The organism is Burkholderia sp. LS-044 (assembly GCF_004803625.1).
GTDB lineage: Bacteria > Pseudomonadota > Gammaproteobacteria > Burkholderiales > Burkholderiaceae > Burkholderia > Burkholderia cepacia.
This window is the reverse complement of sequence record NZ_SSWO01000007.1, coordinates 280,260-337,930: the sequence shown is the minus strand read 5'-3', so window position 1 is coordinate 337,930 and position 57,671 is coordinate 280,260. Positions and strand designations below refer to the sequence as shown.

Below are 57,671 nucleotides of genomic sequence, written 5' to 3'. Positions count from 1 at the left end.
AGATGCGCGACGAGGCCCGCGTAGCGTGGCGCCGGGTCGTCGCAGGGTTCGCCGAGCGCATCGTGCGTGAAATACAGCGCGGCGGGCATCCCGTCGTCGAGCGCGACGAACGTGCGCTCGGGTGTCATGTCGAGCGGCCGGCCGAGCGTCAGCGCGGCGACGACGCCGGCCGGCGCCGCGCGGCCGAAATAGTATTTGCTCCATTGCGACATCAGCGCGCGCGCGTGCTGCGCCGGATCGCCGCCGTAATGGCGGACCATCGCGTCGAGCACGATGTCGCGGTGCGCGGGCAACGCGCTGACCGGCACGACGAGGCGGCCCGGCGCGTGCGCGTCGTCGGGCAAACCGAGCCAGACGACGTCGAGATGGTCGGCGAACGGTTCGGGCGCGAACGCCGAGAAACGCGTGGCGCGCGCGCCGTCGAGCGGCAGCGTCATCGCCCCGCGCGCCGGGCGCGGCGCCCCTCGAGGATCAGGAGCCCGAGCAGGTACGGCGCGCCGATCAGCGCGGTCAGCACGCCGGCCGGCACTTCGCGCGGCGCGACGACCGTGCGCGCCGCGAGGTCCGCCACACCGAGGATCAGCGCGCCGCACGCGGCCGCGAGCCACAGCCGCGTACGGTGCCGGCGCGCGCCGAGCATCGTCGCGACGTGCGGCGCCATCAACCCGATGAAGCCGACCGGCCCGACCGCCGCGACGGCCGCACAGGCGGCGAGCGTCGCGATCGTCAGCGCGAGCGGCCGCAGCACGGCCACCGGCAGGCCGAGCGCGGCCGCCTGGTCGTCGCCGAGCGCGAGCATGTCGAGCGGTTTCGCGAGCCATGCGAACACGGGCACCGCGAGCACGCACCACGGCAGCAGCATCGACACCTCGCCCCAGCTGCGGCCGTAAGTCCCGCCGACGAGCCACACGACGAAGCGCGCGGGCTGCACGCTTTCCTGCGTGATCAGCCATTGCGCGAGCGTGGTCCACAACGCGCCGATCACGATCCCCGTCAGCGCCACCGCGAGCGGCGCATAGCGATGCCGGTGATTCAGCGCGAGCGTGATCGCGAGCGACAGCCCGCCGCCGATCAGCGCGGCGGCCGCGAGCGTCACGTGGCCCATCAGCGGCCACGTCGACAACGCGAACAGCGTGACGAGCCCCGCACCCTGCGTGACGCCGAGCACTTCGGGGCCCGCGAGCGGATTGCGCACGACGCTTTGCATCGCGACCCCGCTCACCGCGAGCAGCGCGCCCGCGAGGAGCGCGCACAGCAGCCGCGGCATGCGCAGGTCGATCAGCATCAGCGCGAGCGCATCGTGGCCGGACAGCGCAGCGGACCAGCGCGCGATCGACAGCCACTCGGGGCCGGCCGACACGCCGACGAACACGGCCAGCACGCCCGCCACGACGAACAGCGCCGTGCGCAGCGGCCAGCCAAGCCGTTCGAGCCAGCCGACGAGCCGCGTCGAGCCGCCGCCCGCCGCGCGTTCGGCATCCGCATGCAGCACGCCCGACCACGCGGCGCCGCGCCGGATCATCGCCAGCATCAGCGGCGTGCCGACCAGCGCGATCGCGACGCCGGTCGACAGCGTGGCGTCGAGCCCCGACGCGAGCACCGCGCTGTCGGTGACGAGCACGAGCGCACCGCCCGCGAGCGCCGACAGCGGCACGAGCACGCCGAGCCGCGCGGCGCGCGCGCCGCGCACCTGGCGCAGCAGGTTCGGGGCGACGAGGCCGACATACGACAGCGGGCCCGCGATACTGACGGCCACGCTCGTGAACGCGACCGCGACGATCGTCGCGGCGAGCCGCGTCGCGTCGACGCGCACGCCGGCCGCGGCCGCCGCGTCGTCGCCGAGCGTGAGCGGATTCAGCGGCCGGATCACGAACGGCAATGCGATCAGCGGCACGACGAGCCAGCGCGCGGCGAGCGCGAGGCCCGTCGCGCCCGGCTGGTACAGGCTGCCGTTGGTCCACAGCGCGGCGCCCGCGATGTTCTGCTCGAAGAAGGCGAGCACGAGCGTCGACAGCGCGGCGAACAGCAACATGCACACGCTGCCCGCGAGCACGAGACGCAACGGCGTCGCGCGCCAGCCGCCGGCCGCGACGATCGCGCAGGCGGCCGCGGCCAGCCCGCACACGAACAGCAGCGGCACCGACGCGACGCCGGCCAGCGCCGGCACGAGCATCGCCGCGAGCAGGCCGAGCTGGGCGCCGCCCGTCACGCCGAGCAAATCAGGCGACGCGAGCGGATTGCGCGTGAGCGACTGGAACAGCGCGCCCGCGATGCCGAGGCACCCGCCCGCGACGAGCGCGGCCGCGACGCGCGGCAGGTTGAGGTCGAACAGGAACACGTGCGCAAGCGCAGCGGCATCGCTGCCGGGCACCGCGCTCCACCACACGCGCAGATCGGGGGCGACGCGCAGCGCCGCCAGTGCCGCGATCAGCGCGACGAGGCCGATCGCGATCGCACCGGCCCGGCCCGATGTCGTGCCCCTCCCCGCCGCCGCGAGGCGCTTGCGCATCGCGAACGTGGTCATACGGCGAGATCCCGGTCGAAGACACCGGCCGCCTGCGGCGCGCCGTCGGTTGTCGGCCCGTAGGCCGGCACGCACATCGGTGCGCCCGTCTGCGGATGCGCGAGCTTCAGCATCTCGACGCCGAACGCCGCGCGCAGCCGCGCCGGATCGAGCATCGCGTCGGGCGTGCCCTGAGCGACGAGGCGGCCCGCGCGCATCAGCACGATTTCGTCGCTGTATGCGGCCGCCTGGTTCAGGTCGTGCAGCACCCAGACGATCGTCAGCCCGCGCGTGCGGTTCAGCGTGCGCAGCGCATCGAGGATGTCGAGCTGGTGATGGATGTCGAGATAGGTCGTCGGTTCGTCCAGCAGCACGATCGGCGCCTGCTGGGCGAGCGCCATCGCGATCCACGCACGCTGGCGCTCGCCGCCCGACAGTGCGCCGACGTCGCGCTCCGCATCGCCGGCGAGGCCGCTCGTGTCGAGCGCCTCGTCGATCGCCGCATGGTCGGCCCGCGACAGGCCGCGCAGGAAGCCGCCGTACGCATAGCGCCCGTACGCGACGAGTTCGCGCACCGTCAGGCCCGACGGAATCTGGTTGAACTGCGCGAGCATCGTCAGCTCGCGCGCGAGCGCGCGACGGCGAAACGACGCGAGCGGCTGCCCGTTCACTTCGACATGGCCGGCACGCGCGGGCTGCAAGCCCGCGAGCGTGCGCAGCAGCGTGCTCTTGCCGCAGCCGTTCGGTCCGCACAGCGCGGTTACGCGGCCGGCCGCGATCGACAGGTCCAGCCCGTCGATCACGACATGGTCGCGATATCCCACCGACAGCCCGCGCGCGGCAAGCGCGGCGGTACTACGCGTCATCAATCCTCCGTTCGGTCGCGCGGGACCGTATAACTCTGCGCCATCGCGACGACGACCTTGCGCGACCCCTCGAACGGGTCGCGCGCATGCGCGGTCAGCATGTTGTCGAGCATCAGCACGTCACCTGTGCGCCACGGGAACACGATGCGCTGCTGGTCGAGCACGCCGCGGATCTCCGCGAGCGCGTCGGCTTCGAGCGGTTCGCCGTCGCCGTAATACACGTTGCGCGGCACGTTCTCGAGCCCAACCGCGTCGACGAGCGCTTCCTGCATGTCGTCGTCGAGCGCCGACAGGTGAAACAGGTTCGCCTGGTTGAACCACACGCGGTCGCCGGTGCGCGGATGGCGCGCGACGGCCTGGCAGCGTTCACGCGTGCGCAGCAGCAGCTCGCCGTCATCATCGGTGCGCCACGCGCATTCGATGCCGCGCGCCGCGCACATCCGTTCGACCTCGGCCGGTTCGTCGGTGCCGAACGACTGCTGCCACGGCAGGTCGAGCCCCTGCCCGAAATTGCGCACGTACAGCAGCTCGCGCTTCTCGAAACGCGCGACGAGCGCCGGATCGAGCGCACGGTAGACGGCACGGCTGTCCGCGATCGGCGTCGCCCCGCCCTTCGGCGCGGCGAGCGCGCAGTGGAACCAGATCCGCAGCGGCCATTCACGCGTATACGACTGCTCGTTGTGCAGTGGAATCGCGCGGTGCGGCGGGTACTCGGTCGATGTGTAGACGGCGCCCTCGACCTGGCTGCGCGGTGTCGATGCGTATTCATAGCCGATCAGCGGATCGCCGAACGACGCCGCGAACTGCTGAAACGCGTCGATCGACGGCACGTGAAAACCCGTGAACAGCACACCGCCCGCCCGTTCGAGCGTGTCGGCCGCGATCTCGCGCGCCAGCGGCGCGACGTCGTCGATCGACATCCCGTCGCTGCCGCGCGGCGACACGACGGTGGGCAGCCCCGGCTCGATACGCAGGTCGTCGAGCGTCGGCAACGAAAGCAGGGTCATGCAACGTCCTCTTCAGGTGGCGCGCCGCCCACGCGGCGCGGCGGGTCACGACGCGCGCGATGCGCGCTCGCCGTCCATCGCGCGGCGCAGGCTTGCGGGGCGCATGTCGGTCCAGACGGTCTCGATGTGCGCGAGACAGTCGGCTTTCGGGCCGCTCACGCCCACTTCGCGCCAGCCGGCCGGCACGGGCCGGAACGTCGGCCAGATCGAATACTGTTCTTCGTCATTGATGACGACCGTATAGACGAGATCGTCGGTGTCGGCGGAAGGCGTCGTGGCTTGCGTCATGATCGGAAATCGCTGAGGCGGTTGAAAGTGGCAAAGCGGATGGCAAAGCGGCGGTTTCGGCCGCTCCTGTCTGATAGACGATTGGCCGGCGCGTTTTTTTACCCGCGCTTACCGGCGCCGCGTGCGGCCGCCCAGGAACACCGGGCACGCGACACCGCGATGGCATGCGTCGAGGCATTCCGCGCAGTGGCGCTCCGCGTCGCGCACCATGAAATGCACGAGCGTCTGCGACACGTTCAGCGCGCGCGCCGCGGTCTGCAGCGTCTCCTCGCGCAGCCGCACCATCTCGAAGGCCGCGCGGCTGCGCGCCGGCAGGTCGTCGAGCGCGGCCCACACGCGCCGCAGCGTATCGCGCGTCAGCAGTGCGGCTTCCGGCGTCGGCTCGGGCGACGGCACGTCGAAGCCGTCGTCCTCTTCCGTGTGATAGACGTTCTCGAGGTTTTGCCGGCGGCACGCGTCGATCGACGCATTGCGCACCATCCGCGTCACGTACGCGACCGGCTGGCGTACCGCATCCTGGTTCGGGAATTCGACGAGCTTCACGAACACGTCGTGCACGACGTCCTCGGCACGGCTCGCACAACCGACGAAGCCGCGCGCGACGTTCACGAGCATCGCGCGATGCGAGATCAGCACGTCGAGCAACGCGCCTTGCGCACGGGGCTCCGTGGCGCGGCGCGCACGCGGCGGCCGGTCGGGATGACTGCCGAGGAACGGGTTCGCCGCTGCCGCCGCCGGTCGGTCGAGCACTTCCGCCATCGCCATCGATCTGCTCCGTCAAATTCCGAGATAGCGCAATTTAACGTAAACGCAAATCATTCTCAATCTGATTACTGAATGCCCCTTTCAGTCGACAGGATTTGTCTGAACAATTGACGGAATCGTTGCCCGGGTGGAGGGGACGCACGGCGGCTGGTTCGGTACGTGGTCATCGGCTAATCCGAACGGCGCGACCGGCCTGCGCCCCACCGACACGATCTTTCACGCGTCTGACAAAGCGCCTGCACGTGTCATGTGCGGTAGCAACTTCTTACTACGTGAAATTTTGGGGGCTCGTACGATCGGGGTGCTGTTTCCAAGGGAGAAAACCATGAAATCCATCGTGTTGTCCGCTGTCATGGCTGGCGCGCTGTCGAGCGTGATGCTGACCGGGTGCGTCGCCTATCCTGCCGGCCCGGCTCAGGTCACGATCGGCTGGCATGGCGATCGTTACTGGGACGGCAATCGCTACTGGGAGCGCCGCGACTGGGAAGCGCAGCATCCCCGCGGATATGACGACCGCCGGGACGACCGACGCGATGACCGTCGGGACGACCGACGCGACGATCAGCGGCCGCAGTGGTAAGGCGTTCCCTCTTCCCGTGATTCATTTTTCAACGATCAGGACTGCAACATGAAAACGCTACTGAAATCGCTCGCCGTCACGGCGCTCGCCGCCGCCGTGCTCGTGCCGGCCATCGCCGAAGCGCATCCGCACCGCGTGTGTCACTTCGACCATCACCATCACAGGATGTGTCGCTGGGTGCGGTAAACGAAACAAGGCGCCGGAAAACCGGCGCCTTGTTTCATCGCTTCACCTGCGTGCGACCACGCTCGTCAGCGTGCGGCCGGCAACCGCGGCAGGCATCGCGCGAGCTGCGCCGGGCTGACGGGCATGCGGCAGGCACCTCGCTGCATCGCGGCGTTCGGCTTCGCCGCCAGCATGCGTGACGTCGCCTTGCGCGACGAAGCCCGCACCCGCAATGCGTCGGTGCCCGGGCTCGCCGGCTGCAACGCGCGCAGGGTCGCCGCATCGATGTGCACTTGCCAGAACTGCGGCCGATAGTCGGGATCGCCGTCGCGATAGCCCTGCCCCGTGATGGTCTGCCCGTCGGGGCTCACACCGATCACGTTGGCCAGGTTCAGCGTGCCGACCGACAGGCCGGCCGCTTCGAGCAACGCAACGAGGCTGCGCATGCCGCTTTGCGGCGTCCACACGAAGACGCGCTCGGCACCGGTCTGCCCGTTGCTCGATGTGCCGATGACGACCCGCCCGTCCGTGCTGATCGATAACGCGTAGCTACTGTCGTCGCCGTCGAGAAAACCGAGCCGCTGGATGCTGTCGCCGCCGTTCGTCCACAGCACGGCCTCCGAATCGACCCGTTGTCCATCCGGCGTAACCACCAGGGTGCCAAGCGCGCCGGCGATCGTCCGTTCGTCTTCGGTCACACCACGGGCCTGATCCATTCTCGCCACGCCCGCGTTGATCGTCGGCAATAGTCGTTCACCGATTCGTTCTGTCCAAAGGAGCGCACGCGAGCCATACACGCCGTCGACATTGCCGGCGAACCCCGCTGCTGCATTCCCGGACGAGGTCATCGACAGGAGCTGCACGACATAGTCGCCGCCGGGTGGCAGCTGGCGGAAACCCCTCGGCTGGTCCCACATGAACCGTGCATTCGAGACGCCTATCGTCGAAAAGCGGCCCGCCATCCTCGTGCCGCCGAGGTTCGCGACTTCGACCGATGCGCCCCAGCCCGCCGTATCCGGAACGAGTTTTTGTGTGCGACCGTCGCCAGGCCATCGCACCGCCCATCGATCGAGGTTGCTGCTTTCCGCCTGGCGCGCACTGATCGAGCCGCCGATCACCTGCCCGTCGCCCGACACCGTCTGTGCCATCGAGTCATAGGCGTTCGCCGGCGCCGCCAGCCGCTGCCAGCCCGTCGCAGCCGACCACGAGAAGGCCATCGAGTTACCGGGCCGCGCGTCGCTCCAGTAGGAACCGATGATCGTCTTGCCGTCCGCGCTGACGGCATTCCCGTTGTACTGCATGTCGCGCGGCCCGCCCAGGTCGCCGATCACGGTCAGCGAATAGCCGCCCGCCGATACCGTCTGCGCATGAACCGCGCCTGCCGTCGACGCAACGAACAATGTCGCTGCCATGGTGCCCTTCAGATGCATCTCCGTCTCCCCCGAAAAAAGACGCTCGGCCGCCGGCCTGCCTTGCACGGCAAATGCCCGCACAGACCGCGCTCGCATGCGTCAGTAGATAAACAACCGAATCGTCGCCGTGCCGTTGAACGGACCGATCTTCGGCGGCCCGAACGCCTTCAGAACGGCATCGAGCGTCACGCTCTGGTAGTTCACATTTCCCGGCATCTGGGCGAGCACGAACTGTTCGTTGAACGCAATCGCCTTGCCGTTTCGGTCCTCGATGCCGATGCCGAAGTTACTCTTCGGATCCGGCACGAGCAGCCCGTTCTGCACCGTCTGCGAAGTCTCGAAGTAGCCGTCCACACGCACCGGCACGTTGCATTGCTTGGTCAGCGCGAGACTGAACGACTTGCGCGGCACGGCTGGCAAGAAGCCATTGCCCGTGGCCTGAACCTGGCCGAACTTCACGATGCCGGGTTCAGGCGTGACCTTCACATCGACGAGACAAGGCGTCGGTTTCAGTTTCTGCAGGCCGCTCAGCTTGTAGCGAAAGCTCGGATTGATGTAGTTCAGACCGCCCCTGCCATCGAACTGGAACACCGCATAGATGTCGGATGGCGGCTGCGACCAGTTGCCGCGCTTGCGCACCACGACCTGATAGGTGATGCTCAGCGGAAACTTCTCGCAACGCCCGGCCTTGACCTCCGCGTCGCTCAACGTACATTCCTCCACATAGGTTTTCGTCTGTACGCCATCTCCGGGCTGACTGCTGCGGCCGAAGTAATCTTGACCAAGATAGCGAATGCCGATTTCGAGACCCCACGCAGCCGGGGTCTGCTTTTCAGGGTTCGCATAGAAATAGATCCATTCACCGTACGTCTTCTCTCTGCCGCCGAGATCCTTGTAGCAGTATCCCGTCGTCGTGCGCGGCGGCGACACCCAGATCACGTACCCATCCGGCGCATCGGTCGGATACGACGCAACATTGCCGATCGCTTCCGTCAGCGACACACCGCCGTTGTTTGCGATGCAGCGCACTGCCCACGCCGGCTGCGCCAGCGCAAAGAACAGTCCGAGCACACACCACCTGAGCCACATCGGCGTTCGCAATGCGATCCCGTTTCGTCGCAGGCTGCTCATTTCTTCACGCTCTTGCAAGCACCGGCCTCGCACGCATACTCGACCGCCACCTGGCCGCCGTAATCGTCGATGTGCGTGACGAACAGCGTCGCGGGCGTCGCGGCCTTGAACGGCACGTCGGCCGTGCTCATCGGGCTGACCATCACCGGCTCCAGCGGCACGTGCGTCTTCTGCACACCCGCCGCCACGTCGACGATCGTGATGTGATACGGCGTCGGATTGTCGAACACGAGCTTGTGCGCGGCCGCATCGACGCGCAACGTCATCGGCAGCGTCCAGTCCTCGTCGCGCGCGGGCTGCACGGCCTTCGGCCGGTAGAACAGCTTCATCTGCGTATGCAGCGCGATCTGCAGCGTGTTCGGCGTATCGGTCTTCGGCGGCACTTCGCGGATGTTCAGGTAGAACACCGATTCGCGATCGGCCGGCAGCTCGGTGCCCGGCAGCTTCGCGATCCGCAGCACGTTGCGCTCGTTCGCCTCGACGCGCTGCAGCGGCGGCACGACCATCAGCGGCGACGTGATCTTGTTGCCCTTCGCGTCCTCGAGCCATGACTGCACGAGATACGGGTACGTCGTGCTCTTGTTGGTGATCGTGACGACCGCCGCCTGTTCGCCTTCGTTGAAGATCACGCGCGTGCGATCGGGCACGATCGCCGCCTGCGCGGCGCCCGCGAGAAGCGCACCGGCGGTCGCGAGTGCGCACCATGCGCGCCGCGGAAAGGAAAGGGAGAAGGAGTTTTTCATCGCTGGATCCGTGAATTCATCGTTCGACCCGTGCGGCCGCTGCATGCGACTCGCCGGGCGTCTGGCACGTCACCGGAATCGGCGTGCCTTCGAGTTGGAGCTGGTTCGGCAGCGTGTCGATCGTGCAGAGCGTGCGTTCGCCCGCGCGCACCGCCAGCGTGGATTTCGGTTGAACCTGGGTCAGGAACGCCGCGCCGCCCTCGCCGACGATGCCGAGTTCCTTGCCGTTCGCCATGTCCTGCACCGATGCGCCGAACGGCAGCGGTTTGCCGAGCGGGTCGGTCAGTGTCAGGTACAGGTTGCTGCCGCGCGCGGCGGAGAACTTCACGAAGCCGATCGCGCCGTCGGTCAGCACCATGCGCTGGATCGGGTTCGACACCTGCACCTCGAGCGGCAGCTTCTCGACGTTGACCGTCGCGTCGTAGACGTTGTACGGCGAGATGCCGTCGAGCACCGTATAACCGCGCGAATCGGTATGCGAGAGCGTGCCGGACAGCGGCACGTCGGGCACGCCGTCGGTCGACACCAGCAACCGCGTGTCGCCCGCGTTGCCGTTCGCGTGCGCCGCGACGCCGTATTGCGTCGCGACAAACGAGCCGTCGACTTCGAGCGACGCGGCCGCATACGCATTGGCGAGCGTCGACGCCTGCGCGGTCAGCTGATACGCCGACGAGCGCTGGCGGTAGCTCGCGTTCGCCGACGCCCGTCCGTCGGTCGCGCCCGCGTTGACCTGGTAGGTGCGGCCGTCCGGATCGTCGTAGATATAACCGGCGTTCACGCTCGTGCTGCCGCTGCCCGTCGTCAGGTTCGACGTGACGGTGTGGCGGCCGCCGATCGGCAGCGTCGCGGTAACCGAGACCTGGTTGCCGCTCGCGCCGGCGCTCTGCGTGCGGAAGGCCGATACGCTCACGTTCAGGTTGCGCAGCGTGCCGATCGAGAACGCGCGCGTCAGCGTGAGACCGACGCGCTGCTCGTTCGCACGTTCCCAGTAGGTCGTCTGGTCGTACGAGAAATAAGTCGACGTGTCGCCGAAACGCTTCGACAGCGTCGCCGAGTAGCGCTGCTTGCTGTTGGCGAGGCCGTACGCGGTCGGGTCGCCCGAGAACTGCGCGAAGTTCGTGTATTCGCGCTCGGAGAAGCGATAACCGAAGAAACGCACGTCGGCATCGAGCCCGTCGAAGTGCTTCGAATAGTTGATGCGGTACGAGTTGCCGTTGCGCGTCGCGCCGTTCCACCACAGGCGTGCCCGCGCATGCGTGACGTCGGCCGACAGCGCGCCGAACGCGCCGAAGTCGCGGCCCACGCCGAGCGCGATCGACGTGTAGCCCGACGCGGCGATGAAACCGCCATACGCGGTGACGTCGAACGGCAGGCCGTAGGCGATTTCACCGAAGCCGAAGAACGGCGTGATGCCGGCGCCGCCAAAGAGCCGCGGCTTGCCGACGGCGGCCTTGTAGCGCAACTGCCCGGCACGCGCGAGGAACGGCACGGCGGCCGTCGTCACCTGGAAGCGCTGCACGCTGCCGTCCTCTTCCTCGACTGCAACGTCGAGCGTGCCCTGCACGCTCGTATTGATGTTCTGCAGCGCGAAGGCGCCCGGCGACACGCGCGTCACGTACAACACGCGGCCCGCCTGCGACACGGTCACGGTCGCGTTGGTGCGCGCGACGCCCGAGATCAGCGGCGCATAGCCGCGCAGCGAAGGCGGCAGCATGCGGTCGTCGCTGCGGATCGACGCGCCCGTCAGCGCGAACGTATCGAAAATGTCGGACGTCAGGTAGTCGTCGCCGAACGTCACCGTCGACTGGATCGACGGCAGCGCGCGAAATGCATAAAGCCGGCTGAAGCGGAACGTGCGGTCCGCGTAGGCCGTATTGCCCACGTTCGATTGCGCCTGGTAGTCGCCGCGAAAGCGCCATGCATCCCAGTTCGCGCCAACCGTCCCGTAGGCCTGGATCGAATTCGTTTGCCCGCCACCCGTGCCGAAGTTGCGGTTCGTGTTCGCGATCACGCGATAGTCGAGCATCGCGCCGGGGATCCCTTCCGACCAGCGCTCCGGCGGCAGGTAGGTCGTATCGTTGAACTCGAGCGCAGCCTGCGGAATCGTGATCTTGAGCCGCCCGTCGCTTTTCAGGTAGCGCACGGTCGCCCCCTCGATCGCGCCGAGATCGACGCAACGTCCGCCCTGGAAGCGCGGCAGGTCCTTCGCGAGCGACGGCTTCAGCCCGAACTGCGCGACGAGTTCCGGGCGCAGGCACGGTTTGCCCGCTCCCGACGGGTCGACGGCGATGAACTCGATTGCCTGCAGCCCGTAGAACAGGTCGTTGACCTGTACGTCGAGCATGTACTCGCCGGGCAGCGTGAAGTCCGCCTGCGAGAACTGCGACAGATCGACGTTGTTCGAGCCGTCGATGCTCAGGAACGACGAATTGAATTCCGTCGCATGGCTCTGGCTGCCGACAACCAGCACGGAGACGCAAAGGAAGGAATGTCTGATTCGCACGCGGCGCTACCGGAAGTCCAACGAAGGGGGGAAATGAGGAAATGCGAACGAGGAAGGGTGCGCGCACCCTTCCCCGGTACGGCGGCTTACTGGTAGCGGACGGTGAAGTTCGCCACGCCTTCGGCGGTACCCGGCGTCACGCCGGCTGCGGTCGCTTCGTACATGGCCGCGAAGCGTGCGACGTTCGTGCCGTTTTGCAGCACGGTCGGTGCCTTCTGCTCGGCGCCGTTGTCGAGGTATTCGCCCGACGCTGCCTGCAGGCGGATGCCGACGTTGGTTGCCGAACCGATCGTGGCGAGCAGCTTCGGCTGGCCCGCGCTCGACGTGCCCGTGAACGTGAAGTACGCGTTCTGCGCGACGCTCGTGTCGCAGTCGGTCAGCTTGATGTCGAAGTTGGTCGGCGTGGACTTGTCGCCAGCTTGCTTGAACACGTTGGTCGGCACCTTGCCGAGGTTCACGGTCTGGTTGACCGAGCCCGAATCGATGCCGCATGCGCCCGCGACGATCTCGCCCGTGAAGTTGATCGTGCCGGTGCCCGCTGCGAAGGCCGAGGTCGACAGGGCCGCGAGTGCGACAGCGGTCAGGATGGATTTTTTCATGACGTTTCCCGAAAGGACTGCAAATGGAATAGATGACGTGGCGGACTCAAACGGTAGCGCGTGGTGGCTCCCGTCCGTCACGAGGCGGCATTATCGAGATAATCGTGAAAGTTTTCTGTAAATCATTGTCAAATGCATCTGACAATGTTCGATTTACCCCTCCAGATCCGCACTATTTCCCGTCAATTTTCAATCCCGGAATTTTTATCCGCAGTCCTTTTTTATTCCCCGGAAACAATTGAAGATTAAGGATATTTTCGATCGATAGCCACAACCTCCCCGCACACCCTTTCTGGCATTGGCTCTGGAAAATCATCCTCGAAAAGGACAAAACATTGTCCAGAGCCGCCATCGTTGTCCGACGACAACGCCAATATCAAATCATTTTCAACAAACAGGAAATTAACCGGCGATTCAATCAATACAATTTTTTCGCGCAAACGATTGCGACACGAATACAAACGTTTTACCGCGACACTTTGCCGCCCTCATTATTTCCGATATATGGTTAATTCGTTTGTCAATTCCGGATCGTAAATCGCACGCATGAGCGATCGCCGAAACCCGACATCGGGACCGCATCGCATGGGAGAAAGAAGGCAAAATGACCCGCACACGTTTGCGCGGAATTGCGACATGAGCGGTCGCAAGACAACGGCTGTTCCGGCACGCGCGCGCGTGCGTGCGTTGCCGCAGGATGAAAAACGTCCCGGCCGGCCTGTCGATGGGGAAAGATATCGCTGGAACCGGCGGTATGGATCGAAGGAAGCGGCGGCAGCACGTCGAAACGTACCGCCGCCGTCATGCCGCCCGACGCGCTGCGGCGTCAGGCGACGGGCATTACGCGGAAGCCGCGGCCTCCGCCGATGCCGGCGACCAGCCGCCGCCGAGCGCGCGGTACAGCGCGATCGCATTCGCGAGCCTGAGCTGCTTGAGCCGGATCAGTTCCTGCCCCGACTCGTACGTGCTGCGCTGCGCGTCGAGGAGTTCGAGATACGTCGCGACGCCGCCCGCGTAGCGGCGCTCCGCGAGCTTCAGCCGCGCGCCGTCGGCCGCATACACGTCCTGCTGCGCGGCGAGCTGGCGATCGATCCAGTCGCGCGCGGCGAATGCGTCGGCCACTTCGCGGAACGCGGTTTGCACCGTCTTCTCGTAATCGGCCACCGCGATGTGCTTGCGCGCGTTCGCGACGTCGAGGTTCGCGCGGTTGCGTCCGCCCGCGAAGATCGGCAACGTGATGCGCGGCGCGAACGTCCATACGCTGGTGCCGCCGGCAAACAGGCTCGAGAACGCATCGCTGACCGAGCCGTAGTCGCTCGTCAGCGTGACGCGCGGAAAGAATGCCGCGCGCGCGGCGCCGATCTGCGCGTTGGCGGCCTTCAGCCGCGCCTCCGCCTGCCGGATGTCCGGCCGCCGTTCGAGCAGCGCACTCGGTGCGCCGGGCGCCACGGGCGCGATCGACAGCCCGTCGAGCGCGGTCGTGTCGCCTGGCACGTTGCGCGCGAAGTCGCCCGCGAGCAACTGCAGCGCCCGCACCGACTGCGCGTGCTCGCGCTGCAGCGCGGCCTGCGATGCGCGCGCGGATGCCACCAGCATCTCGGCCGAGCGCAGCTCGATCGCGTCGCTCGTGCCGGCCGCATAACGACGCTGCGTAAGCGCGGCCATGCGTTCGCGCGCGTCCAGCGTGCGCTGCGCCAGCGCGAGCTGCTCGTGCAGCGAGCGCTCCGACACGTACGCGCCCGCCACGTCGGCGATCACGCCGATGCGCACCGTGCGTTGCGCGTCGGCCGTCGCGAAATACTCGGCGAGCGCCGCATCGGACAGGCTGCGCACGCGGCCGAACAGGTCGAGCTCGTACGCGCTGACGCCGACGCCCGCACGATACAACCCGCTGATCGCGCTTTCGCGCACGACCGGGTCGTACTGGCGCGCACGCTCGTAACCCAGATTCGCATCGACCGACGGCATCAGGTCCGCGCGCTGCACGCCGTAGAGTGCGCGCGCTTCCTCGAGCCGGCCGGCGGCGACCCGCAGGTCGCGGTTGTTCGCGAGCGCCGCGTCGATCCACGCCTGCAGCGCGGCATCGGTGAAGTACGCGCGCCAGTCGTCGAGCAACGCGGCATCGGCGGGCGATGCCGCGGCCGCCGCCGGCGCGGCACTGCCGTCGACCGGCGCATAGGTCGCCGGCACGGGCGCCGCCGGCCGCTCGTAACGCGGTGCGAGCGTGCAGCCGGCCAGCGCGAGCGCGGCGGCCAGCGCAACCTGAACCCGCAGCGCTGCCTGTGCATTCAGCGCAAACATCATTGAGAACCCTCCATCGCCGCCGGCTGCGCTCCGCCGCGCCGGCGCGGGCCGACGTCGAACAGGCGGCCGACGATCACGAAAAACAGCGGAACGAGGAACACCGCGAGCACGGTCGCCGTGATCACGCCGCCGAGCACGCCGGTGCCGATCGCCATCTGCGCGCCGGACGCGGCGCCCGACGCGAACGCGAGCGGCAGCACGCCCACGCCGAACGCGAGCGACGTCATCACGATCGGCCGCAGCCGCAGGCGCGCGGCCTCGAGCGCGGCGTCGACGAGCGACATGCGCTGCGCGACCAGGTCCTTCGCGACTTCGACGATCAGGATCGCGTTCTTCGCGGACAGCCCGATCGTCGCGATCAGCCCCACCTTGAAGTAGATGTCGTTCGGCATCATCCGTAGCGTGACGCCGAGCACCGCGCCGATCACGCCGAGCGGCACGACCAGCATCACCGCGAACGGAATCGACCAGCTCTCGTAGAGCGCAGCCAGCGCGAGGAACACGACGAGCACCGACAGCGCGAACAGCATCGGCGCCTGCGCGCCCGACAGCCGCTCCTCGAACGACTGCCCCGACCACGCATAGCCGGTGCCGGCCGGCAGCTTCGCCGCGAGTTGCTCGATCGCGGCCATCGCCTCGCCGCTGCTGTGGCCCTGCGCGGCCGAGCCGTTGATCGTGAACGACGGAAAGCCGTTGTAGCGCGTGAGCTGCGGCGGCCCGAGCGTCCAGTGCAGTGTCGTGAACGCCGCGAGCGGCACCATCTCGCCATGCGAGTTGCGCACGCGCAGCTTCTTCACGTCGTCCGGATCGAGCCGGTGCAGCCCGTCGGCCTGCACGATCACGCGCCGCACCTGCGTGCCGTGCATGAAGTCGCCGATATAGTCGGAGCCGAACATCACCGCGAGCGTCGTGTTGATCTCATCCATGGACACGCCGAGCGCGGACGCCTTCGCGCGATCGATGTCGAGCTTCAGCTGCGGCGCGTCCTGCGTGCCGGCGAACATCAGGTCGGTCAGCGCGGGATCCTTGCGGCCCGCCCCGAGCAGCTGCTCGCGCGCGGCGCTGAACGTCGCGTAGTCGAGCCCGCCGCGGTTCTGCAGCCGGAAGTCGAAACCGCTCGACGAGCCGAGATCGGGCAGCGCCGGCGAGTTCATCGCGAACACCGTCGTGTTCGGCGTGCCCGCGAAGCGCTCGTTGATGCGCGCGACGATCGCCTGCACGTGCGCGTCCGCGGCCTTGCGCTCCTTCCAGTTCTTCAGCGTGACGAAGATCATCCCGCCGTTCGGCCCTTCGCCGTACAGGTTGAAGCCGCCGAGCGCGAACGTATACGCGGCCGGCTCGTCATGGCGGATGTACGACTCGACTTCCCGCACGCTCTGCATCGTTTCCGCGAGCGGCGTGCCTTGCGGCCGGATCACCATCACCATGAAGTTGCCCTGGTCCTCGTCCGGCAGGAACGCGGTCGGCAGTTGCGTGAGCATCAGCCCCGCGGCCGCGGTCAGCGCGCCGTACACGACGAGCCAGCGCACCGGCTTCTTCAGCATCTTGCCCACGCGCGTCGCGTAGCGCTGCGTCGAACGCGCGACGAAGCGGTTGAACCAGCCGAAGAAGCCGCGCTTCTCGTGATGTTCGCCGGACACGGGCCTGAGCAGCGTCGCACACAGCGCGGGCGTGAGCGACAGCGCGAGGAAGGCCGAGAAACCGATCGACACCGCGAGCGACAGCGCGAACTGCCGGTAGATGTTGCCCACCGCGCCGCCGAAGAACGCCATCGGCACGAACACCGACGTCAGCACCACGGTGATGCCGACGATCGCGCCGCTGATCTGCTTCATCGCCTTGACGGTCGCGTCGTACGGCCCGAGCCCCTCCTCGACCATCAGCCGCTCGACGTTCTCGACGACGACGATCGCGTCGTCGACGAGGATGCCGATCGCGAGCACCATCCCGAACATCGTCAGCACGTTGATCGAGAAGCCGGCCGCATACATCACGCCGAACGTGCCCGCGAGCGCGACCGGCACGACGAGCGTCGGGATCAGCGTCGCGCGCAGGTTCTGCATGAACAGGAACATCACGAGGAACACGAGCACGCCGGCCTCGATCAGCGTCGTGACGACCTTGTTCATCGACACGCGTACGAACGACGACGTCTCGTACGGGATCTGGTACTTCACGCCCGGCGGGAAATACGCGGACAGCTCGTCCATCGTCGCGCGCACGCGCTTCTCGGTGGATACCGCGTTCGAGCCCGGCGCGAGCTTGATGCCCATCCCGGTCGCGACCTTGCCGTTCACGTACGACGGGTAGTTGTAGTCGTTGCCGCCGAACTCGACGCGCGCGACGTCGCGCAGATACAGCGCGGAGCCGTCGGCCTGCGTGCGCAGCGCGATCGCGCCGAACTCGGCCGGCGTCTTCAGCGGCGCATCGGCGAACACGGTCGCCGCGATCGGTGCGCTGGGCGGCACCGCGGTGCGGCCGATGTCGCCGATCGTCACGCGTGCGTTGTGCGCGCGCACCGCCGACGCGATATCCGACGCGGTGAGGCCGTGCCCGGCCATCTTCACCGGGTCGGGCCAGATCCGCATCGCATATTCGGCGCCCCAGAACTGCACCCGGCCGACGCCGTCGACACGGCGCAGCGCCTGCACGACGTTCGCCGACGCATATTCGCCGAGCTGCACGTCGGTCATCCGCCCGTCGTCGGATGTCAGCGACACCACGAGCTGGATGTTGTCGGCGGCCTTCTCGACCTGGATGCCGTCGCGCCGCACCGGTTCCGGCAGCCGCGCATCGACCGTCTTCAGCCGGTTCTGCACTTCGACGGCCGCGAGATCGGCGTTGACGCCCTGCTTGAACGTCAGGTACAGCGACGCCGCGCCGGCGCTGCTCGTCGCGGACGTATACATCAGCCCCGGCGCGCCGTTCATTTCGCGCTCGATCAGCGCGGTCACCGATTCCTCGACGACCTGCGCGGATGCGCCCGGGTACGTCGCATAGATGCTGACGACGGGCGGCGCGATGTCCGGGTACTGCGCAACGGGCAGCGAGCGGATCGCGAATGCGCCGCCCAGCATGATGAAGATTGCGATCACCCACGCGAAGACGGGGCGATCGATGAAGAAACGTGCCATGGTGGTGTGGTGTTAACCGGTCAGGTTTGACGGGCGGCCGCCTGCGAAGCGGCCGCTGCCGGCGCCGCTTTCGTCGGCGGCGCCTTCTCGACGGGCTTGACGGCCGTATCGGGCGCGAACTGCGCGGCGTCGTCGACGATCACGCGCTCGCCGCCCGCGAGGCCGCGCGTGATGCGCCAGTCGTGGCCGCTCATCTGGTCGGCGGCGACCTCGACGTCCTTGACCTTGCCGTTCGTGCCGACCACGCGCACCGACGTGCGGTCGGCCGTGCGCAGCAGCGCATCGCGCGGCACGAGGATCGCCCGCTGGTCGACCGCCGTGTCGAGCGCGATCCGCACGTACGCGCCCGGCAGCAGTTCGCGCTCCGGATTCGGGAACAGCGCGCGCATCGCGACGGTGTCGGTGGTCGGATCGACCGCGAGATCGCTGAACAGCAGCTTGCCCTTCAGCGGATACGCGGTGCCGTCGGCGCGCAGCAGCGTCACCGTGATGTCGTGCTGCGCGATACCCGTCGCGCGCCCGCTCTTCACCGCCCGGCGCAACGCGTCGACATCGGCGGCCGGCTGCGAGAAGTTCACGTAGATCGGGTCGAGCTGCTCGACGGTCGTGAGCGGTGTCGCCTGGTCCTGGCCGACGAGCGCACCCTCGGTCACGAGCGCGCGCCGTGCGCGGCCCGCGATCGGCGCGGTGACCGTCGCATAGTCGAGCTGCAACTGCGCCCGTGCGAGTTCCGCCTTCGCGGATGCAACGTCGGCCTTCGCCTGCGTGTCGCCGGCAACGGCCTCGGTGTGGTCACGCTCGCTCACCGCGCGATCGCGCACGAGATCGTCGTAACGGCGGCGCTTGTCGCTCGCCGCGAGCGCGGCGGCCTGCGCCTTCGCGAGCGCCCCCTGCGCGGCGTCGCGCGCGGCCTTCAGCGGCGCGGGATCGATGCGGAACAGCACCGCGCCCTGCTTCACTTCCTGGCCTTCCTCGTAGGTGCGTGCGGTCACGATGCCCGCGACCCGCGCGCGCACTTCCGCCTGCCGGTATGCATCGAGCCGGCCCGGCAATTCGACGGTCATCGGCACGGCCGTCGGACGCACCGTCACGACCGTCGCCTGTTTCGCGGCCTCCGGCGCGGCGTCCTTGTCGCCCTTTCCACATCCGGCCAGGGCCAGCACGGCCGCCAGCGCGAACGGCGCCAGCCGGTGGCGCAACAGGGAGCGATTGTTATTCATATGTGACCTCGGATCGTTCGCCGCCGATACAATGCGGCGGCTCAGGGTGGCCGATTATAATCAGTCACGATTGATTAAATACACGCCGCTTCAATCTGACCGTCACACTGTCTCAATAAAACGACAGCGAACTGTAAGGAATTTCAGGACATGGCCCGCAAGACCCGCGAAGAATCGCTCGCCATCAAGCACCGGATCCTCGACGCCGCCGAACTCGTGCTGCTCGAGAAAGGCGTCGCGCAAACCGCGATGGCGGATCTCGCCGAGGCCGCCGGGATGTCGCGCGGCGCCGTCTACGGCCATTACCGCAACAAGATGGAAGTGTGTCTGGCGATGTGCGACCGCGCGTTCGCGCGCACGTCGGAAGGCTTCGACGCGGGCGACGGGCTGCCGCCGCTCGCCACGCTGCGGCGCGCCGCCTCGCACTATCTGCAGGAATGCGGCGAGCCGGGCCCGATGCAGCGCGTGCTCGTGATCCTCTATACGAAGTGCGAACAGAGCGAGGAAAACGGCGCGCTGCAGCGCCGCCGCATGCTGCTCGAATTGCAGATGCTGCGGATCACGAAGGCGCTGCTGCGCCGCGCGATCGCGGCCGGTGAACTCGCCGCCGATCTCGACGTGCACCTGGCCGCCGTCTATCTCGTGTCGCTGCTCGAAGGCGTGTTCGCGTCGATGATCTGGACCAACCGGCTGCGCGGCAACCTGTGGAACGACGCCGAGGCCATGCTCGACGCCGGCTTCGACACCGTACGCACGTCCGACGCGTTGCGCGGCCGCGCGCACAAATTGCCGGACTGACGAAATTTGTCGTAATAAATGCTGATTTAACCCGATTTACCGCACTGCGAAACGAATGAGCTGACCCTCTTTAAAATTTTTAACGTTGTGCGGAACACCGGTAGACTGGCGCTGTCATCTTTCTTTAGCGTCTTCGTGATAACCGGGTTCGACCCGGTATGCACGCCGCCGTTCGAAGCGGGCCCGCCCCGCGCGTTGGGTCGAACGGAAACGACACAGGCCCCTGGCGGGGCCTGTTTTGTTGCACGCCCGCCGCCCGCCCCCGTCGCCGCCCGACGGATGTGCCGCCGGCGGCCCCTGCCCACACCCCTTTGAACCGCTTTCCTGGATGTGGACACCTTGGTCAAGTCTGCCGCTACCCCTGATGCTTTCGCGCCCGGCCGCGCGCAGCGCGTCGTGCGCGCGCTCGTGCCGGCCGCCGTGCTCGGCGCCCTCGCCGCACTCGGCCTCGCCGCGCTGCCGGCCGTGTCGCAACTGCCGGGCGCCGTCGACTCGGGCACGGCCGCGCTGCCGCAGCGCGTGCTGTCCGACACGCCGTTTCCCACCGCGCAGCATTTCGTGACGAGCGAGCTCGCCCGCACGATCGGCGAGCGCAACGATTCCGACGAACACCACGACCGCAGCCAGCAGCCGGGCCTGTTCGCGCCGCTCAGCGCGCACCGCAACGACATGCTCGGTTATGCGAACCTGTTCCAGTTCGCGGCCCCCGAAAACCGGCACGGCATGCGCGCGGGCGACATCGAGCTCACGCTGTCCGACACGCTGAACCGTCTCGACGTGCCGCCCGAGGTGCGCATCCAGCTCGGCGATCTCGTCAGCGGCAAGGTCGCGATGCGCGCGAGCGCGCAACGCGGCGACTACTACCGTGTCGCGTTCGATACGAACGACGGCACGCCGCGCCTTACCGCGCTCGAGTTGCGCGTCGCGGGCCGCACGTTCGGCGCGATCTGGTTCCGCGCGCCGGGCGCCGAGCACGGCGCGTACTACGCGCTCGACGGCTCGCCGCTCGAAGCCGCCGCATTCACGATGCCGGTCAAATGGACGCGCATCAGCTCGTTCTTCGGCGAGCGCGTCCATCCGCTGTCGCAGGCGATGGCGTTCCACACGGGCGTCGATCTCGCCGCGCCGACCGGCACGCCCGTCGACGCGGCGGCCGACGGCGTCGTGTCGTTCGTCGGCACCGATCCGGGCGGCTACGGCCGCTACGTGATCGTCGATCACGCCGACGGTTACTCGACCTATTACGCGCACCTGTCGGCGTTCGCGCACGGCCTCAAGACGGGCGAAACCGTGAAGCAGGGCCAGCGCATCGGCTCGGTCGGGATGACCGGCGCCGCGACGGGCCCGCACCTGCACTTCGAGGTGCGGGTCGCGAACAATCCGGTCGACCCGCTCGTCACGCTCGCGAGCGCGCAGACGGCGCTGTCCGACATGCAGCTCACCGCATTCCGCCAGGAAGCGGCGCAATGGCGCTTCCGTCTCGCGTCGATCAATACGGCGCCGTTCGCGTTCGCGCAGAACGACGGGCCGCTGTGGGGCGATTTCGCGACCGACACGTCGACGCTGCGCGCGGTCTTCAATACGCACTACGCCGCGTCGTGACGCACCGGCCGCCCGCCGTCGCTCGACGAACAGCGGCGCGCGGCCGCCCCTCCCCCTTCCTTGTGCGTGCGGCCCGCCGGGCCCGACCAGCCCGGCGCGTTGTCCGCCGCGAAGATTCCCCGACACTGCCGCCTCACCGGCACGTCGATGCGGCCGCGGCTCGCCGTTACCGCGCCGGTTCCGTGTACTCGGCCGCCGCATCCGCGGCGCGTTGCGTGCGCGGGCGGCGTGACAACAGCCAGCGTGCCGCGCCGTCGAGCGACGTACACAGCACCAGGTAGATCAGCGCGACGAACAGGAAGATCTGCGCCGGATACACCATCAGCCGGTTGTTCACCTGCGTCGCGACGAACGACAGTTCAGGCACGCCGACGATATAGGCGAGCGACGTGTCCTTCACGAGCGCGACCCACTGATTGATGAACGACGGCGTCATGATCCGGATCGCCTGCGGCAGCAGCACGTAGCGCACCGTCTGCCAGCGCGTGAGACCGAGCGACAGCCCGGCCTGCCATTGCCCGTCGCCGGCCGCGACGATGCCCGCATGCACCGCGTGCGCGAGATACGCGCCGCCGATCAGCGCGAGCGCGCACACGACCGTCGCGAGCCCCGGCACGTCCATGTGCAGCAGCACGGGCATCAGGAAGTAGGTCCAGAAAATCAGCATCAGCACGGGAATTGCGCGGAAGAAGCCGATGAACGCGAGCAGCAGCACGCGCGCAGGGCCGCGCGCGAGCGCCATGGCAACGCCGAGCGCGATGCCGAGCACGGCCGATGCACCGGCCGACGCGATCGCGAGCAGCAGCGACAGCGCGGCGCCGCCGAGCGGCCCCTCCGGGAATGCGCCGACGAGCAGGTACGGCAGATTGGCGAGCAGCAGCGAGAAATCCATCGTCAGCGCCCCGCTCCCAGCCGGTCGCGCCATTGCGTCGCCGCATACGCGCCCGCTTCGATCGCGGCCACCGCCGCGACGTACAGCACGGTCGCCACGCCGAATGCGGCGAAGGTCTTGAACGTTTCGGTCTCGACCTGCCGCGATGCATACGACAGCTCGGCCACGCCGATCGCCATCGCGAGCGACGAGTTCTTCACGAGATTCATGTACTGGCCGAACAGCGGCGGCAACGCGATGCGCACGGCCTGCGGCAGCACCACGTAGCGCAGCGACTGCATCGGCGTGAGGCCGAGCGCGGCCGCCGCGTCGTGCTGCGCGCGCCGCACGCCGCGCAGGCCGGCTTCGCATTCCTCCGCGACGAACGCGGCCGTATACGCGCTCAGCCCGACCCAGCCCGCGACGAATTCGAACGACGGCCATGCGAGCGTGAACGGACCCATGCTCAACGCATGGCGCGCGTTCAGCCATGCGACCCACGTGTCGGGCAGCAGCGACGCGACACCGAAATACCAGAACAGCAACTGCACGAGCAGCGGCGTGTTGCGGAACGTGACGACGTACGCGGCTGCCGCCGCGCGCGGTGCCGTGCCGCGCGCATGCCGCATGACCGCGAGCAGCAGACCGCCGGCGGTCGCGGCGACGGCCGACGCGGCCGCGAGACCGAGCGTCAGCAGGAAGCCCTGCCAGAGCCAGGACAGATATTTGGGAGCCAACCCGAGCATGCTGTGTTGCGGGCGCGAAGCGCGCGATCGGAAGAAAACGGAAAGCGCCGCGAGGCCGATGATCCGGCCGGTCGCGGCGCGCGTGCGATGCGGATCAGGTCTTGTCGCCGATCCGGAAGATGCGCGTGAGCGGCGTCTTCGTCGTCGGCCCGAACCATGCGTCGTAGATCTGCACGGCGCGGCCGTTCGCCTCGAGCCCCTTCAGCGTGTCGTTGACGAAGCCGAGCAGGCGCGTCTCGCCTTTCGGCACGCCGACGCCCATGTAGTCGTTCGAGATCGTGAACGCCGGGATCTCGTAGTTCTGCTTGTCCGGCACGTTCGCGAGCAGGCCGATCAGCTTCGGGCCGTCCTGCGTGATCGCCTGCACGTTGCCGGCGCGCAGCGCGGCGAACGCGAACGGCGTGTCGTCGTACGCGACGATCGTCGCCTTCGGGAATTTCTCGCGCAGCGTGATCTCGTTGGTCGTGCCCTTGTCGGCGCCGACGCGCAGCCCGTTCAGCTGGTCGGCCGATTTCAGCACGCCCTTCTTCGCGAGAAACTGCTGGCCCGACGAGAAATACGGAATGCTGAAGTCGACCTGCTTCGCGCGCTCGTCGGTGATCGTGAAGTTCGCGAGCACGAGATCGACCTTGCCGGACGTCAGGAACGGAATGCGGTTCGCGGGGTTGGTCGGCTGGAGCTGCAGCTTCACGCCGAGCTTGTCGGCGAGTGCCTTCGCATAGTCGACGTCGAGACCGACGATGTGATTGCTTTTGCCGTCGACATAGCCGAACGGCGGGTTGCTGTCGAACGTCGCGACGCGCAGCACGCCGGCCTTCTTGATATCGTCGAGACGGTCCGCATGCGCGACGGTGCCTGCGGTAATGAGCGCAGCCCCGACGAGCCACGTAGCGAGAGTGTGGATTTTCATGAGCACGACCTGATTTGTTATGAAGGCCGCCGCGGATCGCGCGGCGGCCCGGTTCGAAGAACATCGCGACGGAGTGTGTCGTCGCGAAGCCGCTAACGTATCAGCGCGTGCGGCGAATCCGAACCAACAAATGGTGCTTTGCTCAGCGGGTTTCGTGATGAGGCTGGCGGCGCGGTCACGCGCCGTCAGCGCCCTCTTCCCCGTCCGCGGACGCCGCACACAGGAATTCGCCTGCGTCCGTGTCTTGCAGATAATCGAGCGAGCGGTCCATGCTGAGGAACGACAGCGTGCCCGCAGCGCCCAGTGCGTAGAGCGTGCGATGGTCTGGCGCGAAGATCACCTGCGACACGCCGCCCGCCACCGGAAATTCGCCGACCGTTCGGCGGGTCGCCACCTTGATCACGCGCATCGGCGAACCGTCGTACGCGGTCACGGCGATCAGCTTGCCATCATCGCTGCCGTCGAAGCTGTGTGCCGAAGTCTGGCAGACCGGATAGGTCTTCAGCGACGCCAGGCTCGCCGGGTCCACCCATTTGACCGACGACGCGCCGTAGAACCATGTTCCCGCGCCCGGCGCGCCCGGTTCCGCCCGGATGAACCCTGCATCGAGCGGATACGAGCGGAGCGGCTCGTTCGTCGACGTATCGAACGCGACGATCGTGCCTTTCTGCATCGCGTTGACATTCAGTTGCTTGCCGTCCGGCGACAGCCACATCGACAGTGACCGCCCGAACTCGACGCCCGCCCCGTCGCCATCACCCAGTTTCAGCGTCGCGACGACCTGCGGCCAGTGCGTAATGCTGACGACGGACACCGTATCGTCGACGCCGTTCAGCACGTAGAGCCTGTCGTGCGATGCCGATGCGACGATCGCACGCGGAAACCGACCGAGCACCGCACTGTCGACGATCTTGCCGCTCGCCAGATCGATACGTACGACGCTGTCCTCGCGCATCGACGTCACATACGCGTAGCGCTCATCCGGGCTGACAACTACTCCGCTCGCGCCGCGGCCGCGGCACATGTTGCTTGGACAACCGTTGAGCCCCGTCTTGAATGGCTCGCCGGCAATCGTTTGGACCACCGTGCGCTTGTCGACGTCGACGACGACGAGCGTGTTCTCGTCGTTGTCGGTGATGTACAGGCGCTTGCCCGACGCTCCCATGACCATTGCATAGGTACCCTTGCCGACCGGGACGACCGTGCCTGCGGCCAGTTCCGCGGACACGGGTGCGGCGCGATGCTGCTCGTCCTCGCGGATCTGCTCGGCGATCGTGTCCGCATCGCGCTTCGCCTGCTGCCGCGCGTCGTCCTGCGCACGCTCGCGATCCACGGCCGTGCGTAGCTCCTGCAGCTCCGCGCTGCCCGCGCGCTGCGCCGCAAACAACATCACGCCGCTACCCAGCACCGCCAGCGTGACCGGCAGCACCGCGCCACGCAGCGAAGCGCCCGAAGGACGAAAACCGTACAGTATCCAGCCGGCGACGAAACCCGTGACGACACCGCCAAGATGCGCAGCCTGGTCGATACCTGAAATGAAGAATCCCGACGCCAGGTTGATGGCGATCACCTGGGCCACCGCGCCAAGATTGATGACGACGCCCGCATCGCGACCGCGGTCCGCACGCCGGTGCAATGCGAGCGCGGCGGCCGCGCCGGCCAGTCCCATCAGCGCGCCCGACGCACCGACGCTGACGACCGGGCGGATGCCGCTCGTCGGCATCACGATGCCGAACGCGACCTGCATTGCGCTGACCTCGTGATGCCCGGACCAGAGCGCGCTCAGCAGCGAGCCGCCGAGCGCCGACAGCAGGTACGCGACGCCGAACCGCAGTGAGCCGCCCGCGCGCTCGAGCACGGTGCCGAGCACGATCAGCATGTAAAGGTTCAGCGCCAGATGCAGCCAACCGCCGTGCAGGAACGCGCTGGTCAGCAGGCGCCACGGCTGCCCGGTCAGCGTATATGGCGCGAAGTTGGCGCCCCAGCCGAGCAGCAGACTGTTCGTCAGCGCACCGTACGATGCCTGTCGCCACATCAGCACGAAGACGGCGAGGTTGACGACGGCCAGCAGGATCGTCAGGCCCGGAACGGATGATCGTTGTTCTTTCATGGATATTTTTTCAATCGTCGATGGCGCCTCGGACAGGCGTTGGCGATTGTATATCCCGGACACGCGAATGATCGGAACAAAAAAAGACGCCCGCTGCACGCAGCGGGCGCGAATCCCAGTCAAGGAGGTGTCACACGAACTACGGGTTCAGGTTACGGAAATCGTCCGCAACGGACAACGAATCGATTTCGATAACGATATGACGCGACACGCTCACGCCGGCTGCTGTTGCGTGGTGCAGTGGATGCCGCCGCCACCCGCGGCGATGCCGTCGATGTTCAGCTGGATGACCTCGCGGCCGGGAAACAGGTCGACGAGCGTGTCGCGCGTATTGCGGTCGGCACGGCTGTCGCCGAATTGCGGCGCGATCACCGCGCGATTGCACACGTAGAAATTGATGTAGCCGGCCGCGAACTCCGCGTTCTCGTATTGGTGCCGGACGGTCTTCGGGCCCTGCAGCACGACGACCTTCAACGGGCGCCCCTTCGCATCGGTGGATTTCCGCAGGATCTCCAGATGCTGCCGCGTCACCGCGTGGTCGTACGACGAAGGGTCCGTGTCGAGCCCGGCCACCACGACGCCCGGGCTCGTGAAGCGCGCGTAGAAATCGGTATGCCCGTCGGTGATGTCCTTGCCGGCGATGCCCGGCAACCAGATGATCTTCTTCAGCCCGAGCAGGCGGCTCAGCTCGGCTTCGCACTGCGCCTGACTGACGCCCGGATTGCGGTTCGAATTGAGCACGCAGCTGCGCGTGATGATCGCCGTGCCTTCGCCGTCCACCTCGATGCCGCCGCCTTCCAGCACGAGCTTCGTGTCGATCAGCCGCGCACCGGCGCGTTCAGCCACGAACGGCGCGACTTGCGCGTCCTGGTCGTGTTCCTGCTTGTTGCCCCAGCCGTTGAAATTGAAGCTCACGCCACCGAGCTGGCCCGACGCGTTCTTCACGAACACGGGGCCGGTGTCGCGCATCCACAGGTCGTCGACCGGATGCTGGACGAGCTCGACCGACGAGCCGCACAGGCGCGACGCGACCGCGTAATCCTCTTCCCGCACCAGCATCTTGACCGGCTCGTGCGCGGCGATCGCTTTCGCGACCGCGGCAAGATGCTCGCGCACCACCGGCAGCAGCCGCGCGCCCCAGATGTCCGCGCTCGGGCCGAACGCCATCCAGGTCGCCGTGTGCGGCGCGCCTTCGTCCGGCATGTGCCAGGTGGCGCCCTGCTGCGCATGCGCGGCGCGGCCGAACAACCCGCCCATCGCGCCGGTGGCCAGCGCCGCGCCCGAGACGGACAGGCCGCGTTTCAACAGTTGACGTCGTGTAGTCATGGCATTCCTCTTTCGCTTGCCGGTTATTTCGGTTGTTTCGGTTGTTGCAGGGCGGGCCGTCACGGTCGCGCCGTCTTGAAGCCGAGCCAGGTCCGGCCTTCGAGACGCATCGCGGCCGGCGATTCGGCGATCGGCGTGAACAGCGTGCGCCGCGTCGATTCGTCCGGATAGACGCCCGGATCGCGCACCAGCGCCGGATCCATCAGCTTCAGCGCGCCCTGGTTCGCATTCGCGTAGCGCGTCGAGTTCGAGATCTTCGCGATCACGTCCGGACGCAGGATGTAGTTGATGAACGCATGCGCGTTGTCCGGATGTTTCGCGGATGCCGGAATGACCATCGCATCGAACCACATCAGGGTGCCGAGCCGCGGAATGTCGTACACGACGTCGCGCTTCGGATCGCGCGCCTTCGCCTTCTGCGCGGCCAGGTTGATCGCGCCGGAAAAACCGACCGTTACGCACAGCTCACCGTCGATCAGCTCGTTGGCGTCGGACGAACCCACGAACTCGCGGATGAATGGCCGGATCTTCATCAGCATCGCCTGCGCGGCCGCGTAGTCCTGCGCGGACGGATGCATCGGATCGCGGCCGACATAACGCAGCGCCAGCGGCAGCACGGTGCTCGCGGAGTCCTGCAGGCCCAGGCCGCACTTCGCGGCGACGCGCGACGCGATCTCCGGCTTGAAAAGCAGGTCGAGGCTGTCGGCCGGCATGTCCTGGCCGAGGATCGCGCGCACCCTGGCGCGGTCGTAGCCGACGCCCACGGTGCCCCACATGTACGGCACGCCGTACTGGTTGCCGGGATCGGACTGCGCCATCTGCTTCAGCAGCGACGGATCGAGATACTTCAGGTTCGGCAGCCGGTGCTTGTCGAGCTTGCGAAACACACCTGCCTGGATCTGCCGGGCCATGAAGTCGTTGGTCGGCCACACGAGGTCGTAACCGCTGTTGCCGGTCAGCAGCTTCGACTGCAGCGTCTCGTCGCTGTCGTACGCGTCGTAGCGCACCTTGATGCCGGTTTCCTTCTCGAAGCCGGCCAGCGTATCCGGCGCGAAGTAATTGCTCCAGTTATAGAGGTTCAGCACCTTCTCTTCGTCGGCGCGCGCCGTTCCCGCCAGCACGCACAGCGCGAGGCCCGGCGCCGCGACACGCAACCATCCTTGCCGTTTCATCGGGCGTCCCTCATCGATAGCAGGACGATACGCCGTCGCTGGTCAGCAACGTGCGATACATCTCCGGGCGGCGATCGCGGAAGAAGCCCCACGATTGCCGGTCGGCGCGGATCGCGTCGAGATCGAACGTGTGCACGAGCACCGCCTCGTCGGTGCGGTTCGCCTCGGCCAGCTTCTCGCCGGTGTGATCCGCGATGAAGCTCGACCCGTAGAACACGCCGGTGAGCCCCTGCTGCTGCGGATTGCCGTTGCCGAAACCGGCTTCGCGGCCGATCCGGTTGGCCGCCACCACCGGCACCATGTTGGCGGCCGCGTGGCCCTGCATCGTGCGCTGCCAGTGGCCGGACGAATCGAACGCACTGCTGAACGGCTCGGAGCCGATGATGGTCGGAAAGCACAGGATCTCGGCGCCCATCAGCGCGAGGCAACGCGCCGTCTCCGGATACCACTGGTCCCAGCAGATGCCGATGCCGATCCGGCCGAAGCGCGTTTCCCACACCTTGAAGCCGGTATCGCCCGGTGTGAAATAGAACTTCTCCGTATAGCCCGGCCCGTCCGGGATATGCGTCTTGCGATAGACGCCGAGCACGCGCCCGTCCGCGTCCGCCACGGCGATCGAGTTGTACGCGGCATTGCCCGCACGCTCGAAGAAGCCGATCGGCAGCACGACGCCGAGTTCGCCGGCCAGCGCCGCGAAACGGGCGATCTGCGCGTTGCCTTCGAACGGCTGCGCGAGTTCGAGATGGCGCACGTTCTGGTCGAGGCAGAAGTACGGCATCGCGAACAGCTCCGGGCACAGCACGAGATTCGCGCCCTGCGCGGCGGCCGCGCGGATCAGGCGCTCCGCGGTGGCCATGTTGTCTTCGAGATTCCAGCTGCCCGACGCCATCTGGACGGCGGCGACGGTGATGTGTTTGGACGGCATTGCGATTGCTCCTCGATGGAACCGGAAACCGCTGACGGGACGTCGGTCAGTGCGCGACGGACGGCTGCTGCTGCGTCGAACAGTGGATGCTGCCGCCGCCGATCGACAGCGTCGGGATCGGCAGCATCTGCACCTTGCGCGTCGGGAACGCCCGGCTGAAAGCGTCGCGTGCGGCCTCGTCCTGCTCGACGCCGAATGCGGTCACAATCACCGCGCCGTTCACCAGAATGTAGTTCGCATAGCAGTCGCAGTAGCGCTCGGAGCCGAAGCGTTCGCTGACGATCGGCGACGGCAGGTCGAGCAGCTCGAAACGGCGCCCCGCCGCATCGGTCGCGAGCTCCAGCGCGCGGCGGTTTTCCCGCATCACGCGGAAATAGTCGCCCTGTTCCGGCAGTGCGGTCTGGCACAGCATCCGGCCCGGTGCGATGAACGACGCGATGCCGTCCACATGCCCGTTCGTCTCCACTTCGTCGGGGTTGCCCGGCAGCCACACGATCTTCTCGACGCCCAGCATGCGGCGCAACTCCGCCTCGATCTCCGCGCGGCTCAGGTGCGGATTGCGGTTGGGATGCAGCAGGCAGCTCTCGGTCGTGACCAGCGTGCCCTGCCCGTCGACGTAGAACGAGCCGCCCTCCAGCACCATGTGCGAATTGAAGATCTCGGCGCCGGCCGCGCGCGCGATGTCCTGACCGGCCTGCTGGCAGCCGTCGTACGGCTGGTACTTCTCGCCCCAGCAGTTGAAGCGAAACACGGCCGCGCCCAGCCCGTGCCGTTCGCTGACGAGGAAGATCGGCCCGCAATCGCGTAGCCAGTTGTCCTCGGCCGCGACCGGCAGCACGTCGACGCTCGGGCCTACCAGTTCGCGCGCGGCATCGGCCTGGCTGTGGTGCACCGCGACCACGCAGCGCTGATAGCGCGCGATCGTGCGCGCGACCAGCGCGAATTCGCGGCAGACCTGCGCGTAATGCGTCCCCCACAGGTCCTCGCGATTGTCGAGCACCGGCCATCCGAGCCACGTCGCGTGCATGGATTCCCATTCGGCGGGCATCCGGTAACCGCGCTGGCGAGCATCAAAGCGACCCATCGATCCGACTCCGTTGTGATTGATGAGCGATTTTCCGCCAGGTTAAACTTGATGAATATTGATATTTTTTGGCCAAATCAATCAATTCACCTCATATCTCGATGCAACGCGTTCCGTCCCTGAAACTACTGACCGGCTTCGAAGCCGCGGCCCGGCTGGGCAATTTCTCGCGCGCGGCCGACGAGCTGCATCTGTCGCAGTCGGCGATCAGCCATCAGATCCAGCAACTCGAAGCGCAGCTCGGGCAACCGCTGTTCCGCCGGCGCGGCCGCGGCGTCGAGCTGACCATCGCCGGCGAGGTCCTGCAGCGCAGCGTCCAGCGCGCGATGGACACGTTGCGCGGCGGGCTCGACCGCATCGCGACCTACCTGAACCCGGGGCTCGTCGTGCTGGTGTGTCCGGCGCCGTTGCTGCACGGCTGGCTGCAGCCGCGCCTCGAGCAGCTGCAGCAGGCGCTGCCGGACCTGTGCCCGCTGCTGTCGACCGACGAAACCGCGCGCTACGTCGACGAGATCGACGTCGACATGACGATCGGCACGCGGCCGATGCTGCAACCGGGCCTGGTCGATATTCCGTTCATGCGGGACGAATGGGTGACGGTATGCGCGACGCCGCTGGCCGAGACGCTCGCCCGCGTGCCGCGCGCCGAACACGCGCGGCACGCGGGGCTCGTCTGCCTCGAAGCGAGCCTGACCGACGAGCGCATGGCGACCGTCTTTCGCGAGCAGCTGTCGGATTTCCGGATGCAGGCGATCTACGACGACCAGCGGCTCGTGCTGGACGCCGTGCAGCGCGGCCGCGGCATTGCGTGCCTGCCGCGCCTCGTCGCGCAGGCCGGCCTCGACCAGCACGTGCTGACCGTGCTCGCCGACTACCCGCGCCTGCCCGGCACCACATGGTGGCTGTCGCGGATGGAAGGCCCGTCGCGCTCGCCGATCGTCGAGCAGATGTTCGACTGGCTGGTCCAGCAAGGCATCCTGTCGAGCGTGGCCGACCCGGCGCCCGACCACGCACCGCCTCCGCCCGCGTAATCGAACGCCGAAAAAAAACGTCCCGCCGGCTGGCGGGACGTTCGTCATGATGCGAATGCGTACGATGCGCGGCCGATCACGGCTCGTGACGCAGGTACCCTTCCTTGCTCGGATCGCGCATCCGCCACGACACGATCAGCGAGATCGCGCACAGCACGGTCACGTACCAGTAGAAGGTTTCCTCGCTGCCGATCGACTTGAACCACAGTGCGACGTACTCGGCCGAGCCGCCGAAGATCGCGTTCGCGACCGCATACGACAGGCCGACGCCCATCGCGCGCACTTCCGGCGGGAACATCTCGGCCTTGATCAGCCCGCTGATCGACGTGTAGAAGCTGACGATCGCGAGCGCGACCGTGATCAGCACGAACGCCGCCACCGGACTCGTCACGTCCTTCAGCGCGTGCATCAGCGGCACCGTGCCGATCACCGCGAACGAGCCGAACAGGATCATCGACGTGCGGCGGCCGATCCGGTCGGACAGCGCGCCGAACACCGGCTGCATCAGCATGTAGACGAGCAGCGCGACGGTCATCACGTTGCTGGCCGTCTTCGCATGCATGCCGGCCGTGTTCACGAGGTACTTCTGCATGTACGTCGTGAACGTGTAGAAGATCAGCGAGCCGCCGGCCGTGAAGCCGACCACCGTGAAGAACGCCCCCTTGTGCTGCCACACGCCGCGGATCGTGCCCGCGTTTTTCTTGTCGCGCGATTCGGACGTCGACGTCTCGTCGAGCGACTTGCGCAGGTACAGCGAGATCAACGCGGCCGCCGCGCCGACCACGAACGGAATGCGCCAGCCCCACGCCTTCAGTTCGTCGCCCGACAGCGTCTGCTGCAGGATCACGAGCACGAGCAGCGCGCACAGCTGGCCGCCGATCAGCGTCACATACTGGAACGACGCGAAGAAGCCGCGGCGGCCCTTCAGCGCCACCTCGCTCATGTAGGTCGCGCTCGTGCCGTATTCGCCGCCCACCGACAACCCCTGGAACAGCCGCGCGACCAGCAGCAGCGCCGGCGCGAGCGCGCCGATCTGCGCGTAGGTCGGCAGCACCGCGATCACGAGCGAGCCGCCGCACATCATCAGCACCGAGATCATCATCGCGTTGCGGCGGCCGTGGCGGTCGGCGATGCGGCCGAACAGCCAGCCGCCGATCGGACGCATCAGGAAGCCGGCCGCGAACACCCCCGCCGTGTTCAGCAGCTGCGTCGTCGTGTTGCCGCTCGGGAAGAATGCCGGCGCGAAGTACAGCGCGCAGAACGAGTAGATGTAGAAGTCGAACCACTCGACGAGGTTGCCCGACGAGGCGCCGACGATGGCGAACACGCGCCGCCGGGTGTCATGCGCGGACAGCGCGGCTTGTTCGGTCTGGACGTCCATGGATTGGTCTGTTCCTTGTAGTACTTTCTGGGCGAGGCGGCTGGGCCGCCGCGTGCGGTCGAACGTGGCACCGGTTCCGGCGCACGGCGCTACGGGATTTTAGCGAAATGTAAAGTAACAGGCTCTCCGGGTTCGTCCGGATGTAGAAAATTTTTCTCCCGCCATGCGTTCGTCATATGAAAACGCCAGCCCGCAGGCTGGCGTTCGATGCAAACTTCCCGCTGGCGATGTTCAGATCCGCACCTCCGGCGGCACGTAGCGGCACTCGTAGCGCTTGCGCACGGTACCGGCCTCGTCGACGCTTTCCAGGAACACGTCGAATTGCCAGAGCCGGGCCATGTGCTTGAGCACTTCGTCGCTGTCGTTCGACAGGTGACGGTTGTCGGTCATGAAGTGGCGCAGCGTGAGGCTGCGGTCGCCGCGCGTGTTCACCGCCCACACCTGGATGTTCGGTTCGCGGTGATGGATGTCGTACTGCCTCGACAGTGCCTGTCGCACATACTGGTAGCCCGAATCGTCGTGGATCGCCGACACCTCGAGCGAATCGCGCATGTCGTCGTCGAGCACCGAGAAGAGCCGCATGTCGCGGATCAGGCTCGGCGACAGGTACTGCGCGATGAAGCTCTCGTCCTTGAAGTTGCGCATCGCGTAGTGCATCGCCGGCAGCCACGGGGTGCCCGCGATCTCGGGAAACCACTTGTAGTCTTCCTCCGTCGGCGCTTCGCAGATCCGCCGGATGTCGCTCATCATCGAAAAGCCAAGCGCGTACGGGTTGATCCCGCTGTAGTACGGCTTCGTGACGGGCGGCTGGTAGACCACGTTGCTGTGCGAATGCAGGAACTCCATCATGAAGCTGTCTTCCAGCTTCCCCTGGTTGTACAGCGTATTCAGCAGCGTGTAGTGCCAGAACGTCGCCCAGCCTTCGTTCATCACCTGCGTCTGCCGTTGCGGGTAGAAATACTGGCCGATCTTGCGCACGATGCGGATCACTTCCCGCTCCCACGGTTCGAGCAGCGGCGCATTCTTTTCCGCGAAATACAGCAGGTTCTCCTGCGGCTCGGGCGGATAGCGGTCTTCCTGCTCCTCCATCAGCTCGGGCTTCTTGCCCGGCAGCGTGCGCCACAGTTCGTTCACCTGCGACTGCAGGTACGCCTCGCGCTCGCGCCGCAGCGCGGCCTCCTTCGACAGCGAAGGCTTCTGCGGCCGCTTGTAGCGGTCGACGCCGTAGTTCATCAGCGCATGGCACGAATCGAGCAGTTCCTCGACACGATCGAGACCGTAGCGCTCCTCGCATTCCGCGACGTAGTTCTTCGCATACACGAGATAGTCGATGATCGCGTGCGCGTCGGTCCACAGCCGGAACAGGTAGTTGCCCTTGAAGAACGAGTTGTGCCCGTACGCCGCGTGCGCGATGACGAGCGCCTGCATCGTCATCGTGTTCTCTTCCATCAGGTACGCGATGCACGGGTTCGAGTTGATGACGATTTCGTACGCGAGGCCCATCTGGCCGCGACGGTAGCTCTTCTCGGTCGACAGGAAGTGCTTGCCGAACGACCAGTGACGGTAGTTGACGGGCATCCCGACCGACGCATACGCGTCCATCATCTGCTCGGCGCTGATCAGTTCGAGCTGGATCGGGTAGATGTCGAGCTCGTATTGTTCGGCGACCTGCGAGATGTGCGTGTCGTATTCCTCGAGCAATTCGAACGTCCAGTCGGACGGGCACGGCAGCGGCTTGCGTTCGGCAACGTTCATACGCGCTTCCTTTTGCCCTGGACCGGGCAAATCGGCGGCCAGCGGCGGCGGTTCGGCCTGCCCGCGTTGCTGCGGTGCGGCAGGGCCGGCCGTGTCGTCGCCGGAAGGGCGCGGCGCATAGCCGCGCGACTCGTTGTGCAGATGGCGGGTCGTCATGACATTTCCACCTGCTTTTCGAACAATTCGCGAAACACCGGGTAAATGTCGGCAGCCGATTCCACTTTTTTCATCGCGAGATGCGGCTGAGACAGGGCCAGTTGCGCGTATTCCAGCCACAGGTTCTGCTCTTCCGGCGCGACCTGGATATACGCGAAGTAACGCACCTTCGTGAGGATATCCTCTTCCAGGATTTTGCGACACTTGGGCGAATCGTCAGTCCAGTTGTCGCCGTCGGACGCCTGCGCGCCGTAGATGTTCCACTCCGTCGGCGAGTAGCGCTCGTTCATCACCTTGCGCATCAGCTCGAGCGCACTCGACACCACCGTGCCGCCGCTCTCGGTCGAATGGAAGAAGGTGTCCTCGTCGACTTCCTCGGCACGCGTGTGGTGGCGGATGAACACCACCTCGATGCGCTCGTAGTTACGCTTGAGGAACAGGTAAAGCAGGATGAAGAAGCGCTTCGACAGATCCTTGCGCTGCTCGTCCATCGAGCCCGACACGTCCATCAGGCAGAACATCACGGCCTGGCTCGACGGTTGCGGCTGCTTCACGCGGTTGATGTAGCGCAGGTCGAACGGATCGATGAACGGAATCCGCCAGATGCGCCCCTTCAGGTGATGGATCTCGGCCTCGAGCACCGCGATCTCCGCGCGCCGGTCTTCCGGGTCGCTCTTCATCGCCTCGAGCTGCGCCTCCAGCTCGCGCAGCTCGTTGACGAGCGGCGAGCCGAGCGCGATGCGACGCCCGAGTGCGCTGCGCAGCGAACGCACGACGTCGATGTTGTTCGGCGTGCCTTCCGCCGACCAGCCCGCGCGCACGTTCTTCCAGCTCGGCACCGTCAGCAGGTGCGTCTTCACGAGGCGAGGCAGTTCGAGATCGTCGAAGAAGTACTGCATGAACTCGTCGCGCGACAACTCGAACACGAAGTCGTCCTGCCCTTCGCCCTCGTTGCTCGCCTGACTGCCTCCGCCGCCCGAGCCGCCCTGCGGGCGCGGGATCTTGTCGCCGCGCACGTAGTCCTCGTTGCCGGGGTGCACGTATTCACGACGCCCGCCAGGCGCGTGCCGGAAATTCGGCTCCGCGATGTCCTTGCGCGGGATCGTGATGCTCTGCGTGCTCTGGATATCCTTGATGCTACGGTCGCGCACCGCGTCGGACACGGCACGACGAATGTAGTTCTTGACGCGACGCAGAAAGCGTTCGCGGTTGGCGATGCTCTTGTTCTTGCCGGCCAGCCTGCGGTCGATGATTTGATGAAGCACTCCCGGTCTCCCGCTCGAAAGTCGATCTGCCGGGGCACTCGCCGCGCATGCCGTCTGCCGTCATGCGGGCGGCGCCTCTGAAAGCGCCCGTACGGTCTCGCCGTACGGGCGCAGTACCGCGCGCGTCATGATGACTTGCGCACGCGCAGGTACCAGTCGCAAAGCAGCCTCACCTGCTTCGGCGTATAGCCCTTCGCGACCATCCGGTTCACAAAGTCCTCATGCTTGCGCTGCTCCTCCGCCGAACCCTTCGCGTTGAACGAAATCACCGGCAACAGTTCCTCGGTATTCGAGAACATCTTCTTCTCGATCACGACGCGCAACTTCTCGTAGCTCGTCCACACGGGGTTCTTGCCGGCGTTCGCCGCCCGTGCACGCAACACGAAGTTCACGATCTCGTTGCGGTAATCCTTCGGATTACTGATGCCGGCCGGCTTCTCGATCTTCTCCAGCTCCGCGTTGAGCGCGGCGCGGTCGAAGCTCTCGCCCGTATCGTGATCGCGGAACTCCTGGTCCTGGATCCAGAAGTCCGCATACGTGACGTAGCGGTCGAAGATGTTCTGGCCGTACTCCGAATACGACTCGAGGTAGGCCGTCTGGATCTCCTTGCCGATGAAATCCGCGTAGCGCGACGCCAGTACGTCCTTCACGAAGGACAGATACTTCTGCTCGGTTTCCGGCGGGAACTGTTCGCGCTCGATCTGCTGCTCGAGCACGTACATCAGGTGCACGGGGTTGGCCGCGACCTCGCTCGAATCGAAGTTGAACACGCGCGACAGGATCTTGAACGCGAAGCGTGTCGACACGCCCGTCATCCCTTCGTCCACGCCCGCGTAGTCGCGGTATTCCTGGTACGACTTCGCCTTTGGATCGGTATCCTTGAGGTTTTCGCCGTCGTACACCTGCATCTTCGAGAACAGGCTCGAATTCTCCGGCTCGTGCAGGCGCGACAGCACCGAGAACTGCGACATCATCTTCAGCGTGCCCGGTGCGCAGACGGCCTCGGCCAGCGACGAGTTGCGGATCAGCTTCTCGTAGATCTTGGTCTCTTCCGATACGCGCAGGCAGTACGGCACCTTCACGACGAAGATCCGGTCGAGCAGTGCCTCGTTGTTGCGGTTGTTGCGGAACGCCTTCCATTCCGACTCGTTCGAGTGCGCGAGGATGATCCCGTCGAACGGAATCGCGCCGAAGCCCTCGGTGCCCTTGAAGTTGCCTTCCTGCGTGGCGGTGAGCAGCGGGTGCAACACCTTGATCGGCGCCTTGAACATTTCGACGAACTCGAGCAGGCCCTGGTTCGCGAGGCACAGGCCACCGGAGTAGCTGTACGCGTCGGCGTCGTCCTGCGCGTACTGTTCGAGCTTGCGGATATCGACTTTGCCGACCAGCGACGAGATGTCCTGGTTGTTCTCGTCACCGGGCTCCGTCTTCGCGATCCCGATCTGCCGCAGGATCGACGGATAGCGACGCACCACGCGGAACTGGCGGATGTCGCCGTTGTATTCGTGCAGGCGCTTGACGGCCCACGGACTCAGGATGTTTTTCAGGTAGCGGCGCGGAATGCCGTACTGTTCCTCGAGGATCGGGCCGTCTTCGTCGTAGTCGAACAGCCCGAGCGGCGATTCGTTGACGGGCGAACCCTTCAGCGAATAGAACGGCACGCGCTCCATCAGTTGCTTCAGACGCTCGGCGATCGACGACTTGCCGCCGCCCACCGGGCCAAGCAGATAGAGGATCTGCTTCTTCTCTTCGAGCCCTTGCGCAGCGTGACGGAAATATGCGACCACCTGCTCGATCACTTCCTCCATTCCGTAGAACTCACGGAACGCGGGATAGACCTTGATGACCTTGTTCGCGAAGATCCGCGACAGGCGCGGATCGTTGCGGGTATCGATGTGTTCAGGTTCCCCGATTGCTGCCAGCATGCGTTCACCAGCCGTCGCGTACGCGGATGGATCGTTCTTGCAGAGCGCGAGATACTCCTCCAGCGAGAGCTCTTCCTCTCGCGTTTTTTCGAAGCGGTTCGCGAAGCTGCTGTAAATATCCATGCTACCTCCCTCGCCTGAGTCTGAAGACGTGCCTGCCTTCGTACGACTGCGCAGAAGCAAGCGCGTTCGAATTCATCCTAAACCCTTTCTTATTTTTTTTCACGAACTCTTCGTATGAAGTTCGTCATTCTCGACAACACCGCTTGGACAACGCATTTCGTCGTTTTACAATCGATCTCCCGAGCCGCAGAAACTGCATCCGTCGCGTCTCGTCGAACAACGGAACGTCTTGTGCGTTGGACACATCCGACGTCGTCACTTCCCCCTTCATCCCTATACGTTCGAGCAGCCGTTTGCGACGACACGTTGCGCGCGCCGTTACAAATTTTTTTCGCAGCGCCCTTACGGAGATACCCGTACGACGGATGCGGGAACTTCACTCGCACCTGTGCGCACCTCCGTCGATGCAGAGCGTTCGATGCACGCAACCCTGCACGATCGTCGTTCATGTACGTCGTCTGTCACATTTCTCCACCGCAGAAACGACGACGCCCGCATGTTGCGGGCGTCGTTCGCTACCAAATGGGGATAGATGCGCGGCACGCGCGAATCAGAAGGTTTCCCAGTCGTCCGCGCCACCGGTAGCGGCCGCCTGCGCGGGCGGAGCGGCGGCCGCGACGGGCTTGCGCACCGGTGCCGCCGCAGCCGCGCGTTTCGGCGGGGCATCGCGATCGTCGCGCGCAGCAGCGACAGGCGCGGCAACCGCCGCGGAAGGCGCACGCGGCGCGTGACGCACCGCAACCGGTGCCGCGGCACCCGGCCGCGACGTGTCGTCGGCGAGCTGGAATACCGCTGCCGTTTCACGCAGGCGCCCGGCCTGTTCGTCGAGCGACTGCGCGGCGGCCGCGGCTTCCTCGACGAGCGCCGCATTCTGCTGCGTGACCTCGTCCATCTGCGCGACCGCGCGCGCCACCTGGTCGATCCCGCCGCTCTGCTCCTCGGATGCCGCCGCAATCTCGCCCATGATGTCCGTCACGCGCTGCACCGCGCCGATCACGTCGCTCATCGTGCGCCCTGCCTCGTCAACCAGCGTGGAACCCGACCGGATGCGCTCCACCGACGCGTCGATCAGCACCTTGATCTCCTTGGCCGCGGCCGACGAACGCTGGGCCAGGCTGCGCACCTCGCCCGCGACGACCGCGAAACCGCGGCCTTCCTCGCCGGCCCGCGCGGCTTCCACCGCTGCATTCAGCGCAAGAATGTTGGTCTGGAACGCGATTCCCTCGATGATCGCGATGATGTCCGCGATCTTCGCCGAGCTGTCGTTGATCTCGCCCATCGTGCCGACCACCTGGCCGACGACCGTATTGCCCTTGTTTGCAATCTCCGACGCATTCGCGGCCAGCGAACTCGCCTGGCGTGCATTGTCTGCGTTCTGCTTCACGGTGCCGGTCAGCTGCTCCATGCTCGACGCGGTTTCCTGCAGCGCCGCGGCCTGCTCCTCGGTGCGCGACGACAGGTCGATGTTGCCGGCCGCAATCTGGCGCGCCGCGGTCGCGATCGACTCGCTGCCGCCGCGCACGGTGCGCACCGTCTCGACGAGCCCGCGCTGCATCTTGCCGAGGCCCTCGAGAAGCTGGCCCATCTCGTCACGCCGGTCCACGACGATCGGCCGGCGCAGGTCGCCGGCGGCAATCGCGTCGAAATGCGCGAGCGCGTCGGCAATCGGGCGGCCGATCGCGCGGCTCAGCGTCAGCCACGACACCACCGCGGCGGCGAAGCCGGCCGCCAGCGCGACGATCGCCAGCACACGCAGCGTCTCGTACACCGATTCCGCATGATCGAAGTTGGCTTGCGCGTCACTGAACTGGTAGTTGCGCAACGCCTCGCTCGCCGTCGAGAGGTCGGTGTAGCGCGCCTGGAGCTGCTTTGCGCCGTCGCCGATGCGGTCGACCTGATTCGCCCCGAGCACGCTCGCGAACGCGTCGCACTCGTGCTGCAACGCCTGCCGCTTCGCGGCGACGTCCTGTGCGATGCGATCCTCCTCCGGGCCGCGCGGCAACGCGAGATACTTTTGCCACCAGGTGTCCGACTGCGCGCGCATCCCGCGGCTTCGCTCGATGGCAGCCGCCGCATCGGGCGTGCCGGCCAGGAGCGCCGCCCGGTCGAGGGCCAGGCGTTCGCGCGCCGAATAGATCTCGGCAAGCGAGACATCGACCGCGCTTGGCATCTGATTCTTGAAGATCTCGCGCGTCGTGCCGTTCGCGCGCGTCATTCCATACACGCCGAGCCCACCGATCACACCGAGGAGCACCGCCAGAAACGCCATCGTGAAACCGATGCGCGCACGAATCGTCAGGTTTTTGAACGCCATCATCCTTCCTGTGTTGCGTCGTGATGGACGGGACGGACCCGTCGCTTCGAAGCATTGCTTCACCTGATGCATTTACGACCATGCATCGCACAACTTGATGGCGTTTCCGCTATTTTTTCGAATTATTCGTCTGTTTATTACAAATAGCTGAACGAAAATACGTGCATCGCCGTGTACTAGCGTACACATCGATGGAAGGCCCTCCGTCGCCGGCGCGCATCGCGGATACGCGGCCGGCCGTCGTTTGCGACGAACCGGCTGCGATGCGTGATCAGGCCCTATCCGGCCAGTTCGGCAAGCGTGGGAATCGACGGTTGCGCGCCCGCCCGCGTGACCGACAGTGCCGCCGCGCGTTGCGCGAAGCGGATCGCGGTGTCGACGTCCGCCCCGGCCGCGAGCCGCGCGGAAAAGCCGCCGATGAAGGTGTCGCCGGCCGCCGTCGTGTCGACGGCCTGCACGGCCGGCGCCGGATAATGCCGCGCGGCGCCGTCGGCCGTCAGCGCAAGCACGCCGCGCGCGCCCAGCGTGACCAGCACGTTGCGCGCGCCGCCAGCCTGCAGCGCGCGGGCGGCGGCTTCCGCCTCCGCCGGGTCGCGCACCGGCAGCGCGGTCAACGCGGCCGCCTCGACCTCGTTCGGGATCAGGTAATCGACGAGCGGCAGCCAGCCGTCCGGCAGCGGTGCGACGGCCGGGGCCGGATTGAGCACCACCGTGCGGCCGAGCCGACGTCCGGCCGACAGCGCCGCGAACACCGCATCCGGCGGCGTCTCGAGCTGGCAGATCACGACGTCGGCCGACGCCAGCGCGGCCTCGTGCCGCGCGACCGTATCGGTCGTGACCTCGCCATTGCCGCCCGCGACGATCACGATCGCGTTCTGGCTCGCATCGTCGACGACGATCAGCGCGACGCCGGTCGACGCCGACGCGCTCGTCGCGAGCCCCGCGCAGTCGATCCCCTCGGCTTCGAGGCCCGCACGCAGTGCCGCGCCATGCGCATCCGCGCCGACGCAGCCGATCATCGCGACCTGCGCGCCGAGCCGCGCGGCAGCGACGGCCTGGTTGCCGCCCTTGCCGCCCGCCGCCTGCGCGAACGCATGACCGGCGAGCGTTTCGCCGGGCAGCGGCAGGCGCGGCGCCCGCACGACGAGATCCATGTTGAGGCTGCCGACCACCGTTACGCGGCCGGCGCCCGCTGCGGGCGCCGTCATGCGCGACCGCCGGAAGCCGGCGGCTCGCGGTAGATCGCCGTCGATTCACGCAGTACGAGACGCGGCGACACGACGCGACGGCGGCTCGGCACGGCCGACGAGCCGCCGCCGATCCGCTCGATCAGGGTCTGCGCCGCCATTTCGCCGAGCGCGCGCACCGACTGGCCGACCGTCGACAGCGCCGGATAGGTGTAGCGGGAGAATTCGATGTCGTCGAATCCGATGATCGAACAGTCGTCGGGCACGCGCATGCCGCGCTCGGCCGCCGCACGCAGCGCGCCGACGCCCATCAGGTCGTTGCCCGCGAAGATCGCGCTCGGCCGCACCGATTCGAACAGCCGCGACGCCGCGTGATAACCGCCGAGGCACGAAAAGTCGCTTTCCGCGATCGCGCCCGGCACGATGTCGACACCGCGCTCGGCCATCGCGCGGATGAAACCGTGCACGCGCATCGCGCTGACCGCCGTGTCGGTCGGCCCCGTGATGCAGCCGATCTTCGCGTGCCCGAGCTCGAGCAGGTGGCGCGTCGCCAGGTACGCGCCGCGCTCGTGGTCGATCTGCACGAGGTCGGCCGCGAGCCCCTCGATGTTGCGATCGACGACGACGAGCGGCGCATGGATGTCCGCAAGCGTCTGCGCGAGCACCGCATCCTCGCCCGCCGACGCGACGATCAGCCCGTCGATGCGCTTTTCCTGCAGCACGCGCAGGTAGTTGCGCTGCTTCACGGGATCGTCGTCCGAGTTGCAGAAGAACACGCAATAGCCATTGGCCGCGCACTGATCCTCGATGCCGCGTGCAAGTTCCGCGAAATACGGATTCGTGCTGTTCGGCACGACGAGGCCGATGGTCGCCGTCGCACGCGCCTTCAGCGAGCGCGCCACGGCCGACGGCACGTAATTCAGCTCGCGGATTGCACCCTCGACCTTCGCACGCACATCCGCAGACACCGGCCGCGAGTTGTTCACCACGTGCGAGACGGTCGTAAACGACACGCCCGCCATGGCTGCCACATCCTTGATCGTCGCCATTTCCCGTTTCTCTCTGGTCTGTTCTGTCTGTCTTTCTACCGCACGCGCGTGCGCCGGCTGCGATACGTATCGAGCACGACCGCCACCACGATCACCGCGCCGGTGATGATCCGTTTCGTCGGCTCGTTCGCGCCGATCTGCGCCAGCCCCGCGGCGAGCACGGAGATGATCAACACGCCGAAGAACGTGCTGATCACCGAGCCGCGCCCGCCCATCAGGCTCGTGCCGCCGATCACGACGGCCGCGATCACCTGCAGTTCGAGGCCGACGCCCGCGTTCGGGTCGGCCGCCTCGAGCCGCGAAATCTGGAACAGCGACGCGAGCCCCGCGAGCGCGCCCATCAGCGCGAATACGAGAATTTTATACGGCCTCGGGTTAACCCCGGCAAGTCGGACGGCTTCTTCGTTCGTGCCGATCCCGACGAGATAGCGTCCGAACACGGTGCGCGTCAGCACGAACTGGGCCGCGATCATCACCGCGACCGCGATCAGGAACGCCGGCGAGATGCCGAGCGCGATCGGGTTCGACAGGAAATCGAACGCGTCGCCGATATAGGCGGTGCGCGAATTCGTCAGCTGGTACGCGAGGCCACGTGCGGCCTCCAGCACGCCGAGCGACACGATGAACGACGGGATCCGCCAGCCGACCGTGACCGCGCCCGTCAGCGCGCCCGTGACGGTCGCGACCGCGATGCCGATCAGCGCGGCCGGCAGCGGCCCCCACTGCCATTTCAGCGCGGCGACGCTGACCATCGACGCGGCGAGCGCGAGCACCGAGCCGACCGACAGGTCGATCCCGGCGATGATCAGCACGAAGGTCATCCCGACCGACATCACGACGAGATCGGGAATCTGGTTCGCGATCGTGCTGAACGTATCGTAGGTCAGGAAATGCGAGCTCAGCGTCGAAAACAGCACGATCATCGCGGCAAGCGCGCCGGCGAGCCCGAGATAGTTCGACAGGCCGAGCCGCGTGCCGGACAGCGTGCGCGCGCGGCGCCCCGTCACGTCCTGCTGCGCGCCTGCGTCGGTCGGGGATACGGGAGGCTGGGTCATTGCTGTCGTCCTGTCGTCGAAGTGCCCGGAGCGGCGCCTTGCGCCTGCCCCGCGTCCGGATGCCGTGCGCCGTCCGGCGGCGTCTCGCGGCCGAAGCCGGCGAACGCCGCGGCCAGCAGTGCATCCTGGGTCCAGTTGCCGCGCTCGAACACGGCGGTCATGCGCCCGGCCGACATCACGCCGATCCGGTCGCAGATCAGCATCAGCTCACGCAGGTCGCTCGACACGACGACGAGCGCGCGGCCTTCGCGCGCGAGCGCGCCCATCAAAGTGTAGATCTCGAACTTCGCGCCGACGTCGATCCCGCGCGTCGGCTCGTCGAACAGCAGCACGCCCATGTCGCGCGCGAGCCAGCGGCCGATCACGACCTTCTGCTGATTACCGCCCGACAGCTCGCCGACCGCCTGCGCCGCACCGTGCGTGCGGATTCGCAGCGCGTCGATCTGCTGCTCGGCGAGCGCCGTTTCACGCGCGCTGTCGACGATGCCGCCGCGCGCCAGCCGGTCGAGCTGGCCAAGCGACACGTTCGCGGTGATCGACTGCGTGAGCAGCAACCCTTCGCCCTTGCGATCCTCGGTGATCAGCGCGATGCCGTGCTTCACCGCCTCGACGGGCGAGCCGATCCGCACCGGCTTCGGCGGCTGGCCGATCGCGATCGTTCCCGCATCCGGCGCATCCGCGCCGTAGATCAGCCGCAGCAGTTCGGTACGTCCCGCGCCGATCAGCCCCGAGATGCCGAAGATCTCGCCCGCGCGCACCTCGAGCGACACGTCGCGCACCGCCGTCCCGCGGGCGAGGCCCGACACGACGAGCCGCGGTGCGCCGATACGGCGCTCGCCGAGATCGATGTGCTCGCCGATCTCGCGCCCGACCATCAGCGTGACGAGCCCGTCGGACGTCGTCGCCGCCATGTCGCCCGCATGGACGAGCCGGCCGTCGCGCAGTACCGCGACCCGCTCGGCGACACGCGCGAGTTCCTCGAGCCGGTGCGAGATGTAGATGATCGCGACCCCGCGTGCCTTCAGCCGGTCGATCTGCTCGAACAGCAGCTCGACTTCACGCGCGGTCAGCATCGCGGTCGGTTCGTCGAGAATCAGCACGCGGCAGTCGCCGATCAGGTTGCGCGCGATCTCGACCATCTGCTGATGGCCGATGCCGAGCGCGCCCACCGGCGTATCGGGATCGACCGTGTCAAGCCCGACCTGGGCCATCGCGGCCCGCGCGTCGTCGCGCAACCGCGCACGATCGATGATCCCGAAGCGCCGCGGCAGGCGGTTCAGGAACAGGTTTTCGGCGACCGTCAGGGTCGGCAGCAGGTTCAGCTCCTGCATCACCATGCGCACGCCGAGCGCCTCGGCCTGCGTCCGGCTCGCCGGCGCATAGGGCTGGCCGCCAAGCTGCATCGTGCCGGCGGTCGGCTCGACGAGCCCGCCGATGATCTTCGACAGCGTGCTCTTGCCGGCGCCGTTCTCGCCCGTCAACGCAAGCGCGTTGCCCGCCTCGAGCGTCAGCGTGACCTCGGCGAGCACGGGTTCGGCATAGGTCTTGCCGATGCCGGATACGGACAGCACGGGAGAGGCTGCGCGGGAGGGTTGGGAAGTCGGGTCCATCGCGATCCTGATTGCGGCCGCGCGCACGCGGCGCGCGGGTATGACGCTCACAAGTGCATGTGCATGCAGTGGCCGTGATCGCGCTCACCCCTGATAACGGCCGCCGCGCCCGATTCTTGAGGGCGGCGGCTGTATCGGGGTTGCGTCACTTCGTCACGAGATCCACCGGCGTCTCGACCACGCCCGACATGTCGGCCTGCTTGCGATGCTCGGAGATCGCCTTGAGCGCCGTGTCGATGCCGAACACGGCCTGCTTCGCCGCGTACTGATCGGCCGTCGCGAGCACGCGGCCGTCCTTCAGCATCGGCTTGATCGCGTTGATGTTGTCGTAGCCGACCACGAACACCTTGCCCTGCTTGCCGGCCGCGCGCACGGCCGACACGGCGCCGATCGCCATGTTGTCGTTGCCGCACAGCAGCGCCTTCAGGTTCGGGTATTCGTTGAGCATCGCGGCCGCGACCGCATTGCCCTTGTCGATCTCCCATTCACCGGACTGCACCGATACGACCTTCATCCCGCCCGCCTTCATCGCATCCTCGAAGCCGGCCGTGCGCTGCTGCGCATTGGTCGTCGTCGACACGCCTTCGACGATGCCGACCTGGTCGCCCGCCTTCAGCCGCTTCGCGAGGTAATCGCCGATCTTGCGCGCGCCCTTGCGGTTGTCCGGGCCGACGAACGGTACGTTCAGGTTCTTCGATTTCAGCACGTCGGGATCGAGCCGGTTGTCGATGTTCACGACGATGATGCCGGCGTCGACCGCCTTCTTCACGACCGGCACGAGCGCCTTCGAATCGGCCGGCGCGAGCACGATCGCGTCGACCTTCGACACGATCATCTGCTCGACGATGCGGATCTGGTTCGCGGTGTCGGTCTCGTCCTTGATGCCGTTGGTGATCAGGTCGAACTGGTTCGCGTTGTGCTTCTGGTATTCCTTCGCGCCCGTTTCCATCGTCAGGAAGAACTCGTTGGCGAGCGACTTCATCACGAGCGCGACCTTCGGCTTGGCCGATGATTGCGCATGGACGGCCGGTGCGGCGGCAACCGCGACGGCGGCGAGCGCGGCGGTCAGGAAGCGACGGCGAAAGAGGACATTCATACACATCTCCTGGCGACCGGCCCCAAGGGCCGGACTATTGTTTGACTGTTGTTTTAATGTGAGCAAACGTTTGCGCCACACTACCCGGGCAATGGCCATCGATGCTGCTGTCGGTACCACGGAATGGAAGCGAGGCAGACGGCCGACTGCCTGACGCGTGCTGTTGTTTACGCGCCGCCGCCGGCGGGAAGCCGGCGGAGTGAAGGCTATGCTGTACCGATTCGCGTCGGCGCGCAACCTGTCTGATCAATATTTAAGGGTTTATTCGGAGCGCGTGTCACGCCGGATCCCGCGGCGCCGGCTCGTCTTCATCGGCTGACGGCGGCTCGCCGAATCGGTTCGCATGCGGCGTGCCGGCGATGAAGCCGTTCATCACGAACAACGCGAGCGCGCCGACGATCGGCACGAACACCAACAGCATCCACCATCCCGACTTGTCGATGTCGTGCAGCCGCTTCACACCGACCGCAATCGACGACCACGCCGCGACGACGGCGACCACGATGAGCACCAGCATCGCCAGCAGCGGCAGATCGTCATCCGGCGAGCGGTGCGAATCCGCATCGAAAAACACGCTGAGCAACGCGGAAACCAGTGCGTAGATCCACCACGGCAGGCGTCCGATCCGGCCTTCGAAGGAAAAGAGAAACCATTTCAGGTTCATTGTTTACCTCGTCGTCACGCGTGTTGCGTGCTGTGCGCCATGTTGCCGAATGTGTCCGAACGGGCAATCCGCGTGCGTTGTGTTGCGAATGCGAACGGGCTGTCGGCCATGTGCCCCGCGCTTCGTTCCGGCGTCGCGCAGGGTGTCGTTGAAGCGGGCCGGCCGGTCGGGATGGTGCCGGAGAGTCGCGGCAACACCCGTCAGCCGGTATTCACGCGCATTGAATCACAGACAAGGAGAAACGGGGCGGCCGGTATGCAGGATGGCAAGGCCCGATGCGAGGCGCTCGAACGTGCCGTCTTGATTTCTCGCTGGCAGCCGAGCGCATGTCGTGCGCCGGGTGCGGGGATGAATCGGCGGGAAACCGCGATTGCGGCCGGTGATTCGGTGAGTCTGGGTCGAACAACCAGGCGGCGGCAGATCGCCTGCCGCCGCCTGATGCATGACAGGACGTCGCGCCATCCGCGGTGGTCGCGCGGACGGCGCAGGACGTACTGTCGTCAAACGGCTTCGCGCAACAGCCCCGCGATTTCCGCTTCGTTCAGGTGCGGCGCGAACATCTCGATCAGCCGGTACGCATACGCACGCAGGAATGCGCCCTTGCGCAGGCCGACCCGCGTCGTGCTCGCCTCGAACAGGTGCTGCGTATCGAGCGCGACGAGCCCCGTGTCGCGCTGCGGATCGTAGGCCATCGCCGCGACGACGCCGATCCCCATCCCGAGCTCGACATAGGTCTTGATCACGTCGGCGTCGATCGCGGTCAGCACGACGTCGGGCACGGCACCCGCCTGCGTGAATGCCTGATCGATGTGCGAGCGGCCCGTGAAGTCCTGGTCGTACGTGATGATCGGGTACTCGGCGATTTCCTCGAGCGTCAGGTTCTCGCGACCGACGAGCGGATGGCCCTTCGGCACGACGACCGTGTGGTGCCACGAATAGCACGGGAACGTGACGATGTCCGGATAGCGGTCGAGCGCTTCGGTCGAAATGCCGAGATCGGCCTCGCCGTTCAGGATCATCTGCGCGATCTGCTGCGGGCTGCCCTGGCGCAGCGCGAGATGGACCTTCGGGAACACGTCGGTAAACTGCCGGATAACCTTCGGCAGCGCGTAGCGCGCCTGCGTGTGCGTCGTCGCGACGACGAGGTGGCCGCTGTCCTGGTCGGCGAACTGGCGCGCGACGCGGCGCAGGTTCTCGGCATCGAGCAGCATCCGCTCGATCAGCTGGTGCACGGCCTTGCCGGGCTCCGTGAGCCCCGTCAGCCGCTTGCCGCGCCGGATGAAGATATCGACGCCCAGCTCATCCTCGAGATCCTTGATCTGCTTGGACACGCCGGACTGCGACGTGTACAGCACGTTCGCGACTTCCGTCAGGTTCATGTTCTGGCGCACCGCTTCGCGCACGAACCGCAATTGCTGAAAATTCATGGGTATGCCTCTTAGGCTGTCGTTGTTTGATTGTCTGATCGGAGCGCGCTCCGCCCCCTGCCCTGCATTCCGGCGTCAACGCGCGGGAAACACACGCACCGCGCGCGGCACGGCCGTCGCACCGTCGCCGACCTGCAGCGACAGCGCACGCCATGCGTCGCGATCGAGTTCCGCCTCGAGCGCGCCGCCTGCGCGCGCCTCGAGCTCCACGCGCACCGAACCGCCGAGCGGGATCACACGGCGCACGTCCACCGCGATGCCGTCACGGTGCCCTTCGCCCGCCGGCCAGAGTTGCAGGTCGTGCGGCCGCACATACGCGTTCGCAGGACCCGCGAAATCGGCATCGACCTCGATCGGCGCAGCCGCGCCCTCGGCCACGAAGCCGCGCCCGGCGACCGTGCCCGGCAGCCGGTTGGCCGCGCCGAGGAACTCGTAGACGAACGCGCTCTGCGGATGATCGTAGACGTCCTGCGGGCTGCCGACCTGCTCGACGTGGCCGCGGTTCAGCACGACGATGCGGTCCGCGACTTCCAGCGCCTCCTCCTGGTCGTGCGTAACGAAGATCGTCGAGATGTGCAGGTCGTCGTGCAGACGGCGCAGCCAGCCGCGCAGTTCCTTGCGGACCTTCGCGTCAAGCGCGCCGAACGGCTCGTCGAGCAGCAGCACCTTCGGCTCGACCGCGAGCGCGCGGGCGAGCGCGATGCGCTGGCGCTGGCCGCCCGACAGCTCCGACGGATAACGCTGCGCGAGCCAGTCGAGCTGCACGAGCTTCAGCAGCTCGTGCACCTTGTCGCGGATCGCGCTTTCCGACGGCCGCTCGCGGCGCGGCTTCACGCGCAGCCCGAACGCGACGTTCTCGAACACGGTCATGTGGCGGAACAGCGCGTAGTGCTGGAACACGAACCCGACCTGCCGATCGCGCGCGCCGACCGACGCGACGTCGAGCCCCTGCAGCACGACCTGGCCGGCGTCCGCGTGCTCGAGGCCCGCGATCACGCGCAGCAGCGTGGTCTTGCCGCAGCCGGACGGCCCGAGCAGCGCGACCAGTTCGCCGGGCGGGAAGTCGAGCGACACGTTGTCGAGCGCCGTGAAATCGCCGAAGCGCTTCTGAAGGTTACGGACGGTGATACCCATTCTGGTTGCCTCTTTACGATTTCGACGAAACGGCGGCGGGGCCGGCGTGTGCGGGAACGGTGTCGCTCGCGCCGGCCAGTTCGGCGGCGAGATGACGCTCGGCGATCAGTTTCAAGGCGAGCGTGACGAGCGCGAGCAGCGCGAGCACCGACGCCACCGCGAACGCTGCCGCGAAGTTGTACTCGTTGTACAGGATCTCGACGTGCAGCGGCATCGTGTCGGTCACGCCGCGGATGTGGCCCGATACGACCGACACCGCGCCGAACTCGCCCATCGCACGTGCGTTGCACAGGATCACGCCGTACAGCAGACCCCACTTCACGTTCGGCAGCGTCACGCGGCGGAAGATCTGCCAGCCCGACGCGCCGAGCACGCGCGCGGCTTCTTCCTCGTCGGTGCCTTGCGCCTGCATCAGCGGAATCAGCTCGCGCGCGACGAACGGGAACGTGACGAAGATCGTCGCCAGCACGATGCCCGGCACCGCGAAGATGATCTGCACGTCGTGCGCCTGCAGCCACGGCCCGAGCCAGCCCTGCGCGCCGAACAGCAGCACGTACACGAGACCCGAGATCACCGGCGACACCGAGAACGGCAGGTCGATCAGCGTCGTCAGCAGCGCCTTGCCGCGGAATTCGAATTTCGCGATCGCCCACGACGCGCACACGCCGAACACGAGGTTCAGCGGCACGGCGATCACGGCGACGGTCAGCGTCAGCTTGATCGCCGACCACGCGTCGGGATCGGCCAGCGATTCGAGATAGAAGCCGACGCCTTTTCTCAGCGCCTCGACGAACACCGCGGCGAGCGGCACGACGAGGAAGAACGCAAGGAACGCCAGCGCGATGCCCGTGAGCAGCCAGCGCACGACGCGCGACTCGCTGACGGGGTCGAGTCGCTTCGCAGCGCGCCCTTGCTCGGCCGAAGACGGGGTTTTCAGCACGACGGTGGCCTCCTGGCTCATTGCTGGCCTCCTGCTGCGGCGGCGGTGACGGTAGCAGGCGCGGGACCGCTCGCACCCTTGCTCGTGCGGCGCTGCAGATACCACTGCAGCGTGTTGATCAGCAGCAGCATCAGGAACGACACGACGAGCATCACGACCGCCAGCGCGGTCGCGCCCGCGTAGTCGTACTGCTCGAGCTTCGTGATGATGAGCAGCGACGTGATCTCGGATTTCATCGGCACGTTGCCGGCAATGAAGATCACCGAGCCGTATTCACCGAGCGCACGCGCGAACGCGAGCGCGAACCCGGTGAGGAGCGCCGGCAGCACGGCCGGCAGCACGACGCGGCGGAACGTCAGCCAGCGCGACGCGCCCAGGCACGCGGCCGCCTCTTCCTGCTCGCGCTCGAAATCCTCGAGCACCGGCTGCACGGTGCGCACGACGAACGGCAGCCCGATGAAGGTCAGCGCGACCAGCACGCCGGCCGGCGTGAACGCGATCTTGATGCCGAGCGGCGCGAGATACTGGCCGACCCAGCCGTTGGTCGCATAGACGGCCGCGAGCGAGATGCCGGCAACCGACGTCGGCAGCGCGAACGGCAGGTCGACGATCGCATCGACGAGGCGCTTGAACGGGAACGTGTAGCGCACGAGCACCCACGCGACGAGGAAGCCGAACACGGCGTTGATCAGCGCGCCGCCGAGTGCGGACGTGAACGTCAGCCGGTACGACGCGAGCACGCGCGGCGACGCGACGGCGGTGACGAACTGGTCCCACGACAGCGTCGCGGTCTTCAGGAACGTGGCGGCGAGCGGTATCAGCACCACGAGGCTCAAATAGGCCACCGTGATGCCTAGCGTCACGCCGAAACCGGGCAGCGCGCTCGGCTTGCGAAAGGTGTACGTCGTCATCGGATGCTCTTGCTGGGTCGATGCTGCTCATGGGTCCGACGCAAACGCCGGCGCGATGCTTTGCGCCGGCGGCCCGCCGAGGGTGCGGCGCGCTGTCGTGGCGCGCCGCTGTCGTTATGGTGTTACTGCGGCTTGTAGATCGAATCGAACACGCCGCCGTCCGCGAAATGCATCTTCTGCGCATTCGTCCAGCCGCCGAAGGTATCGTCGACCGTGTACAGCTTCAGCTTCGGGAACTGCTTGGTCAGCTCCGCCGGCACGTTCTTCGAACGCGGCCGGTAGTAGTTGCGTGCCGCGATCTCCTGGCCCTGCGGGCTGTACAGGAAGTTCAGGTACGCATCGGCCAGCTTGCGCGTGCCCTTCTTGTCGACCACCTTGTCGACCACCGCGACGGGCGGCTCGGCCAGGATGCTCACCGACGGCACGACGATCTCGAACTTGTCGGTACCGAATTCCTTGACCGACAGGAACGCCTCGTTTTCCCATGCGATCAGCACGTCGCCGATCCCGCGCTGCACGAAGCTCGTGGTCGCGCCGCGTGCGCCCGAATCGAGCACGCCCGCGTTCTTGTAGAGCTTCGTGACGAATTCCTTCGCCGTCTGCTCGTTGCCGCCCGGCTTGTGCACCGCGTACGCCCATGCGGCCAGGTAGTTCCAGCGTGCGCCGCCCGACGTCTTCGGGTTCGGCGTGACGATCGAGATGCCCGGCTTGGTCAGGTCGTCCCAGTCCTTGATCCCCTTCGGGTTGCCCTTGCGCACCAGGAACACGATTGTCGACGTATACGGCGATGCGTTGTCGGGCAGGCGCTTCTGCCAATCCTTGTTGACGAGGCCCTTGTTCGCGAGCGCGTCGATGTCGTACGCCAGCGCCAGCGTGACGACGTCGGCCTGCAGGCCGTCGAGCACCGAGCGCGCCTGCGCGCCCGAACCGCCGTGCGACTGCTTGAAGTTGACGGTCTCGCCCGTCTTCGCCTTCCACTCCTTGCCGAACGCCTGGTTGAAGTCCTGATACAGCTCGCGCGTCGGGTCGTACGACACGTTCAGGAAGGTCGTATCGGCCTGGGCGTGCGTCGCGACGCCCAGCGCCGCCGCCGCGCCCAGCGCGAGTGTTGCGATCAGGCGGCCCACTCCGCCCACCAGCCCCGTATTGCGCTTGCCCATCCTTGGTTCTCCAGTGTTGTCGGTATTGCGATGTCGGGCCAGTCTAGCGAACGGGTTACATGATTAAAAATAATCGTTCCTCATTTTTTAATACTCAAAAGTGCTAACGCAGACGGGATGGACGGTTGCGGCAGATGAACCGGCGTCCGGACGTCGCAAAATCACGTCGGAACCGGCGTGATCGCGTCGAACCTCACGTAACACTTGAAATTCGCGAACTACTGTATAAAAATACAGCTCACTGTCTATCCATACAGTTGAGCCATGACCAAACTCACCGCCCGTCAGCAGCAAGTGTTCGACTTGATCCGTCGCGCGATCGAGCGCTCCGGATTCCCGCCCACCCGTGCCGAGATCGCGGCCGAACTGGGCTTCAGCTCGCCGAATGCGGCCGAAGAGCACCTGCGCGCGCTGGCGCGCAAGGGTGTGATCGAGCTGGCCGCCGGCGCGTCGCGCGGCATCCGCCTGCTCGGCATCGACGATGCCCCGCACCAGTTCACGCTCCCGCACGCCGGCCTGATGCAGCTGTCGCTGCCGCTCGTCGGCCGTGTGGCAGCCGGTAGCCCGATCCTCGCGCAGGAGCACATCTCGCAGCATTACGCGTGCGATCCCGCGCTGTTCACCAGCAAGCCCGACTACCTGTTGAAAGTGCGCGGCCTGTCGATGCGCGACGCCGGCATCCTCGATGGCGACCTGCTCGCCGTGCAGAAGCGCACGGAAGCGAAGGACGGCCAGATCATCGTCGCGCGTCTCGGCGACGACGTCACGGTCAAGCGTCTGATGCGCCGGCCGGGCGGTCTCGAGCTGATCGCGGAGAACCCGGATTACGAAAACATCTTCGTCAAGGCCGGCAGCGCGGAATTCGCGCTGGAAGGCATCGCCGTCGGGCTGATCCGCTCGGGCGAACTCTGACATTCCGTCTCGCTGAGGAGAACATCATGGAACGCCTTGCCCGCCTGCTGCCTTTCCGTCAATTCGGTCGCCTGCGTCACCTGCGCGGCCGCACGCCCTGCGCACCGCTGTCCGCGGCGGCGCCTGTGCAAGAAGAAGTCGCAGTCGAACGGCAGGCGTCCCTGCTGCCGTCGGCGCTCCCCGCTTTCGCGCGGGTATCGCTGAACGCCGGCCTGAATCACGCGGAACCCGCGCGTCGCGCGCCGGTGCGCGTCTATCACGGTCGTTCACGCCTGATCATGGTCGGCACGATCGATGCCGTGTGCCGGATGATCGATCGCTGCATTGCAGAGGAACGATCGGCCACGCCTGGCGGTCTCTGATTGCGGAACATCCCCGCACCGGAGGCAACGTGACCGGATCTTCGGGCCGCGCATGGCGGCTCAAACCCCTGCTGATCATCATGCTGGCCATCGCCGCCGTTGCGGCGATCGGCTATGCCTACGCGTCGCCGTACGTCGCGCTCGGCCGCCTGAAAACGGCCATCGATGCGCGCGATGCGCAGGCCATCAGTGAATATGTCGATTTTCCGTCGCTGCGCATCAGCCTGAAGCAGCAGGTCACGGAAGAGCTGATGCGCCGGATCGACGCGGTGAAGAAGAGCAATCCATTCGCGGTGCTCGGTGCACTGATCGGGTCGGCATTGATCGGCCCGCTGGTCGATGCATACGCGACCCCGGAGGGTGTGGCCGCGCTGATGAGCGGATTGCCACCGCGTGGCAATCCGGGAGAGCGTCCACCTGACTTGTCGAATCTGCCACCAGGCAGCGATGCATCGGGCAACACGCCGGCCGCACCAACGCCCAATCAGGCTTCGGCAAGCGCAGCCGCTCCGGGCAGCAACGCGGTAGCCGCATCATCGCCGCCCCCTGCTACTGCCGCGCCGGCCAGCCCGGTCGAAGCACCGCATTCGCCGCATCAGCAGCAAACCAGCGCCGGCTACCGGAATATCGATGAATTCGTCGTGACCTACCAGCGCAGTGCCGACGGCACGCGCTATGCGGCGATATTCCACCGCTTCGGCCTGTTCTCGTGGAAGTTGTCCGCAATCGACCTGCACGCTTGACAGGGCCCGACAGGACTTGACTGGCTCGGGGGCGTCGCCCGAGCCACTGAGGCGGCGTGACTGCCCGACCGGCACGGTTCGCCAGTCAGGCAGTCATCGAATCATTGGATCATTTGCCGCTCGCCGTGGCCGCTTCACGCTCGCGTGCGATTTCGGCTTTCTGCTCTTGCGCCGACGAACACGCAACCAGAATGCTGCAGTTCACGCGATCGAGCAGTTGTGTGTTGCCCGAGCCCATCCACCATCTCGACAGCCCGCTGCGGCACCGGTGGCCGACGACGACGAGATCGGCGTTCAGTTCGGTCGCGAGATTCGCGATTTCGTCGATCGGATAGCCGAATGCGAAATGGCCTTCGGCCTGCACGCCGCGCTCGCGCAGCCAGTTCACCCCTTCCTGCAGGATTTCACGCGCGGTTTCCTCAAACCGGCCGCACGCGACGTCGGTCAGCAAACCCGCGCTCTGTGCAATGCTCGAGCGCATGTCGACGACCGACAGCAAATGCGTTTCGGCCTTCAGGTCCATCGCGAGATTGGCGCCGCAGCGCAGTGCCTTGCGCCCTTCGAGCGTGCCGTCGTAACACAGCAGAATCTTGTTGTAGCTAGCCATGAAACCTCCCTATCGCAACAACGAGCCTACGCATTCATCATGGTGCGCCGCAATTCAGGACGCAAGGGATGGAAAACGCTGATTCGCCCCGCTCGGCGCGTGCGCGATGATGCGGTGCACGATCGGTGCGCGCATGCATCGCACCGCGCAGGCATGCCCTGAAGAGACGCAGCCGATGCACTAGAATGGCCCGTTCGTACTCCAGCGGGCCAGCGGGCGCCGGCGTCGTGCGCTTCGGTCATGCCCGTGTGACAGGCAATCGTCCGATCGGTTCGCCAACCGGCCACGCATCCGGCAGCGAAACGCTGCCGCGCCCGCATACAACGACAACACACCCATGCTCGTTGCACCGATCGATTTCCGGAACGTCGAAAAGCGCTATGGCGACAAGCTCGTCGTCAACGGCCTGTCGTTCACCGTGCAGGCCGGCGAATGCTACGGCCTGCTCGGCCCCAACGGCGCGGGCAAGACCACCACGCTGAAAATGCTGCTCGGCCTCACGCACCCCGATGCAGGCACCATTTCGCTCTGCGGCGAACCGGTTCCATCGCGTGCGCGGCATGCGCGCCAGCGTGTCGGGGTCGTCCCGCAGTTCGACAATCTCGACCCCGACTTCACCGTGCGCGAGAACCTGCTCGTCTTCAGCCGCTATTTCGGCATGTCGGCGCAGGCTGCGCACGCGCTCGTGAAACCCCTGCTCGAATTCGCGAAGCTCGAGAGCAAGGCCGATGCGAAGGTCGGCGAGCTGTCGGGCGGCATGAAGCGCCGACTCACGCTCGCCCGTGCGCTCGTCAACGATCCCGATGTGCTGGTGCTCGACGAGCCGACGACGGGCCTCGACCCGCAGGCGCGCCACCTCATGTGGGAACGCCTGCGCTCGCTGCTCGCTCGAGGCAAGACGATCCTGATCACCACGCACTTCATGGAAGAAGCCGAGCGCCTGTGCGACCGGCTGTGCGTGATCGAGGAAGGCCGCAAGATCGCCGAAGGAGCGCCGCACGCGCTGATCGAATCGGAGATCGGCTGCGACGTGATCGAGATCTACGGGCCCGATCCGGCCACGCTGCGCGACGAGCTGGCGGCGTTCGCGAAGCACACCGAGATCAGCGGCGAGACGCTGTTCTGCTATGTGAGCGACCCGGAACCGCTCAGTGCGCGACTCAAGGGTCGCACGGGGTTGCGCTATCTGCATCGCCCGGCCAATCTGGAAGATGTGTTCCTGCGGCTCACGGGCCGCGAAATGCAGGACTGATCGATCATGGACGTGCGCAACTATTCCGCCACCGCCCCGTCGGCACCGCCGCGCGTGTCACGCTTCGCGATCGCGATGCCCGCGAACGCAACCAACTGGATCGCCGTCTGGCGGCGCAACTATCTCGTCTGGCGCAAGCTCGCGCTCGCGTCGATGTTCGGCAATCTTGCCGATCCGATGATCTATCTGTTCGGTCTGGGGTTCGGGCTCGGCCTGATGCTCGGCCATGTCGACGGCGTGTCGTATATCGCGTTCCTCGCGGCCGGGACGGTCGGCTCGAGCGTGATGATGTCCGCGAGCTTCGAGTCGATGTATTCGGGTTTCTCGAGGATGCACGTGCAGCGCACGTGGGAAGCGATCATGCATACGCCGCTTGCGCTCGGCGACATCGTGCTCGGCGAGATCGTCTGGGGGGCCAGCAAGGCGATGCTGTCGGGGGCCGCGATCATGCTCGTCGCGGGGGCGCTCGGCTATGCGCAGTTTCCGTCGATGCTCGCGGCGCTGCCCGTGATCGCGCTCGCGGGCCTCGCGTTCGCAAGCGTCGCGATGATCGTCACGGCGCTCGCACCGTCCTACGATTTCTTCATGTTTTATCAGACGCTCGTGCTGACGCCGATGCTGCTGCTGTCGGGCGTGTTCTTCCCGACCACGCAGCTGCCGCCGATCGCGCGGCACGCGGCGCAGGCACTGCCGCTCGCGAACGCCGTCGAACTGATCCGGCCCGCGATGCTCGGCCGGCCGGCGACCGACGTCGCGCTGCATGTCGCGGTGCTCGCCGGCTACGCGATCGGCGGGTTCCTGCTGTCCGCCTGGCTGTTCCGGCGGCGGATGATGCGCTGACGGCCGGC

General features: G+C 66.7%; 50 protein-coding genes (1 of these 50 only partly in view). 10 read left to right on the top strand and 40 right to left on the bottom strand.

The annotated features are described in order from the left end of the window. From fhuF to E9536_RS20765, 6 genes are all read right to left on the bottom strand, one after another. A protein-coding gene (fhuF, locus tag E9536_RS20790; protein WP_059484560.1) for a siderophore-iron reductase FhuF crosses the window boundary here: on the bottom strand, positions 1–437 show its 5' portion. Its footprint begins 364 nt before the window's first position; the window shows 437 of its 801 coding nt (coding positions 1–437); its start codon is at positions 435–437; its stop codon lies beyond the left edge, outside the window. Further along, complete coding sequence (gene fhuB / locus E9536_RS20785; protein WP_136470526.1) at positions 434–2,524, bottom strand: Fe(3+)-hydroxamate ABC transporter permease FhuB; 2,091 nt, start codon at positions 2,522–2,524, stop codon at positions 434–436. Before fhuB ends, fhuF begins: the two co-directional genes overlap by 4 nt. Next, positions 2,521–3,369 carry an ABC transporter ATP-binding protein gene (locus E9536_RS20780; RefSeq protein WP_027787448.1) on the bottom strand — a complete coding sequence of 283 codons (849 nt, stop codon included), beginning with the start codon at positions 3,367–3,369 and terminating at the stop codon, positions 2,521–2,523. Before E9536_RS20780 ends, fhuB begins: the two co-directional genes overlap by 4 nt. Continuing rightward, a complete protein-coding gene (locus tag E9536_RS20775; RefSeq protein WP_136470525.1) occupies positions 3,369–4,376 on the bottom strand; it encodes a TauD/TfdA family dioxygenase in 1,008 nt (335 codons plus the stop codon). Before E9536_RS20775 ends, E9536_RS20780 begins: the two co-directional genes overlap by 1 nt. Before the next feature lie 45 nt (positions 4,377–4,421). After that, positions 4,422–4,664: an MbtH family NRPS accessory protein gene (locus tag E9536_RS20770; protein ID WP_021163602.1), complete on the bottom strand. Its 243-nt coding sequence runs from the start codon at positions 4,662–4,664 to the stop codon at positions 4,422–4,424. 108 nt (positions 4,665–4,772) lie between these two features. Beyond that, positions 4,773–5,429 carry an RNA polymerase factor sigma-70 gene (locus E9536_RS20765; RefSeq protein WP_027787449.1) on the bottom strand — a complete coding sequence of 219 codons (657 nt, stop codon included), beginning with the start codon at positions 5,427–5,429 and terminating at the stop codon, positions 4,773–4,775. 325 nt (positions 5,430–5,754) lie between these two features. On the opposite strand from E9536_RS20765, the gene E9536_RS20760 reads away from it, so the two are divergent. After that, positions 5,755–6,009, top strand: coding sequence for a hypothetical protein (locus E9536_RS20760; RefSeq protein ID WP_021163600.1), 255 nt, complete (start codon positions 5,755–5,757; stop codon positions 6,007–6,009). Between the two features lie 48 nt (positions 6,010–6,057). Next, the gene (locus tag E9536_RS41495) at positions 6,058–6,195 is read left to right on the top strand and encodes an HHHH-motif protein (RefSeq protein WP_162923151.1); all 138 of its coding nucleotides are present in this window, start codon (positions 6,058–6,060) and stop codon (positions 6,193–6,195) included. Between the two features lie 65 nt (positions 6,196–6,260). Here E9536_RS41495 and E9536_RS20755 read toward each other — a convergent pair whose 3' ends face one another. From E9536_RS20755 to E9536_RS20720, 8 genes are all read right to left on the bottom strand, one after another. After that, on the bottom strand, positions 6,261–7,586 hold the full coding sequence (locus E9536_RS20755; RefSeq protein WP_247873476.1) for a calcium-binding protein: 1,326 nt from the start codon (positions 7,584–7,586) through the stop codon (positions 6,261–6,263). Between the two features lie 99 nt (positions 7,587–7,685). Beyond that, positions 7,686–8,717 (bottom strand): fimbrial protein, encoded by a 1,032-nt coding sequence (locus E9536_RS20750; RefSeq protein WP_042978050.1) that lies wholly within the window; start codon positions 8,715–8,717, stop codon positions 7,686–7,688. Then, the gene (locus E9536_RS20745) at positions 8,714–9,460 is read right to left on the bottom strand and encodes a molecular chaperone (RefSeq protein ID WP_136470523.1); all 747 of its coding nucleotides are present in this window, start codon (positions 9,458–9,460) and stop codon (positions 8,714–8,716) included. The genes E9536_RS20750 and E9536_RS20745 overlap by 4 nt, the downstream gene beginning before the upstream one ends. A gap of 16 nt (positions 9,461–9,476) precedes the next feature. Further along, positions 9,477–11,930 carry a fimbria/pilus outer membrane usher protein gene (locus tag E9536_RS20740; protein ID WP_136470522.1) on the bottom strand — a complete coding sequence of 818 codons (2,454 nt, stop codon included), beginning with the start codon at positions 11,928–11,930 and terminating at the stop codon, positions 9,477–9,479. A gap of 119 nt (positions 11,931–12,049) precedes the next feature. Then, positions 12,050–12,562 (bottom strand): fimbrial protein, encoded by a 513-nt coding sequence (locus E9536_RS20735; protein ID WP_027787455.1) that lies wholly within the window; start codon positions 12,560–12,562, stop codon positions 12,050–12,052. 840 nt (positions 12,563–13,402) lie between these two features. Then, positions 13,403–14,863 (bottom strand): efflux transporter outer membrane subunit, encoded by a 1,461-nt coding sequence (locus tag E9536_RS20730; protein ID WP_136470557.1) that lies wholly within the window; start codon positions 14,861–14,863, stop codon positions 13,403–13,405. After that, positions 14,863–18,000, bottom strand: a complete 3,138-nt coding sequence (locus E9536_RS20725; protein ID WP_060205567.1) for a multidrug efflux RND transporter permease subunit — start codon at positions 17,998–18,000, stop codon at positions 14,863–14,865. The genes E9536_RS20730 and E9536_RS20725 overlap by 1 nt, the downstream gene beginning before the upstream one ends. Before the next feature lie 20 nt (positions 18,001–18,020). Then, a complete protein-coding gene (locus E9536_RS20720) occupies positions 18,021–19,220 on the bottom strand; it encodes a MexX/AxyX family multidrug efflux RND transporter periplasmic adaptor subunit (RefSeq protein WP_060196480.1) in 1,200 nt (399 codons plus the stop codon). Positions 19,221–19,370: 150 nt separating this feature from the next. Between E9536_RS20720 and E9536_RS20715 the strand changes: the two genes are divergently transcribed. Together E9536_RS20715 and E9536_RS20710 are read left to right on the top strand one after the other, a co-directional pair. Continuing rightward, a complete protein-coding gene (locus E9536_RS20715; RefSeq protein ID WP_059682682.1) occupies positions 19,371–20,018 on the top strand; it encodes a TetR family transcriptional regulator in 648 nt (215 codons plus the stop codon). A gap of 339 nt (positions 20,019–20,357) precedes the next feature. After that, complete coding sequence (locus E9536_RS20710) at positions 20,358–21,620, top strand: M23 family metallopeptidase (protein WP_027787460.1); 1,263 nt, start codon at positions 20,358–20,360, stop codon at positions 21,618–21,620. Between the two features lie 166 nt (positions 21,621–21,786). Here the strand turns inward: E9536_RS20710 and E9536_RS20705 are convergent, their stop codons facing one another. From E9536_RS20705 to E9536_RS20670, 8 genes are all read right to left on the bottom strand, one after another. Next, entirely contained in the window at positions 21,787–22,512 is a 726-nt protein-coding gene (locus E9536_RS20705) for an amino acid ABC transporter permease (protein ID WP_136470556.1), read from the bottom strand. A gap of 2 nt (positions 22,513–22,514) precedes the next feature. Next, entirely contained in the window at positions 22,515–23,237 is a 723-nt protein-coding gene (locus E9536_RS20700; protein WP_060205573.1) for an amino acid ABC transporter permease, read from the bottom strand. 94 nt (positions 23,238–23,331) lie between these two features. After that, entirely contained in the window at positions 23,332–24,147 is an 816-nt protein-coding gene (locus E9536_RS20695) for an ABC transporter substrate-binding protein (protein ID WP_059682687.1), read from the bottom strand. Between the two features lie 175 nt (positions 24,148–24,322). Continuing rightward, the gene (locus E9536_RS20690) at positions 24,323–26,257 is read right to left on the bottom strand and encodes a rhomboid family intramembrane serine protease (RefSeq protein WP_136470521.1); all 1,935 of its coding nucleotides are present in this window, start codon (positions 26,255–26,257) and stop codon (positions 24,323–24,325) included. A gap of 213 nt (positions 26,258–26,470) precedes the next feature. Further along, the gene (locus E9536_RS20685) at positions 26,471–27,583 is read right to left on the bottom strand and encodes an agmatine deiminase family protein (protein ID WP_136470520.1); all 1,113 of its coding nucleotides are present in this window, start codon (positions 27,581–27,583) and stop codon (positions 26,471–26,473) included. A 59-nt stretch (positions 27,584–27,642) separates the two neighbouring features. Continuing rightward, the gene (locus tag E9536_RS20680; protein ID WP_136470519.1) at positions 27,643–28,755 is read right to left on the bottom strand and encodes a polyamine ABC transporter substrate-binding protein; all 1,113 of its coding nucleotides are present in this window, start codon (positions 28,753–28,755) and stop codon (positions 27,643–27,645) included. A gap of 10 nt (positions 28,756–28,765) precedes the next feature. Continuing rightward, entirely contained in the window at positions 28,766–29,680 is a 915-nt protein-coding gene (gene aguB, locus E9536_RS20675; RefSeq protein ID WP_060084838.1) for an N-carbamoylputrescine amidase, read from the bottom strand. Positions 29,681–29,726: 46 nt separating this feature from the next. Beyond that, positions 29,727–30,764, bottom strand: coding sequence for an agmatine deiminase family protein (locus E9536_RS20670; protein ID WP_060084837.1), 1,038 nt, complete (start codon positions 30,762–30,764; stop codon positions 29,727–29,729). Positions 30,765–30,865: 101 nt separating this feature from the next. On the opposite strand from E9536_RS20670, the gene E9536_RS20665 reads away from it, so the two are divergent. Next, positions 30,866–31,795 carry a LysR family transcriptional regulator gene (locus E9536_RS20665; RefSeq protein ID WP_060084836.1) on the top strand — a complete coding sequence of 310 codons (930 nt, stop codon included), beginning with the start codon at positions 30,866–30,868 and terminating at the stop codon, positions 31,793–31,795. Positions 31,796–31,871: 76 nt separating this feature from the next. Here E9536_RS20665 and E9536_RS20660 read toward each other — a convergent pair whose 3' ends face one another. From E9536_RS20660 to E9536_RS42665, 17 genes are all read right to left on the bottom strand, one after another. After that, a complete protein-coding gene (locus E9536_RS20660) occupies positions 31,872–33,176 on the bottom strand; it encodes an MFS family transporter (RefSeq protein WP_021163178.1) in 1,305 nt (434 codons plus the stop codon). A gap of 231 nt (positions 33,177–33,407) precedes the next feature. After that, complete coding sequence (locus E9536_RS20655; protein WP_136470518.1) at positions 33,408–35,087, bottom strand: SpoVR family protein; 1,680 nt, start codon at positions 35,085–35,087, stop codon at positions 33,408–33,410. Next, positions 35,084–36,352, bottom strand: a complete 1,269-nt coding sequence (locus E9536_RS20650) for a YeaH/YhbH family protein (protein WP_021163180.1) — start codon at positions 36,350–36,352, stop codon at positions 35,084–35,086. Before E9536_RS20650 ends, E9536_RS20655 begins: the two co-directional genes overlap by 4 nt. Positions 36,353–36,477: 125 nt before the next feature. Then, positions 36,478–38,400, bottom strand: a complete 1,923-nt coding sequence (locus E9536_RS20645; RefSeq protein WP_021163181.1) for a PrkA family serine protein kinase — start codon at positions 38,398–38,400, stop codon at positions 36,478–36,480. Positions 38,401–38,950: 550 nt separating this feature from the next. Further along, positions 38,951–40,714 carry a methyl-accepting chemotaxis protein gene (locus E9536_RS20635; protein ID WP_136470517.1) on the bottom strand — a complete coding sequence of 588 codons (1,764 nt, stop codon included), beginning with the start codon at positions 40,712–40,714 and terminating at the stop codon, positions 38,951–38,953. Positions 40,715–40,992: 278 nt separating this feature from the next. Continuing rightward, on the bottom strand, positions 40,993–41,922 hold the full coding sequence (gene rbsK, locus E9536_RS20630) for a ribokinase (RefSeq protein ID WP_021157020.1): 930 nt from the start codon (positions 41,920–41,922) through the stop codon (positions 40,993–40,995). Beyond that, on the bottom strand, positions 41,919–42,950 hold the full coding sequence (locus E9536_RS20625) for a LacI family DNA-binding transcriptional regulator (RefSeq protein WP_027787474.1): 1,032 nt from the start codon (positions 42,948–42,950) through the stop codon (positions 41,919–41,921). Before E9536_RS20625 ends, rbsK begins: the two co-directional genes overlap by 4 nt. 35 nt (positions 42,951–42,985) lie before the next feature. Continuing rightward, positions 42,986–44,005: an ABC transporter permease gene (locus E9536_RS20620; protein WP_027787475.1), complete on the bottom strand. Its 1,020-nt coding sequence runs from the start codon at positions 44,003–44,005 to the stop codon at positions 42,986–42,988. Beyond that, positions 44,002–45,615 (bottom strand): sugar ABC transporter ATP-binding protein, encoded by a 1,614-nt coding sequence (locus E9536_RS20615; RefSeq protein ID WP_136470516.1) that lies wholly within the window; start codon positions 45,613–45,615, stop codon positions 44,002–44,004. The genes E9536_RS20620 and E9536_RS20615 overlap by 4 nt, the downstream gene beginning before the upstream one ends. 145 nt (positions 45,616–45,760) lie before the next feature. Beyond that, positions 45,761–46,711 carry a sugar ABC transporter substrate-binding protein gene (locus tag E9536_RS20610; protein WP_027787477.1) on the bottom strand — a complete coding sequence of 317 codons (951 nt, stop codon included), beginning with the start codon at positions 46,709–46,711 and terminating at the stop codon, positions 45,761–45,763. 277 nt (positions 46,712–46,988) lie between these two features. Then, positions 46,989–47,375, bottom strand: a complete 387-nt coding sequence (locus E9536_RS20605) for a DUF805 domain-containing protein (protein ID WP_049098223.1) — start codon at positions 47,373–47,375, stop codon at positions 46,989–46,991. 500 nt (positions 47,376–47,875) lie between these two features. Further along, positions 47,876–48,802: a CysB family HTH-type transcriptional regulator gene (locus tag E9536_RS20600; RefSeq protein WP_006484201.1), complete on the bottom strand. Its 927-nt coding sequence runs from the start codon at positions 48,800–48,802 to the stop codon at positions 47,876–47,878. Positions 48,803–48,877: 75 nt separating this feature from the next. Beyond that, a complete protein-coding gene (locus E9536_RS20595; RefSeq protein WP_027787478.1) occupies positions 48,878–49,936 on the bottom strand; it encodes a sulfate ABC transporter ATP-binding protein in 1,059 nt (352 codons plus the stop codon). A gap of 13 nt (positions 49,937–49,949) precedes the next feature. Beyond that, positions 49,950–50,897 (bottom strand): sulfate ABC transporter permease subunit CysW, encoded by a 948-nt coding sequence (cysW, locus tag E9536_RS20590; RefSeq protein WP_027787479.1) that lies wholly within the window; start codon positions 50,895–50,897, stop codon positions 49,950–49,952. After that, positions 50,894–51,787 carry a sulfate ABC transporter permease subunit CysT gene (cysT, locus tag E9536_RS20585; RefSeq protein WP_027787480.1) on the bottom strand — a complete coding sequence of 298 codons (894 nt, stop codon included), beginning with the start codon at positions 51,785–51,787 and terminating at the stop codon, positions 50,894–50,896. The genes cysW and cysT overlap by 4 nt, the downstream gene beginning before the upstream one ends. Positions 51,788–51,909: 122 nt before the next feature. Then, positions 51,910–52,947, bottom strand: a complete 1,038-nt coding sequence (locus tag E9536_RS20580; protein WP_136470515.1) for a sulfate ABC transporter substrate-binding protein — start codon at positions 52,945–52,947, stop codon at positions 51,910–51,912. Between the two features lie 87 nt (positions 52,948–53,034). Further along, complete coding sequence (locus E9536_RS42665) at positions 53,035–53,241, bottom strand: sodium:proton symporter (RefSeq protein ID WP_088611371.1); 207 nt, start codon at positions 53,239–53,241, stop codon at positions 53,035–53,037. On the opposite strand from E9536_RS42665, the gene lexA reads away from it, so the two are divergent. The 3 genes from lexA to E9536_RS20560 are packed head-to-tail and all read left to right on the top strand — an operon-like array spanning position 53,212 to position 54,964. Beyond that, positions 53,212–53,859, top strand: a complete 648-nt coding sequence (gene lexA / locus E9536_RS20570) for a transcriptional repressor LexA (RefSeq protein WP_006754655.1) — start codon at positions 53,212–53,214, stop codon at positions 53,857–53,859. The genes E9536_RS42665 and lexA overlap by 30 nt on opposite strands. A gap of 26 nt (positions 53,860–53,885) precedes the next feature. Further along, on the top strand, positions 53,886–54,221 hold the full coding sequence (locus E9536_RS20565; RefSeq protein ID WP_006476078.1) for a hypothetical protein: 336 nt from the start codon (positions 53,886–53,888) through the stop codon (positions 54,219–54,221). Between the two features lie 29 nt (positions 54,222–54,250). Continuing rightward, positions 54,251–54,964 (top strand): DUF2939 domain-containing protein, encoded by a 714-nt coding sequence (locus E9536_RS20560; RefSeq protein WP_136470514.1) that lies wholly within the window; start codon positions 54,251–54,253, stop codon positions 54,962–54,964. A 109-nt stretch (positions 54,965–55,073) separates the two neighbouring features. Here E9536_RS20560 and E9536_RS20555 read toward each other — a convergent pair whose 3' ends face one another. After that, positions 55,074–55,571 (bottom strand): universal stress protein, encoded by a 498-nt coding sequence (locus E9536_RS20555; protein WP_059526271.1) that lies wholly within the window; start codon positions 55,569–55,571, stop codon positions 55,074–55,076. 337 nt (positions 55,572–55,908) lie between these two features. Between E9536_RS20555 and nodI the strand changes: the two genes are divergently transcribed. Then, positions 55,909–56,823 (top strand): nodulation factor ABC transporter ATP-binding protein NodI, encoded by a 915-nt coding sequence (gene nodI / locus E9536_RS20550; protein WP_136470513.1) that lies wholly within the window; start codon positions 55,909–55,911, stop codon positions 56,821–56,823. Between the two features lie 6 nt (positions 56,824–56,829). Beyond that, entirely contained in the window at positions 56,830–57,663 is an 834-nt protein-coding gene (locus E9536_RS20545) for an ABC transporter permease (RefSeq protein WP_027787482.1), read from the top strand. The last annotated feature ends 8 nt before the right edge of the window (positions 57,664–57,671 follow it).

Bases quoted from the DNA above. Each gene is read 5' to 3' on its own strand.
- fhuB (WP_136470526.1), bottom strand. From the start codon at position 2,524: ATGACCACGTTCGCGATGCGCAAGCGCCTCGCGGCGGCGGGGAGGGGC.
- E9536_RS20780 (WP_027787448.1), bottom strand. From the start codon at position 3,369: ATGACGCGTAGTACCGCCGCGCTTGCCGCGCGCGGGCTGTCGGTGGGA.
- E9536_RS20775 (WP_136470525.1), bottom strand. From the start codon at position 4,376: ATGACCCTGCTTTCGTTGCCGACGCTCGACGACCTGCGTATCGAGCCG.
- E9536_RS20770 (WP_021163602.1), bottom strand. From the start codon at position 4,664: ATGACGCAAGCCACGACGCCTTCCGCCGACACCGACGATCTCGTCTAT.
- E9536_RS20765 (WP_027787449.1), bottom strand. From the start codon at position 5,429: ATGGCGATGGCGGAAGTGCTCGACCGACCGGCGGCGGCAGCGGCGAAC.
- E9536_RS20760 (WP_021163600.1), top strand. From the start codon at position 5,755: ATGAAATCCATCGTGTTGTCCGCTGTCATGGCTGGCGCGCTGTCGAGC.
- E9536_RS41495 (WP_162923151.1), top strand. From the start codon at position 6,058: ATGAAAACGCTACTGAAATCGCTCGCCGTCACGGCGCTCGCCGCCGCC.
- E9536_RS20755 (WP_247873476.1), bottom strand. From the start codon at position 7,586: ATGGCAGCGACATTGTTCGTTGCGTCGACGGCAGGCGCGGTTCATGCG.
- E9536_RS20750 (WP_042978050.1), bottom strand. From the start codon at position 8,717: ATGAGCAGCCTGCGACGAAACGGGATCGCATTGCGAACGCCGATGTGG.
- E9536_RS20745 (WP_136470523.1), bottom strand. From the start codon at position 9,460: ATGAAAAACTCCTTCTCCCTTTCCTTTCCGCGGCGCGCATGGTGCGCA.
- E9536_RS20735 (WP_027787455.1), bottom strand. From the start codon at position 12,562: ATGAAAAAATCCATCCTGACCGCTGTCGCACTCGCGGCCCTGTCGACC.
- E9536_RS20730 (WP_136470557.1), bottom strand. From the start codon at position 14,863: ATGTTTGCGCTGAATGCACAGGCAGCGCTGCGGGTTCAGGTTGCGCTG.
- E9536_RS20725 (WP_060205567.1), bottom strand. From the start codon at position 18,000: ATGGCACGTTTCTTCATCGATCGCCCCGTCTTCGCGTGGGTGATCGCA.
- E9536_RS20720 (WP_060196480.1), bottom strand. From the start codon at position 19,220: ATGAATAACAATCGCTCCCTGTTGCGCCACCGGCTGGCGCCGTTCGCG.
- E9536_RS20715 (WP_059682682.1), top strand. From the start codon at position 19,371: ATGGCCCGCAAGACCCGCGAAGAATCGCTCGCCATCAAGCACCGGATC.
- E9536_RS20705 (WP_136470556.1), bottom strand. From the start codon at position 22,512: ATGGATTTCTCGCTGCTGCTCGCCAATCTGCCGTACCTGCTCGTCGGC.
- E9536_RS20700 (WP_060205573.1), bottom strand. From the start codon at position 23,237: ATGCTCGGGTTGGCTCCCAAATATCTGTCCTGGCTCTGGCAGGGCTTC.
- E9536_RS20695 (WP_059682687.1), bottom strand. From the start codon at position 24,147: ATGAAAATCCACACTCTCGCTACGTGGCTCGTCGGGGCTGCGCTCATT.
- E9536_RS20690 (WP_136470521.1), bottom strand. From the start codon at position 26,257: ATGAAAGAACAACGATCATCCGTTCCGGGCCTGACGATCCTGCTGGCC.
- E9536_RS20685 (WP_136470520.1), bottom strand. From the start codon at position 27,583: ATGACTACACGACGTCAACTGTTGAAACGCGGCCTGTCCGTCTCGGGC.
- E9536_RS20680 (WP_136470519.1), bottom strand. From the start codon at position 28,755: ATGAAACGGCAAGGATGGTTGCGTGTCGCGGCGCCGGGCCTCGCGCTG.
- aguB (WP_060084838.1), bottom strand. From the start codon at position 29,680: ATGCCGTCCAAACACATCACCGTCGCCGCCGTCCAGATGGCGTCGGGC.
- E9536_RS20670 (WP_060084837.1), bottom strand. From the start codon at position 30,764: ATGGGTCGCTTTGATGCTCGCCAGCGCGGTTACCGGATGCCCGCCGAA.
- E9536_RS20665 (WP_060084836.1), top strand. From the start codon at position 30,866: ATGCAACGCGTTCCGTCCCTGAAACTACTGACCGGCTTCGAAGCCGCG.
- E9536_RS20660 (WP_021163178.1), bottom strand. From the start codon at position 33,176: ATGGACGTCCAGACCGAACAAGCCGCGCTGTCCGCGCATGACACCCGG.
- E9536_RS20655 (WP_136470518.1), bottom strand. From the start codon at position 35,087: ATGACGACCCGCCATCTGCACAACGAGTCGCGCGGCTATGCGCCGCGC.
- E9536_RS20645 (WP_021163181.1), bottom strand. From the start codon at position 38,400: ATGGATATTTACAGCAGCTTCGCGAACCGCTTCGAAAAAACGCGAGAG.
- E9536_RS20635 (WP_136470517.1), bottom strand. From the start codon at position 40,714: ATGGCGTTCAAAAACCTGACGATTCGTGCGCGCATCGGTTTCACGATG.
- rbsK (WP_021157020.1), bottom strand. From the start codon at position 41,922: ATGACGGCGCCCGCAGCGGGCGCCGGCCGCGTAACGGTGGTCGGCAGC.
- E9536_RS20625 (WP_027787474.1), bottom strand. From the start codon at position 42,950: ATGGCGACGATCAAGGATGTGGCAGCCATGGCGGGCGTGTCGTTTACG.
- E9536_RS20620 (WP_027787475.1), bottom strand. From the start codon at position 44,005: ATGACCCAGCCTCCCGTATCCCCGACCGACGCAGGCGCGCAGCAGGAC.
- E9536_RS20615 (WP_136470516.1), bottom strand. From the start codon at position 45,615: ATGGACCCGACTTCCCAACCCTCCCGCGCAGCCTCTCCCGTGCTGTCC.
- E9536_RS20610 (WP_027787477.1), bottom strand. From the start codon at position 46,711: ATGAATGTCCTCTTTCGCCGTCGCTTCCTGACCGCCGCGCTCGCCGCC.
- E9536_RS20605 (WP_049098223.1), bottom strand. From the start codon at position 47,375: ATGAACCTGAAATGGTTTCTCTTTTCCTTCGAAGGCCGGATCGGACGC.
- E9536_RS20600 (WP_006484201.1), bottom strand. From the start codon at position 48,802: ATGAATTTTCAGCAATTGCGGTTCGTGCGCGAAGCGGTGCGCCAGAAC.
- E9536_RS20595 (WP_027787478.1), bottom strand. From the start codon at position 49,936: ATGGGTATCACCGTCCGTAACCTTCAGAAGCGCTTCGGCGATTTCACG.
- cysW (WP_027787479.1), bottom strand. From the start codon at position 50,897: ATGAGCCAGGAGGCCACCGTCGTGCTGAAAACCCCGTCTTCGGCCGAG.
- cysT (WP_027787480.1), bottom strand. From the start codon at position 51,787: ATGACGACGTACACCTTTCGCAAGCCGAGCGCGCTGCCCGGTTTCGGC.
- E9536_RS20580 (WP_136470515.1), bottom strand. From the start codon at position 52,947: ATGGGCAAGCGCAATACGGGGCTGGTGGGCGGAGTGGGCCGCCTGATC.
- lexA (WP_006754655.1), top strand. From the start codon at position 53,212: ATGACCAAACTCACCGCCCGTCAGCAGCAAGTGTTCGACTTGATCCGT.
- E9536_RS20565 (WP_006476078.1), top strand. From the start codon at position 53,886: ATGGAACGCCTTGCCCGCCTGCTGCCTTTCCGTCAATTCGGTCGCCTG.
- E9536_RS20555 (WP_059526271.1), bottom strand. From the start codon at position 55,571: ATGGCTAGCTACAACAAGATTCTGCTGTGTTACGACGGCACGCTCGAA.
- nodI (WP_136470513.1), top strand. From the start codon at position 55,909: ATGCTCGTTGCACCGATCGATTTCCGGAACGTCGAAAAGCGCTATGGC.
- E9536_RS20545 (WP_027787482.1), top strand. From the start codon at position 56,830: ATGGACGTGCGCAACTATTCCGCCACCGCCCCGTCGGCACCGCCGCGC.